This window comes from Rhabdothermincola sp. (genome assembly GCF_036846205.1).
Classification (GTDB): Bacteria; Actinomycetota; Acidimicrobiia; order Acidimicrobiales; family Acidimicrobilacustridaceae; genus Rhabdothermincola.
Window position 1 is genome coordinate 1 of record NZ_DAIUCK010000007.1, and the last position, 52,834, is coordinate 52,834.

The following is a 52,834-nucleotide window of genomic DNA, read 5'->3' on the forward strand; positions in this document are numbered from 1 at the left end:
CTCCCCCAGGGCGCGCGACCGGCCGACAACGGTGCCCTTCGGCCCGCCCACGGCCACACCCCCCTGGTCGTGATGCTCGTGCTGACCCAGGTCGCCGTGGGCTCGGTCACCCTCGGCTGGCTGATCGAGCTGGTCGCACCCACCGCCGTCAGCCGCAGCGGCGCGCTGGCGACCCCGGCACTCGGGACCGCTGCCGTGGCCCTCACCGCTTCCCTCGCCCACCTGGGTCGTCCGAGGTACGCGTGGCGAGCGGTCCGAGGATTCTCGCACTCGTGGCTGAGCAGAGAGATCGTGGCGTTCGGGCTCTTCGTGCTGCTCTCGGCCTTCTACGCGATGGCGATCCTGGCCGGCGCGCCTCGAGCGCTGTCGCTCGCCCTCGGCGGTGGGGCTGCGAGTACAGGGCTAGCCGGAGTTGCCACCTCGGTGATGGTGTACGCCGCGACCGGGAGGCGGTCATGGTCGGCGGCCCGCACCACCGCCCGGTTCGCGCTCACATCTCTATTGGGTGGCTCGCTATCGGTGCTCACCGTGGTCGCGGTCGACGGAGGCGACCCGACTCTGCTCACCGGAGCCGGCGCCCTCGGCGTGGCCGGCGCATCGGCGGCAGCGCTCACCCACTGGCAGGCCCGGCGTCGGCGTGGCGACCGGGACGATCCGCTGGTGCTTCGCGGCTCCCTCCTGCGAGGTCCACTCGACGGGCCGTCGACGGCGCGGTTGCTGCTCACGATGATGGTGCTGCTCCTGGTTCCCGCCACCCTGGCCCTCGCCTCGTCGGAGCCGAGAGGCTCCGCGGGCGCGGCCACCTTGAGCGCCGTGTCGGCGGCGACCGCCATCTGCGCGGAGCTGCTCGAACGACACTTGTTCTTCCGCACCAGTGTCGGGCCCCGGCTGCCCGCTGGAGGAGCATGAGCGTGTTCGACCGGCTCATACCCCTGCAGACCGAGGGCCCGCTCACCTCCCGGCTCGCCCGACGAGCAGGCGGGTTCGACCTCGGACAGGTCCCAGCCGACCGGATACCGGACCAGCTCACCCGCAGCGTGTGCGGGTTCTGCTCGGTCGGCTGCGCGCTCGACGTGCATCTGCAAGCAGGCATCGCGGTGGCGATCACGCCTTCGCCGGACCATCCCGTGAACCGAGGGTCCGCGTGCCCGAAAGGCTGGGAACTGCTGGCGCCAATGGAAGCGGGCGATCGGGCCACAGCACCGATGCGTCGCAATGCCGCCGGGCGGCTCGTACCGGTGACCTGGCCGGAAGCCATCGACGCCTTCGTGTCGGGGATACGAGCGGTGCAGGCCACACACGGCCCCGACAGCGTCGCCTTCCTGTCGACCGGTCAGATCCCCAGCGAGGAGATCGCCCTGTTGGGTCTGCTGGCGCGAAGCGGGCTCGGTATCCGGCACGGGGACGGCAACACCCGCCAGTGCATGGCCTCAGCGGTCGTGGCCTACAAGCAGTGCTTCGGCTTCGACGCGCCCCCCTACACCTATGCCGATCTCGAGCGCGGTGACGTGATCGTGTTCTGGGGTGCAAACCCGGCGATCGCACATCCGATCCTGTGGGAGCGAGCGCTGCGCAACCCCCACCATCCCGCCATCGTTGTGGTCGATCCTCGGCGCACGGAAACCGCGATGGCTGCAACGCATCACCTCCCGCTGCGACCCAAGACCGACCTGGACCTGGCCTACGCAGTCGGGCACATCCTGATCCGCGACGGGATGGTCGACCAGCGGTTCGTGGAAGCGCACACCTCGGGGTTCGATGACTACGCCGCTCACGTCCGGCGGTTCGCCCCATCGGTGGTGGCCCGAACCTGCGAGCTCGAGGTCGAGCGGATCGAGGAGCTGGCCCATCTCATCGGCACCGGTCGGGCGGTGTCGATCTGGTGGACGATGGGCGTGAACCAGTCCCATCAAGGCGTACGTACCGCACAGGCCCTGATCGCGCTGGCACTGCTCACCGGCAACATCGGCAAGCCAGGCACCGGGGCCAACTCGATCACCGGTCAGTGCAACGCCATGGGATCGAGACTCTTCGCGAACACGGCAAGCCTCTTCGGCGGTCGAGACTTCGGGAACCCCGAGCACCGTGCCGCGGTGGCCGAGGCCCTCTCGATCGACGAGTCCGTGCTGCCGAGCGAGCCGAGCTGGCCCTACGACCACATCATGGAAGGGATCGCCTCCGGTGCGATCCGAGGGCTGTGGGTGATCGCCACCAACACCGCACACTCCTGGATCAACCAGTCCGACGCCCGCGAGCTGCTCGACCGTCTCGACTTCCTCGTCGTGCAGGACCTCTACGCCGACACGGAGACGGCTCAGCACGCGCACCTGGTGTTGCCGGCTGCCGGGTGGGGGGAGAAGGAAGGCACCTTCATCAACAGCGAGCGCCGCCTAGGTCTGGTCAAGCGAGTCCGCCAGGCACCCGGGCAGGCGCTGGCGGACTTCTGGATCTTCAAGGCCATCGCCGCGGCGGCCGGCTGCGCAGACCTCGTCGCGCCCTGGACCTCTCCCGAAGCGGCGTTCCGGCTCCTGCAACGCCTCACCGCGGGGATGCCCTGCGACATCACCGGCGTTCGAGGATGGGAACATGTCGACACCGGGGCGGTGCAATGGCCCTGGCCTGAGGGCGACGAGCGGCCGCGACCCGGAGAGATCGAGCGGCGACTGTTCGAGGACGGCCGATTCCACACCACTGATGGCCGGGCACGCTTCGTCGTCGGCAACCCCACCCCTCCACCTGAGCTCCCCTCGCCGTCTCACCCGCTGGTGTTGCTGACCGGTCGCGGGTCCTCCGCGCAGTGGCACACCGGAACCCGCACGTCGCGCGCCCCAGCGCTGCGGTCGTTGGCTCCCCGAGGCCCGGTCGTCGAGATCCACCCCGACGACGCCGCGACCCGTGGACTCAGCTCCGGTGATCGAGTGGAGGTGCGATCAGCGCGCGGCTCGATGGAGGCGACCGCTCTGCTCACCCCGACCATGCGCCGCGGGGAGGTGTTCGTCCCCATGCACGACGCATCGACCAACCAGCTCACCTTCCCCGTCTTCGACCCCCACTCCCGCCAGCCCGGCTACAAGCACTGCGCGGTCGAGGTGCGACGAAGGTGATCCGCACCGGGTCTAGCGAACGGCGCACCACCGTGGCCGGCGGCACCGTCGGTGGCACCCCCAGCGACCGGTCAGCGATCGGCCGTGACTCGGGCGCTGAGGAGTGAGGGTCCACGACGCTCAAGCTGCGCGTCGTAGAACGTGATGTGCTCTGCGGCCATGCGCGACATCGAGAACCGTTCCTCGGCCGCCCGCCGACACGCGGTCCGATCCAGCTCAGGGACCCGTTCGAGCGCCCGCAGCAACGAATCCTCGTCGTTGCGGAGGAAGCCGGTCCGCCCATCATCGATGATCTCCGGGGCGGAGCCGAACGGGGTCGCCACCACGGGGGTGCCGTGAGCCAGGGCCTCGATCATCACCATCCCGAACGGCTCCGCCCAGGCGATGGGGTTGAGCAGGCAGAGGGCATCTCTCAGGAGCTGCGCTTTGGTAACCGGGCCCACCTCACCCACGTACTCGATATCCCCACCGAGCATCGGACGCACCCGTTCGGCGAAGTAGTCGAGCTCGGCCCGCTCCTGCATCTTCGCCGCGATCTTGAGGGGTACACCCGCCCGGCGAGCGACCGTGATGGCGGTGGTGACCCCCTTGTCCGGGCTCATCCGACCCAGGAAGAGCGCATACCCACCGCGGCCGTCGCCGACGTCACAGCGCGAGAGGTCGATCCCGTGGTGAATCACCGCGCCGATGGGGATGGTCCCCGCGGTCGACGCCTGGTGGTGGGAGATGGCGATGATCGGCACCCGACCGCCGACCCGGCGCAGCACGGCGGCCAGGTCGCCCTCGAACGGACCGTGGTTGGTGGTGACCACCGGCAGGGTCGGGAACGCCTCCCCCCAGGCCAGGCCGGTGATGGTGTGGTCGTGCACGATGTCCGCTCGCCAGGCGGCGGCCGCGTCGTACGCCTCGATCACGTGGTGCAGCTCGGCCGCGGGGCTGATGGCGGTGGTGCCGAGCGAGCGTTCAAACACCCAGTGCCGCTCCACGGGGCAGGTGCTGTCACCGGTCGTGCACAGCAACACCTCGTGACCCTGTTCCTGGAGGCCTCGACAGAGCACATCGAGCACCAACTCGGTACCCCCGTAGCCGCTGGGCGGCACGGCCAGCCACGGTGGAGCGATGACCGCAACCCTCACGAGCATCACCTCCTGATCGGAACGTCACGTACGCTGCGGTTCGGTCTCCCTCGTTGCGCTTCCCGGCGCGCCGGAGGCGGCGGAGCCGGCACTGCCCGATCATCTACCAAGGGCATCCTGCCCGCGCCAAAGCGGGCCTGCGAACGCCCCGCGGAGCGCACCGCCCCAGCGGCCCGGCCGGCCCGGTCACCCGGTGTCACCGCACGCCCGGGCCGGCACCCTCACCAGGGCTCGGACAGCATGAGGGCCCGTTCCACCCCCAGGGAACGCAGCACGCAGTAGCGGTGATTCCCGTCGAAGGGATTTCCCGCGTAGGGATCCCGCACCAGCGGCTCCCAGATGAACGACGCCACGCACGTCGCCAGCCAGGGGTCGGGACAGCGACGGGCGATCGCGACCTTGAGCGCCTCACTGGTCCAGTCGACGCCGTCGAAATCGGCCCAGAGCTCAATCGCGACGTCCATCGCCTCGGCCCACGGGCCCTGGTGGAAGTCGCACCGGCTGACGTCCGGTTGTACGAACAGCAGCGCCGTCTCCACATCGGCCGCCGGGGCCGCTTCGATCTCGTCACTGAAGCTGCAGCGACCAAGCTCACGAAGCGAGCCGAGCATCGACAGCCGCTCCACCGAGAACAGCTCGCGAGGCGCCAGCTGCGACGTGCGCACTTCACCCCGGGTACGGACTCCGACCATCACGGACCTCCCATCACGGATCTCCCATGTGATGACACCGCGGCCACCAGCAACGGCTGGCGGCTCGACGCCGTCAAACTCGTATTGCCCGCAGCAAGCGATCGGTTCCCGATTTCTTGTCCGGCGATCAGCTCCAAGGCGCGTCGTCGCCAAAGAGGCGTCGATGCTGCACCGCCCACTTCGACCGCTCGACGGCGAGGAGGTAGACGTCCTCGTACCGGCCGTCGACGTACTCGTGCTCACGCAGGCGGCCCTCGACATCGAACAACCGGCCGGCACCGCTGGCAAAGGCTGCGTAGTTGTCAGCGAGGCACTCGGCGTAGACCTTGCGCAGATCGAACTGCGCGAAGAGGTAGCTCAGGAACACCGCCACGCCTTCGAGCGCGAGCCCGCTGCCCACCCACTCAGGGTCCTCGATGACTGCCAAGTGGACCGTTCGGTTGCGGGCGTCGAGCTCGAACGCGGAGACCACCCCGACACGCCGCCCGTCCCGACAGGTGACGATGAACTGGGCCAGGATCTCCTCCCAGAGCAGCCGCCGCATGCCCTCTGGGCTCGGGGTCCGACCCCGCAAACGGAATCGCACCAGGGCATCGCCCCACACGTGCAGCGCGGCGAGATAGGGCTCGTCCTCGACCATCACCGGCCGTAGCCGCACGTCGGGCCCCTCGAGACGGCCGCGCGGGGTGCCCGGGGCCAGACCGAGCCCGGCACCGCTGCACACCTGGTGGTACACGTCGCCCAGGGTGCGGAGGCTGGCGATGAGATCCTCGGGCCATGGCTCGGTACTCCAGCGTTCGGCCACGATGACCAGCTCCACCAGGGCCAGCGAATCCAGGCCCAGGTCATCGACCAGCAGCGTCTCTTCGGTCGCGTGGCTCAGGTCCACCCACAGCTCGGTCGAGATGACCGAGCAGAGCTCGGCGAACGTCGGCGCCGGTGGCGCATCCACCCGGTTCGCAACTGCTGCCCGGTTCATGCGTAGTACTGGATCGACGTGACCTGCTGATCGAGCGTCGTGAGGTTGCGGATCGTGCCGTAGCTTCCGCTGGTCGTCTCCGCTGGCCCCTGCAGGCCCCAGTCACGCCAGTGCTTGATCGTGCCGCAGCGCAGATGGCGGGTGGAGCGGATGCGGTCGTTCCAGTCCGGGGACAGATTGAGCCCACCACCAGTGCAGTCGTTGCCCACCACCACGATGTACGAGCCGCTACCGCCCAGGCCCTCGTAGTGCGCCGCGAGGGCGTTGCTCGGCCATGACTCGGCCGCCATCGCCGCCGGACTGTCCGCCACCGCGACACCGGGAGCGACCCCGAGTGAGGACAGCAGCTTGGCGAAAGTGTCGAAGCACACCGGTTCGGCCACCTTGCCGGCTTCGACGTCTGCCCGGGTCTGGATCTCGACCCGGCAGTAGCGCTCGTCGGCAGGACCCGCCGCACCGCCGGGGGGCTGATCGGCGAGCACGATGGCCGCCGGGCCCAGCAGGGCGAGCGCTGCTGGCAGTGCTGTTGTCGATCGCATCGGAACCCTCCGTGCCGTTCCCCTCAGAGGTCGTCCTCCTCAGGGGTATTGCCCGGAGGGGCCAGCCGGTTCCTAGGTCGATCGGACCTCTTGGAGCGCGTAGGCCATCCAGCCCACCTGGTCCCAGGAGAACTCGGGAAGGGTCGGGACGCGGACGGCCACCGTCAACGGCAGGCCCGAGACCGGGTCGACGAGGACCGCCCACCCTCTCGGCCCTTCGGCGGACTCAGGATCACCCCCGAGGAACAGCAGGCCCCGCCGCCCGAGCGGGTCGGTCGACTCACCCGCCAGCCGGCCGTGCCGCAGGATGGAGTCGACGGCGGCAGCCCGCACCGCGGGCGGGGTGATCGGCGCGGAGGCGACCTCGGCCAGGGCCATCACCGCGTCATCCGAGCCCGGCGGATCCGCGTGCGTTCGCGACACGTAGTCTTCGAGCTCCCGAACGGTCACGGGCAGAGCCCGGACCTGCTCGTAGGAGTACCCCGCGAACGGCCCCACGTTCTTCATGGCCTCGCCGGGCGTCTCGGGCGGCACCGGTGGCTCGGCATCGAGGGAGCTGACCCACCGGACCTCATCGAAGCTCTCGCCCCAGGGCAGGATCCACGCGTCACGGACCTCGATCTCACCGGGTGAGTCCGGGCGCCCGAGGATCATCCGGCGGAACAGGGTCTCACCCTCGCCGATCGTGTGATCGGGATGCGAACCGGCGAGGCGCACCAGGTCTGCCGTCGAGCGGTCGGGAAGGCGGGAGCGCACCTCCTGGGTGCGCTCCCGGTGGCCGATGGCGACCGCCGCGACGGCCAGCAGGAGCGCCAGCGCCCCTCCGACGGCCACCACGAGTCTCGGCGACCGGCGGCGCGAGCCCCGGTCGCCTGCTGCGGGCTGCTCATCGGGTCGGTCGAGCGTGAGGTCGATGACCGGCGGCTGCGACCCGGACATCGCCACGGGGTCGAGTCTCCGGGTGGGTCGCAACTGCGGGTCCAGCTCGGCGATCCGGGCCAGGGCCCGGGCCCGCACGCGCTCGGCGGTGTCGCGGTCGGGCGTTCCCACCGGCGCCTCGAACCACTCCAACACGTCCAGCTCGTCCATCGGTGCGCCTCGCTCAGCCCTGCAGGTCCAAGATGCCCTGGACCGCCCTTCGCAACTTCCCTCGAACTCGGTTGATCCTTGACCTCACTGTACCGATTGGTAGCGACAAGGTTGTAGCAATCTCAGCATAGCCGAGCCCGACCACTGCATACAGGTAGATGCAATCACGATCCGTGGGTCCGACCTCCAGCAGAGCAGCTGCGACCTGCGGCCACACGTCCCGAGCCGCGACCCCATCCAGCACCTCCCGCTCACCGCTGGGCGCGAAGGCCGGCTGGTGCCAGCGGGCCAGCGCTCGCAGCTTGCGCTCCTCGGTGCGGCGGTGCCGCCGGACGAGGTTCGTGGCGATGGCGAACAGCCAGGTCGAGGGCGACCCCAGGGACGGATCGAACCGGTCCCGCCGGATCCAGGCCTGGGCGAAGACCTCCGCCGTCAACTCCTCCGCGTGGTCCGGGCCGACGCGGCGGGCCACGTAGCGGTACAAGGACCGGAAGTAGGCCGAATAAAGCTCATCGAAGGAGCCCAGATCCTGCGGCTGTGACACCGCCTCCTGCTCGTCGCGTCCACGCACCCGTCAGCCCGATCCGGCGACTCGGCCCGCGCCCGGGTCGCTCAACGCCTCCTCCCGCCGGCGGCGACCATAGCGTGGCGCATCACCATCCATCGGCGCCCGAGGAGTCGAAGTGAAGCGGCCGTCGGCTCCGGAACCGAGCTGCCGGCAATCCGACGTGATCCCTGACGCTGCGACACCGCCCAGACTTGCGTAGCGTCATGGGCATGACGCAGGCCGGCTTGGCCCTGCTCGTCGCCTACCTGGTGGGCGCGGTGCCGTTCGCCCAGCTCGCGGCGCGCCTCACCCGGGGAGCTGATCTGCGCCTGGTGGGCACCGGCACGGTCTCGGGGACCGGCCTGTACCGGGTTGCCGGCTTCTGGCCCCTGGCCATCGCCGGGGTGCTGGACGTGGGCAAGGGAGCCGCCGGACCGCTCCTCGCGGCCCGATCGCCGACCCTGGCCGCGCTGGCCGGTGGTGCGGCGGTCGCCGGGCACAACTGGTCGCCCTTCCTGCGCTGGGCAGGCGGCCGTGGGATCTCCCCGGCCATGGGGGCGCTGGCCGTGACCGCCTGGCCGGGGGCGGTGCTGCTGCTCGCCGGGCTCGCCATCGGCCGCCTGGCGCGGCAGACCGGCGCAGTCTGCTTCGTCGCCGACCTGGCCCTGGTACCACTCGCGACCATGACCCGAGGATCGGCCGGGGCGCTCGCGGCGGCCGCGGTACTCATCCCCATGCTCGTCAAGCGACTCGCGGGCAACCGAGCGCCAGCCGAGCGAACCGCGGCGACCTACCTCCGGCGCCTGGTCTTCGACCGAGACGAGCCGCCAGGGCAACTGACTCCACGGCGGCCACGATGACCGTCGGCATCGTCACCGACAGCGCCACGGCCCTCCCACCAGCACTCGCCGAACGCCACCGGATCACGGTGGTGCCGATGTGGCTCCAGGTCGGCGGCGAGCGAGTGCGCGAAGGCGAGCGGACCCTCGAAGAGCTGGTCGCCGCCACCGGTGTCACCACCTCGGGGCCGTCACCGGGTGAGTTCATCGAGGCGATCGAGCGGCGGCGATCGAGTGACGGCGTGCTGGTGGTGACCATCGCCTCGTCCATGAGCAGCACCCACCAGGCGGCGGTCATCGCCGCGGGCAGCCTCGACGTGCCGGTCCGGGTGGTGGACTCCACCACTGCCGCCGGGGCGGAGGCGCTCGTGGTGCTGGCCGCGGCCGAGGCCGCCGAGCGAGGTCTCGCCCTCACCCAGGTCGCCGCGGCCGCAGAGCGAGCCCGGGAGGCGGTGCGGTTGGTGGCCACGATCCCCTCGCTGGAACACCTGGCCCGCAGTGGTCGGGTGCCGGGAATCGCCGGGTGGGCAGGCGACCGGCTCGGCATCAACCCCCTGTTCGAGTTCCGCCGGGGCGAGGTGCACCGGCTCCGCCCGGCCATGAGCCGGCAGGCCGCGCTCGACCGGATCGTGTCCCTGTGCCGGCGGGGTGCGAGCCCCGGGCACCGGCTCCACGTGGCGGCATTGCACGCGCTGGCCCCCGACGACGGACACCGGCTGCTCGAGCAGGTGCGGGACCTGCAGCCCGCCACCTCGTTCGTGAGCGAGTTCGGGTCGGTGATGGTGGTCCACACCGGCCCCGGCCTCGCCGGGCTGGCCTGGTGGTGGGAACCCGCTTAGTCGGACTCGCTCAGGATCCACTCCACCGCGCCCACGATGGTGGGCGTGGCCTGCGGCCCGAACGCGTGGCCCATCCCCGCGACGAGCTCCAAGCGGCACGGTTGGCGAGCCGCGGCGGACAACTCGTGGGCGTCGGTCGAGCTGATGAAGCGGTCGGCTTCACCGTGCACGACGACCAGCGGCGAGGCGAGCAGGGACACGAGCTCCACCGGCGGAAGCGGGTTGGTCCACCGGGGGGCGATGCGCACCCGCATCAGGCGATCGGCGAGCAGCCGGCCAGGGATCGTGCGGGTGAGCAGGGCGGAAGCCAACCCAGCGGCACTCCGGGGCAGCCGCCACCGGGCGGGGCAGCTCACCGCCACCACGCCCGCCAGCGACGGGTCGGTGCTCGCGTACCGCAGCGCGGCGATGGCCCCCATCGAGGCCCCGACCAGCACGACCTGATCAGCGCGGGAGGCGGCCAGCTCCACGGCCGCGGCCACGTCGTGGGCCTCGAGATCGCCGAGCGTCGAATGGCCACCTGATCCGCCGTGCCCCCGGGCGTCGTAGGTGACCACGTCGAGCTCCCGCTGGTGGAGGGCTTCCGCGGTGGCGACCACCTCGGGATGGTCCCGGTGGGCGCTGAAGCCGTGGACCAGGACCACCGCGCCTCGGGGGGTGGTGTCGGTCAGCCAGCGGCGAGCGGCCAAGGCGACGCCGTCGGCGGTGATCAGGCTGGGTGTCGGCACTGCTCCTCCTGGCCGTGGGTGCTGCGCAGTGTAGGGAGAGCGGTGCCTGCTCGTCAGACGGGCGCCGGCGCCGACGGGACGGGGCTACTGGCCCGGAAGATCGACGGCGAGGATCTCACCCCCGGCCAAGGTCGCCTCGCGATCCACCACCCCGATCCGCAGCGCGGGTGCGGTCGAGCGGCGGGCTTCGATCCGGAGCCTCGCCGGAGTGACGTGCACGTCGAGCCAGTGCCCGCGGACATGGATCGGGAACGAGAGCGACTTCAGCTCGGCAGGGAGCCGGGGGTTGAAGCGCAGGACCCCGTCGCGGATCTCGAGACCCGTGTAGCAGCGCTGCACGAGGTCGATCGTGCCGGCCATCGCCCCGAGGTGGATGCCCTCCCGGGTGGTGCCGTCCTGCATGTCGAGGTCGCTGGCGAGCGCCTCGAGGAACACCTCCCACGATCGCTCCCGGTCGGAGCGGGAGAGCACCCAGGCGTGGGCCACCCGGCTGAGCGTCGACCCGTTGGAGGTCCGCTCGAGGTAGTAGTCGATCGTGCGGGGGATGGCCTGCGGGTCGAAGGGGTACCCGAGGTGCCGGAACAGGTCGTCGAGCTGCTCCGCGGAGAACAGGTAGAAGAGCATGAGCACGTCGGCCTGCTTGGATGCCTGGTAGCAGTTCGGCGAATCGCCCTCCGCCTCGAGGATGAGGTCCAGGCGGCCGATGTTGCGGTAGAGCGCCCGGTAACGGTCCCAGTCGAGCTCCTCCAGCTCGCCGTAGCCCTCGAACTGTGCGGGGATGCCCCCGTGGAGGAAAGGCACGTGCAGGCTGCGACTCACCTGGTCCCAGCGCGCCAGCTCGTCGTCGCGTAGGTGGAGCCGTTCCCACAGCTCACCGGCAGAGTTGCGGCTCAACAACTCGTGGACCTCGATTGCTCGGCGTAGGAGCCACGACACCATCACGTTGGTGTAGGCGTTGTCGTCGACACCGGATCCCGGACGGTCGGGATACCCGTCATGGAACTCGTCGGGCCCCATCACCCCCCGGATGTGGAACCGCCCGTCGCCGTCATCGAAGGTGGCCAGGTCCGCGAAGTACCGCGCGATCTCGATGAGCATCTCGGCGCCGTAGGCAGCCAGGAAGTCCTTGTCCCCGGTCACCTGGAAGTAACCCCAGATGTTGTACGCGATGGCCAGACCGACATGGCGCTGCAGGCGGGAGTTGTCGGGCATCCAGCGCTGCGAGAGTGGGTTGAACAGCATGGTCGGGGTCTCCTCCCGACCCTCGCTGCCGCTCTGCCACGGATACCTCGCTCCCCGGCGGCCCTCCTCCCTCGCCAGCCGGCGGGCGGCGTCGAGGCGACGCCACCGGTACAGCAGCAGCTCCCGGCTGAGCTCGGGGAACCGCATGGTGAGCAGCGGGACCACCAGCAGCTCGTCCCAGAAGATGTGCCCGTGGTACGCCTCACCATGCAGCCCCCTGGCGGGGACCCCGACATCGCGGTCGACGATCCTCGGCGACAGCGTCTGCAGGACGTGGAACACGTGGAGGTTCAGCGCCCTCGCCGCGCCACCATCGCCGCCTTCGAGCTGGAGCCTGCTGCGAGCCCACAAGTGCCTCCAGGCCATCGCGTGGGCCGAGAGGAGCTCGTCGAACCCACCTGCCCAGCCGACGGCGGTCCGGGCGGCGCTCACCGGCTCGGAGATGGCATGGTCAAACGAGGTCGAGATCCCCACCACCTTCTCCACCGTGACCGCCGTGCCGGCGGTGACCGGCAGCCGCAGCTCGTGCTCGATCCGCCCGGCCCCGCGGACCAACTGCCGTTCGGCTTCGATGGCTTCCTCGTCGCACGCCACTCTCGTGCGGGCGGCCACCGCGACCCGCACGTGGGACTGCACGGTCGCCGCCTCGAGCCAGATCACCTCCCCCTCGTCATCACCGCCGATGACCTCGAGGTGGCGACCGGCGAGATCCCGCTCGTCGGCCACGTTGCGGTTCTCCACCGATCCGTCGATGCCGGAACGGATCTCGATCTCCCCCGACCAGTTCTCCGGGATGATCGTCCATTCGAGGGCGCCGATGCTCGGCTCGGCCATCGAGAGCAGACGGCGCTCGGCGATGGTGGTGGTCCGACCCTCGCCGTCGGTCACCCGCACCGCCCGGTGAAGCACCCCGCTGCGCAGATCGAGCCGTTGCCGATAGCGCTCGATCGCCATCTCGTGCAGATCGAGCCACCGCCCGCCGCTCGGACGGAAGGTGAGCGGCAACCAGTTCGGCAGGTTGACCATGCTCTCGTGCTCGAGGCGCCGGCCATGCAGCTCGGAGAGCAAGCGGTTGAAGCACCCCGCGGCGTAGGTTCCCGGGTAGTGACCTCGGCCCGCGTCATGCTCGGGCGCGGCTCCGCGGGTGCCGAACACGCCGTTGCCGACCGTGCACAACGCTTCCCGATGGCCTTCCTGCCCGGGGTCGAACCCCTCGAAGTCGAGGTGCCAGGGATCATCCCTCGCCGGCACCTCGTACCAGGGGGTGATGCACACCTGGTCCAGGTCGCCGACCACCACGTCCGCACCGTGGGCGATCAGGTCCCGCTCGGCCTGTCCGCTGCGATCGACGCCGATCACGAAACCGAAGCCACCGGCGCGGCCGGCTTCGACCCCGGCCACCGCGTCCTCGATGACCACGGCCCGCCCCGGCTCGATGTCGAGCCGGCAGAGGGCTTCGAGGAACGTGGCCGGGTCGGGCTTGCCGGGCAGGTTGAGCTCGGCGATGTCGATCCCGTCGACGTGCGCGTCGAAGAGGTGGCTCACCCCGGCTGCTTCGAGCACGGCCGCCCGGTTGCGGCTGGCCGTCACCACCGCGGTGCGCACTCCTGAGCGCCGGGCGGCGCGGGCCAGCGCGATCGAGGACGGGAACGCGTCGACCCCTTCGGTGGCGAGCACCTCGTGGAAGTAGCGGTTCTTGCGGTTGGCCAGCCCCCACGCGCTCGGTGCGGTCTCCGGGTCGGTGGGCTCACCGCGCTCGAGGCGGACACCTCGGCTGGCCAGGAACGACTCCACGCCGTCGACCCGTAACCGGCCGTCGACGTAGCGCCGGTAGTCCTCCCCGTCGAAGGGTCGGCGATCCGCTCCGGAGGGGGCTTCGGTGGTGAGGTACTGGTCGAACAGGCGCTTCCAGGCCGCCTCGTGCACCCGGGCGGTGTCGGTGATGACGCCGTCCATGTCGAAGACGATGGCATCGATGTCGGCCGGGTTCAGGGTGACCACGACACCTCGGTGGAGCAGGGACGAGCCGGCACGGCGTGCCCGGGACCGGGTGGGCGCCGCTCAGTCCTTGACGCCCAGCCGCTTGACGGCTTCGTCGAGCGCGTCGCCGAGGTCCTTGACCGCGCGTTGGACCCCTTCGCGCACCGTCACGAACGCATCGCCGGCTGCGCTCTGTGCCTTGTCGAGCTGCTCCTTGGCGTCGAGCCACTTGTTGCGCAGCTGCTCCACCAGGGGTCGCACCTCGTCGCGGGCTTCCATCGTCCCGAGGCGCATCTGCACCTCGAGTTGGTCGATGCGGGCCTTCCAGTCGTCGAGCTGCCCCTGCAGGAGCTCCTCGTTGAGGCGCCGCACCTGGTCTTCCAGCTGGTGGACCCGATCCTCGAGGGACTTGGTCTCGGTGGTCTCGGTCATCGCCGTCTCTCCTTCTGCTCTGCCGTCCATCTCTGCACGGTGTCGAGATCGCCTCGGACCGTACCCATGTTGGCGCGGTCAGCGAACGCCGCGCCGTGCTCGACCCGTCCGGTCTCCCCGACGACGCTCCCGGGACGCCTCGAGCAGCAGTCGCCGCTCGGCGCGGCCGATCGCGGCCCGGGCGGCGTCGACCGCGTCGGGGTTCACGGAGATCGACGTGATCCCCGCTCGCACCAGGTGCTCGGCGAAGGCCGGGTTGTTGGAGGGCGCCTGCCCGCACAACGACGACGTGATGCCTGCCTCGCTGGCCGCCTCGATGATGCGGCGGATGGCGTCGAGCACCGCCGCGTCGCTCTCGTCGAACAGCTCCGCGCAGGTCTCGGAATCGCGATCGACGCCGAGCATGAGCTGGGTGAGATCGTTGGAGCCGATGGACACCCCGTCGATGCCCATCGCCGCGTACTCGGGGATCCGGTAGACGACCGAAGGCACCTCGGCCATCACCCAGGTGCGCAGGCCACGCTGGCGACCGAGGGGGCTGCGGTCGATCAGCTCCAGGCAGGCCTCCAGCTCCCAGGCGGTGCGCACGAAGGGGATCATCAGGTGCAGGTTCGGGGTCTGCTCCCGCACCCGGGCCAGGACCTCCAACTCCAGCGCGAACACCTCCGGGTCTTTGATGTAGCGGTAGCAGCCCCGGTACCCGATCATCGGGTTCTCCTCGTGGGACTCGTAGCGTTCGCCCCCCTCCAGCCTGCGGAACTCGTTGGTGCGGAAATCGGTGGTGCGGTACACGACCGGGCGGGGGGCGAACGGCTGGGTGATCCGCAGCAACGTCTCGGTCATCCGCTCCACGAACTCCGCTTCGCCACCGGATGCGAGCAGCGCCTTGGGATGGCGGCCGCCGAGCGCGTCGGTGAGCAGGAACTCCGCCCGCAGCAGGCCCACCCCGTCCACCCCCGGTTGGGCGGCGACCGCGTCGGCCCGATCGGCGAACGCCAGGTTCACGTAGAGGGCCGTGCCCAACGATTCCGCGACGGTCGGCGACACCGGGGTGGTGGTGGGATCGACCGAGACGCTCGACGCAGCCGCCGGTGCCGCCGTCGGCTCCACCTCGCCAGCCCACACGAGCCCGGACGAGCCGTCGACGGTGACCGGTTCCCCGTCCCGCAGGGCGGTGAGAGCACCGCGGGCGCCGACCACGGCTGGGATGCCCAGCTCGCGACTGACGATCGCCGCGTGGCAGGTCATGCCGCCGCCCTCGGTGACGATCGCCGAGGCCCGCCGGATGGTCGGCACCCAGTCGGGGTTGGTCATGGGGGCGACGAGGATCTCGCCGGTCTGGAGCCGCTTGCCCTCCTCCGGTGACCGCAGGATCCGCACCGCACCCCGCCCGATGCCCGGCGAGGCGCCGAGGCCCTTCACCAGCACCGCACCCGCAGGGGTGGCTCCGGTGGGCGGTGCCCCTGCTTCGCCCGACGGGATGGTGGTGATGGGCCGCGACTGCACGATCCACACCGCGCCGTCGGCATCGATGGCGAACTCGATGTCCTGGGGGACGTCGTAGTGCGCTTCGATCTTCAGCGCCAGCTCCGCCAGTCGCAGCACCTCGTCGTCGGCGAGCACCCGCCGCGCCCCTTCTGCCTCGGACAGCTCGACCCGCTGGTCACGGCCGTCGTCACCCTGCACGATCTTGAACGCCTGATGGCCGACCCGGGCCTCGAGGATGCGCGACGCCGGGCGAGCCACGACGTAGGTGTCGGGCTCGACGGCCCCGCCCACCACCACCTCCCCCAGCCCGAAGGCAGCCTCGATGATCAGCCGGGACCGGTCGCCGGTCGCGGGGTCCACCGAGAACATGACCCCCGAACGGTCGGAGGCGACCATCTGTTGCACCACCACCGCGATCGCGGGTTCGGATGCCAGCCCTCGCCGGGCCCGGTAGGCGATCACCCGCTCGCCGAACGCGGAGGCCCAGCAGCGGATCACGGCATCGACCACGTCCTCTGCGCCACACACGTTGGTGAACGTCTCGTTCATCCCGGCGAAGGAGGCGTCGGCGCTGTCCTCACCGGCGGCCGACGAGCGCACCGCCACCGGAACGTCCTCACCGAGCGAGCGGTACGCGTCGACGATCTGCTCACGCAGCTCGGGTGGCATGCCGGCTTCGTGCACCAGCTTGCGCAGCGCGTTCGACGCGGCGGCCAACTCGCCGGGGTCGTCGACCTCCAGCCGGCCGAGGACATCCCGGATGGCGGGGCGTACCCCGCCGCGCTCCATGGCGTCGGTGTAGACGGTGGCGGGGATGGCGAACCCAGGCGGGACCGGGAAGCCCGCTCGGCTGAGCTCCCCCAGGTTGGCCGCCTTGCCGCCCACGATCGGCTCGTCGGCCAGGCTCAGCTCGGAGAACCACGTGATCAGACGAGACGACATCTGGAACCCTTTCTGCTTCCCCCGTCGAACCTACGGGCGAGTGGGACCGTGCCAACAGTGTCCAAGGTCCTGAGCCGCGGGGGACAATCGGAGAGCCAGTTCGTCCCCTCCAGCCCTTCCACCGACCGTCGCGACCCCGGAGGCTCCTGCCCATGAGCACGATCGAGCTCGACGCCGCGTGCCGCCACTACGAGACGGGAGGCGGCACGGTGAAGGCTCTCGACGAGGTGGATCTGCGGGTCGACGAGGGCGAGCTGGTGGTCGTGCTCGGACCCTCGGGCAGCGGCAAGACGACGCTGCTCAACGTGGTCGGGGCGCTGGACCAGGCCACCGCCGGCGAGGTGCGGGTCGCCGGTCGCGACCTGCGGCGGGCTCGTACCCGCGACCTGTTCCGCTACCGGCGGGAGACGGTGAGCTTCGTGTTCCAGAGCTTCAACCTGTTCCCCGGGCTCACGGCCTTCGAGAACGTCCGGTTCGGCGCAGACGTCGCCGGGGTCCCCGACGGGGTGTCCACCGCTCACGAGGTCCTGGAGTCGGTCGGGCTCTCGGCCCGCGCCCACCACTTCCCCGCCCAGCTCTCCGGCGGCGAGCAGCAGCGGGTGGCCATCGCCCGGGCGCTCGCCACCCGCAACCCCGTGCTGTTGGCGGACGAGCCGACCGGGGAGCTCGACTACCGCACCGGGGTGCAGATCCTCGCCCTCCTGCAGGAGCAGGCCCGCGCCGGTCGCACGGTGCTGGTGGTGACCCACAACCGGGAGATCTCCCGCATGGCCGATCGGGTCGTCGAGCTGAGCGCGGGCCGGGTCGAGCGCGACGGCCCACCCGCCGGCGGCCGGCGGCCGGTGGACGAGCTGCACTGGTGACGGCGGGGTGAGCAGGTGACCTCGCCGGGGCTCTGGCTGCGCTGGTCGTGGCGCGACCTGCGCCAACGCTGGCTGCAGGTGGCCGCCATCGCGCTCGTCATCGCGCTCGGCTCCGGCACCTACGTCGGGCTCATGAGCTCCTCGACGTGGCGGCGGGTGTCCTACGACCGCAGCTACGAAGCCTCCTCGACACACGACCTGCTCGTCACCCTGGCGGAAGGCACGTTCGTCGACGACGCCCGGCTGCGGGCCGCGCTCGACCCGAGCCGCTCCGAGCTGATCGCGCAGGTGACGACCCGGCTGGTCGTGCCCACCCAGGTCGACGCGTCCACCGACGGGCGAACCATCCTGGTACCCGGCTCGATCGTCGGGGTCGACGCCGGCGGCGGCGAAGGGCCTCCCGTCGATCGGCTCACCCTGCAGGAGGGGCGCCTGTTCGCCCCCGGTGAGGCGGCGTTGGTCATCGACCGGCACTTCACCGACCACCACCACCTCTCCCCGGCGGGCGAGCTGGCGATCAGCGGCGGGCGGGTGGTGCCGTACGTGGGCACCGGGCTCTCACCGCAGTACTTCCTGGTCAGCGGCCGGGGTGGCTCGCTGTTCGGCGCCGGCGGCTTCGCGGTGGTCTGGGCCCCCCTCGAGGTGGCCCAGGAGCTGGCGGGCCGACCGGGCCAGGTGAACGAGGCCGGGGTACGCCTCGCGGCCGGGGTGGACGTCGAGTCGGCCCGGGCCGCGATCAGCTCGATGCTGGCCGCCGAGCTCCCCGACGTGGCCACCGTGGTGACCCCCCTGACCGAGGAGCGCGAGTACCGCATCCTCTACGACGACATCGACGGCGATCAACGCCTCTACAACATCTTCGCCCTGCTGATCCTCGGTGGCGCGGCCTTCGCCGCGTTCAACCTCACCAGTCGCATCGTCGAAGCCCAGCGGCGGGAGATCGGGGTCGGCATGTCGCTCGGCGTCCCGACCGGTGGGCTCGCGATCCGGCCGTTGCTGGTGGCGTTCCAGGTCTCGGTGCTGGGTGTGCTGTTCGGGATGGTGGTGGGCACGATCGTGGGCTCGTTGATGTCCTCGATCATCGAGCGCTTCTTCCCGCTGCCCGTGTGGGACACCCCGTTCCAGTTCGGCATCTACCTGCGCGGCGCGCTCCTCGGCCTGGTGCTGACCTTCGCCGCCACCATCTACCCGGTCTGGCGGGCGGTCCGGGTCACTCCCGTGGAGGCCATCCGCACCGGCCCGAGGGTGACCGCCACCAGCGGTCTGAGCCGGTTGGCGACCGGCCTGCCCCTTCCCGGCGACAGCATCGCCCAGATGCCGCTGCGCAACGTGCTGCGCGCCCCCCGGCGGACGCTGCTCACCGCGCTCGGGATCGCGGCCGCGATCGCCACGTTGATCGGCGTGATCGGCATGATCGACTCGTTCCTGTTCACGATCGACCGGGCGGAGCGCGAGCTGCTGCGCACCAACCCCGATCGCATGACCGTCGATCTCCAGAGCTTCACCCTCGAGGACGCACCGGAGCTGCGCCAGCTCGCGGACACCCCGGGGGTGGCACGAGTGGAGCCGACGTTGCGGGTTGGGGGTCAGCTCGTCGAGGGGGACACTCGGTTCGACACGCTGATCAACCTGGTCCCCTTCGACAGCCCGATCTGGAGGCCCGGACTGGTCCGGGGTTCGCTCGACCCCACCGTCGAGCGCGGGGTGGTGATCGCGGAGAAGGCCGCCGCCGATCTGGGTGTGGACGTCGGGGACCAGATCACGATGCGCTACCCGGTGCGCGAAGGGCTCGGCTACCGCTGGGAGGAAGGCCCGTTCCGGGTCATGGCGATCCACACCTATCCCTACCGGTTCCTCACCTTCCTGGATCTCGCACAGGCCCCGGTGATGAACCTCCAGGGCATCGTCAACGGCGCCCAGGTCCTTCCCTCCGAGGGCACCAGCACCGAGGCGGTGCAGCGGGCGTTGTTCGAGGAACCGGCCGTCGCCGCGGTGGAACCGGTCGCGGGGGTGATCGCGAACCTGCGGGAGACGATCAGCCAGTTCACCGACGTGCTCAACGTGATCAGGGGGGCGGTGCTGCTGCTGGCGCTGATGATCGCGTTCAACTCCACGAGCATCAGCTTCGACGAGCGGGCCCGGGAGCACGCCACGATGTTCGCGTTCGGCCTGCCGTCGAGGACCGTGATGGCGGTCGCCATGGTCGAGAGCGCGGTCATCGGCGTGCTGGCGACGGTGGTGGGGGTGCTGGTCGGCGTCGGGCTGCTGGAGTGGATGACGAGCGTCCTGCTGCCCGAGACGCTGCCCGACATCGCCGTGGCACGTCACGTCAGCCCGACGACCTACCTCACCGCCGCCGTGCTGGGCGTGGCCGTCGTGGCGCTCGCTCCCGGGCTCGCGATCCGCAAGCTCCGGCGCATGGACATCCCGTCCACCTTGCGGGTGGTGGAGTGACGCCCGATCGCCGGTGGCTCAGCCTGCGCCCATGGCCCGCATCATGGTGCGGCGGTCGAGGGCGAACTCGGCCATGTTGAGGTAGATGCCGAGCATCGCCGGGCCGTAGTGGGACGCGGAGGCCCACACGCCGGTGAGCTGGTTCCACGTCTGGCAGCAGCCGGCCGGGCCCCGCAGCCGCCGGTCGACCAGCTCGAAGCGGTACTCGGGCTTGTCGTACACGTAGCTCTTGAGGAGCTGGATCTGAGCCCGCACCCCTTCCTGGGGGGAGGGGAAGGCCCAGCCGGTGGGGCAGGAGTCGCAGTGGCCGATCCCGGCGTAGTTGTTGAACCGGACGGTGTCGTCGTTGGTGAACCCGCCGGTCTCGAGCACCGCCTGGGCGAAGGCCACGTCGCCGCGCAGCCCCTCCGCCGCGCCTTCCTCGATGTACCACCGGGCCAGGTCCGCCACCGGGGCGCCGGCCCTGCTCTGCCCGCCGACGTGCTCGAACCACGCGGTGAGCTCCTCCGCGCTGAGCACGCTCTCACCGGCGATCGGGAGTTGCCAGCGCCCGGTGTCGGCGGGGTCGAACAGCACCGGCGCGTCCTGGGCCTGCGCGGTGCGCAGCTCGCGGCGGGCGTCGTCGAGCGCCTGCCGGGCGAGTGCCACCATCGCTTCCTGGTCCGCCACCCGAGTGGCGAGCGCGTCGACCTCGGCCTGCCGGTCGTCGAGCAGGTGCTGCGCGTCGTCGAGCGCCTCCTCGTGCTGGCGGACGACGGCCACCTTGTTGTCCATCACTGCCCGGGTGAGCTCGCGCTCCTTCTTCTTCTCGTAGACGGTGATCCTGGCCGCGGGGCTGCTCGTGCCGCCGCTGGCGTACATGAAGGAGCTGACCGCCAGATCCGCCAGGAGCCGCCGCGCCCGCTCGAGACGGCGCTGCGCGTCGGCGACGACCGCCCGAGCGGCGTCACGATGCTGGTTGGCCGCCTCCAGCTCGGCGCGAACGTCGACGAGCTTGCCTTCTTCGCTCGCCAGCACGTCCTCGGCGTGCATGATCGACAGCTTCGCCAGCACCACCCGCAGCTGGGGTGAGGGGTCCACCGGTGGCGGAGCGGGAGCTTCCGGCTCGGCCGGCTGGGTGTCGCCGGCCTGGTCAGCGGGACCGGCCCCGGCGGCGGGATCGGACCCCGGCGGCTGGGTGGACGGCTCGCCCTCCTGGGCGGCCACCGGTCCGGTGAGGACGGTGAGGGTGGTGAGGACGCCGAGGGCCACCGCGGTCGCGACCCAGCGCCGCAGCGACGGGCGGCCGTGATGATGAGGGGATCTCATGGCCATGGGCGAGCTCTCGGGGACGGCTGCGTGCGGCCGGGCACCGGCGCCGGGAACCGCGCGAACGCCCTGTTCTATCGGATCGGGGGCCGCCGATCCTGAGCAGCAGGTGACTCTGACCACCGTGAGTGGCGGGCCGCCCGGGCGAGTCACCAGCCGCCTTGCGGCCGCTGGCCGGGTCGACCTTCGCCCGTGGTGACCGGCGAGCGGTCAGGGGGTGGCCATCAGCACCGAGGCGATCCGGTCGTAGCGGGGGTCGTCGTCACCGATGATGCGACCCACCCACCGCAGCACCTCCGCGGCGTCGATGGAGGTGCCGATGGCGCGCATGGCGTCGATGTCGACCCAGTCCCGGGGACGGTCGAAGACGACCTTGCACACCGTGAGGTGCTCGGGGGACAGCACCCGGATGGTCCCGTCCAGGAACGGCACCTCGTGCGCGCCACGGTCGACGGCGGCGTGGAACCGGTCGTAGGCGAAGAACAGGTCGACCGGGGTCCGCCCCCACATCACCCGCGCCTGGCCGGAACGGGAGGCCTCCGCCCCGGCCCCACCGGTGCGGACTCCCAGGTCCCGCAAGGGCGCCAGCACCCGCTCGGCCTCGCCAGCGGACACGAACACGTTGAGGTCGATGTCGATGGTGGCACGGGGCTCGGCGTGGTAGGCGAGCGCCAACGCTCCTCCGAAGGCGTGCGGCACCGCGGCGAGCGCCCGGTCGATCGCCACGATCTTGTCGGGCAGTGCCGGCTCGCTCACGTCGAGTCGAGCCGCGGGAAGGCCAGCGGGCCGCGGGGCCGGTGGCCGATCGCGTCCGCGAGTCGGAGCACCTCCACGAGGCGCTCGCCGTGCTCGCGGGCGTCGACGGGTGGGGGGACCTCGGGGGACGGCTCGGCGAGCCCCACGTGCAGCCGTTCACCCGCGGCGGCGAGCAACCGTCGCAAGGTGTGGGTCGTGGGGTCGCGCCGCCCGTGCTCGTACGCGGAGATCACCGGCTGGCTGGTGCCGGCTCGCGCCGCCAGCGCCGCCTGGCTCAACGCATGCCGGCGACGAGCGAGCCGGAGCAGGTCGGGAACCTCCATCGCCGCCAGGCTAGCGAACCTCATATCGCTTTGTATATATCCCCGGTCGCGCTCCTGGACTGGCCGTAGGTTGGGCCGCTGCTTCTCGGTCCGAGCGGGGACCCCGACGCCGGCGGGTAGCCTGCGCCGGTCGAGTTGCGGACAGGGGGGTGAGAACGGTGCGCATCGGGGTGTTCGTCGACGGCCAGGACGTCGACTCACTGGTCAGGCAGGTGCGCTCCGCGCACGAGCACGACTTCGCCTCCGCGTGGGCGCCGCAGGTGTTCGGCCCCGACGCCCTCACCGCGCTGGCCGTGGTGGCCTCCCAGGTGCCCGACATCGCCCTCGGCACCGCGGTGGTGCCCACCTACCCCCGCCACCCGATGGTGATGGCCGCGCAGGCCCGCACCGTGCAGCAGGTCAGCGGCGGGCGATTCACGCTCGGCATCGGGCTGTCGCACCAGGTGGTGATCGAAGGGATGCTCGGCATGCCCTGGGACAAGCCGGTACGGCACCTGCGCGAGCACCTGTCGATCCTCATGCCCCTCGCTCGGGGCGAAGCGGTGTCCTTCGAAGGCGACACCCTCACCGCCAAGCTCGCCCTGGGCGTCGAGTGCGAGCCGGTCCCCGTGCTCGTCGCCGCGCTCGGCTCGCAGATGCTCAGCGTCACCGGGCGGATGGCCGACGGCACCGTGACCTGGATGACCGGCCCCCGCACCATCGCCTCCCACGTCTCACCGACCATCCGCCGCGCCGCGAGCGACCACGGACGCCCCGACCCCCGGATCGTGGTCGCCCTGCCGGTGGCGGTCACCGACGACCCCGACGGGGCGCGGGGGCAGGCCGCAGGGGTGTTCCAGATCTACGGTCAGCTCCCCTCCTACCGAGCGATGCTCGACCGGGAGGGCGCGGCCGGCCCGGCCGAGGTGGTCATCGCCGGCGACGCAGCCACCGTGCGAGCCGGCATCGAAGCGGTCTTCGAAGCCGGCGCCACCGAGTTCGTCGCCGTGCCCTTCGCCGAACGCCAACGCACCCTCGACACCCTCGCCGGGCTCCTCGACTGAGCGGCACGCCGGGCGCGTAGGGTTCCCCCATGAACCACCGCTTCCTCGGACGCAGCGGCCTGAAGGTCAGCGAGATCTCCTACGGCAACTGGATCACCCACGGCAGCCAGATCGACGACGACACCGCGCTGGCGTGCGTGCACGCCGCGCTCGACGCGGGCATCACCACCTTCGACACCGCTGACGTCTACGCCAACACCCGCGCCGAGGAGGTGCTCGGGCGAGCCCTTGCCGGCCAGCGGCGGGAGGGGCTGGAGATCTGCACCAAGGTGTACTGGCCGACCGGCCCGGGACCCAACGACCGGGGCCTGTCGCGCAAGCACATCATGGAGTCGATCGACGGCTCCCTGCGCCGGCTGCGCACCGGCTACGTCGACCTGTACCAGGCCCACCGCTACGACCACCAGACCCCACTCGAGGAGACGATGCAGGCCTTCGCCGACGTGGTGCGCCACGGCAAGGCCCTCTACATCGGCGTGTCGGAGTGGACGGCCGAGCAGATCCGCGCCGCTCACGCGCTGGCCCGCGAGCTCGGCATCCAACTCGTCTCCAACCAGCCGCAGTACTCGCTGCTGTGGCGGGTCATCGAAGGCGAGGTGGTCCCCACCTGCCGGGAGCTGGGTATCGGCCAGATCGTCTGGTCCCCGATCGCGCAAGGGGTGCTGACCGGCAAGTACCTGCCCGGCCAGCCGCCCCCGGAGCAGTCCCGGGCCACCGACGAGGTGGGTGGCGGTTTCGTGCGGCGCTTCCTGCGCGACGACGTCCTCGAACGGGTCCAGCAGCTCCGCCCCGTGGCGCAGGACTGCGGGCTGACCATGGCACAGCTGGCGGTGGCGTGGGTGCTGGCCAACGACAACGTGGCCTCCGCCATCGTGGGGGCCACCCGTCCCGAGCAGCTCCGGGAGAACGTGGCCGCCTCCGGGGTGACCCTGGAGCCGGAGGTGCTGGCCCGCATCGACGAGATCGTGGCCCCGGTGGTGGTCGACGACCCGGCGATCACCGCGGAGTTCACCCCGAAGGAGCGCCCGTAGCGGCGCCGAGCGAGGAGCCCTGATGCCCCGATGACCCATCCCCGAGAAGAGGTCGAGGCCGCGGTCGCCCGCTACGTGGAGCTGCGGGAACGCATCGAGCGCGGGGAGGCGACCTGGACCGCGCTGGCGGAGCTGTTCACCGACGACGCCGTCTACATCGACCCCGCCTGGGGTCGCATCCGAGGCATCGAGGAGATCCGCCGGTTCCTCGACGAGAGCATGCGCGGGCTGGAGGACTGGCGCTTCCCGATCGAGTACACGGCGATCGACGGTGACACCGTGGTGGTCAAATGGACCCAGATCCTCCCCGCCAACCGCCCGGACGGCACCCCCTACCGCCAGTCCGGCTATTCCACCCTCGTCTACGCCGGTGGAGGCCGGTTCTCCTACGAAGAGGACCTGTTGAACATGGTCCACGTGCTCGACGACCTGAAGGCCAGCGGCTGGCGACCCGGCCCGGGCTTCGTGCCCCCGCCCGCGGACCCCGACCGCGACTTCAGCCGGCCGCCCTCGCCCTGACGATCTCGTGGGTCGCGGCGCCGGTGAGGCGCTCGGGCATCACGGGTTCGGTGGGAGCAGTGCCCCACCTCGGTGTGGTCAGCCCTGGGCGGCGGCGACCGCGTTCATCTGCTCGGTGAGGGTCTGCATGTCGAAGTAGTCCCGCCACAGCGTGATGAGACCCTCGCCGTTCACCACGAAGACGCCCGCCACCGGCAACTCCATCCACCTCTCGCCGATGCGGAACCGGTCGACCCGCTCGTTCATCACCGTGTCCCCGGCCGCGATCTGGCGCAGCACCCGGAACTCCACCTCGTCGACGGCCACCATCGGCCCGAGCACCGACTTGATGCCCTCGGGGCCGTAGGTCTTGCCGATCGGGACGTTGTCGTATTCAAGGTCGGCCGTGACCAGCTCGCACGCCGCGTCGAGGTCCTTCGCCTCGATCCGCCGGATGAACTCGCCCACCACCTCTTCAGCGTTCATGGCCCCCAGCCTGGCACGCCTCGAACACCCACGCCGTGGTCGGCACCGCGGAGGGATCGAAACGGGCCAGCAGCTCGGCCATCGTGACCGGCTCCTCCGGCTCGGCCAGCCCCAGGCTGGCCGCCAGCAGCGACCGCACCGCCTCGGGGGTCACCCCAGCGGCGGCCAGGTCCTCCAGGGTCACCGCCCCGTGCCGCTTGGCCAGCCGCTCGCCGTCGGGCCCGAGCACCAGCGGCACGTGGGCGTACGAAGGCTCCGGCAGGCCCAGCAACCGGGCCAGGTGGAGTTGGCGGGGGGTACCCGCCAGCAGGTCGTCGCCGCGCACCACCTCGCCGATGCCCTGCTCGGCGTCGTCGACCACCACGGCCAGGTTGTAGGCCGGGGTGCCGTCGCCACGCCGGATCACGAAGTCGTCGACGATCCCCTCGAAGGGCCCGTGCACCCGATCGACGAAGGACACCATCGCGGCCTCGGCCCGCAATCGCAACGACGGCGATCGCCCCGCGGCCTCCCGCTCGGCTCGCTGCCTCGAGGACAGTCCGCGGCAGGTGCCGGGGTACGCCCCCTCGGGGAGGTGCTCGTGGGGGGCCGCGGCGGCCTCGAGCACCTCCCGGCGGGTGCAGTAGCAGGGATAGGTGAGCCCGAGCCCGGCGAGCTCGCCGATCGCGTCGCGGTAGCGGTCGAGGCGCTCCGACTGGCGCACCACCGGCCCGTCCCAGTCCAGACCCAGCGCAGCGAGGTCCCGGAGCTGGGACCGCTCGTGCTCCGGGCGGGTGGCGACGCGGTCGAGGTCCTCGATCCGCAGGGCGAACCGGGCACCGGCGTGGCGGGCGAACAGCCACGCGAGCAGCGCGGTGCGGAGGTTGCCCGCGTGCAGCGGGCCCGACGGGCTGGGCGCGAACCGGCCGTCGTACGTGGAGTGCGCCATGGGATCTCGATGATGGCAGCCGACCGGCCGACCAACCGATCAGCCGGCGGACCGATCAGAACGACGGGCGCAAGGGCATGCCACTGCGGCCACCTTCCGGGCGGACCGCGAGCACCTGGTGGATCTCGATGTTGCCCCGCTCGAAGTTCACCGCCGAGGCGGCCATGTACAGCCGCCACACTCGTGCCCGCCCCGCCCCCACCAGCTCCACCGCTTCGTCCCAGTGAGCCTCGAGGTTGGCGACCCACCGCCGCAGCGTCAACGGGTAGTGCTCGCGCAGGTTCTCGACGTGGCGGACCTCGAAGCCGGTCTCGTTGAGCATCGACACCACCACGCCGACCTCGTGCAGCTCGCCGTCGGGGAAGACGTAGCGCTGCATGAAGTCGCTGTCGATGCGCGAGGTGAACCGGGAGCCCGCGGCAGTGAGCACCCGCCGTCCCAGTGCCACCGCCCGCCCTCTCGTGGTGTCGGGCTGGGTGTAACCCGGACGGCTGATCGCGTGATTCAGCAGGCGACCCTCGGGGCGGAGCAGGTCGTGGAGCCGGCGCATGTAGGCCTCCATGCGTGACCGACCGACGTGCTCGAACATGCCGATCGAGCTGATGGCGTCGAAGGGACCGTCGGTGACGTCGCGGTAGTCCTGCAGCCGGATGTCGATCCGCTCCGCGAGGCCGGCCTCGGCCACCCGCTTGGTGGCCAGCTCCTCCTGTTCCCGCGAGAGGGTGACCCCCACACCGCTCACGCCGTAGCGGCCAGCCGCGTGCAGGAGCATCCCACCCCAGCCGCAGCCGACGTCGAGCAGGCGCTGCCCGGCCTGCAGGCCGAGCTTGCGGCAGATGAGGTCGTACTTGTTGGTCTGGGCCACCTCCAGCGAGTCCTCGGGTGAGCTGAACACCGCGCACGAGTAGGTGAGGGTCGGACCGAGCACCAAGCGGTAGAACTCGTTGGAGACGTCGTAGTGATGAGTCACGGCCCGCCGGTCGCGCGACTTCGAGTGCACCCGGCCCGACAGCCGGGCTTCTTCCGGTGGCGGGGGCAACGGCCGCAGGGCGCCGGGCCCCAACGCCCGCAGGATCGGGGGGATCGCCCGCAGGTCGACCCGCAGCTCGAGGTCGTCGAGCGACTCCAGCAGGGCGAACAGGTCGCCTTCGAGATCGACGTCGCCGGCCACGTACGCCCGGGCCAGCCCGAGCTCACCGGGGCGGGTCAACAGCCGGGTGAACGCCTCCGGCCGGCGGATCACGACCGTGGCGGGTGCGTCCGGCGGTCCGGCGCGGCTGCCGTCGTAGACCTCGAGCCGCACCGGTAGTGCACCCCCGACCGCGCGCTCGACGAGTGAGGCCAGTCCCACGAGCCCTCCTCCAGTGGTCGACCTGCGTCTCGTTCATCGTCCAACGACCCCACGGTCGAAGCAAGGGGCAGTACCTGGAAATTCGGTGCCTGTCAGGTCATCCCGTTCGTCTCCAGCCATTCCTGCAGAGCCGGGATCGGCACCCGACGAAAGCGAGCGAAGCGCCTCTCGAAGGCGGATCGGGCCTGCTGCTCGCGAGCAGCGAGGCGCGCCAGCACCCGCCCCAGCCCCTCCGCCATCGCGGCCGGTTGCGGTCCGGGCTCCGCCAGCATGGCGCCGACCTGCTCGAGCCGGCGGATCTGGACGTGGCAGTCCTGGTAGGTACCGAGCACGTCCTGGAGTGCCTTCAGCTCCTTCACCACCGGCGCGACCAGCCCTCGGGGGTACAGGCTGCTAAAGCACTCGAGGAGGTAGCGCAGCCGCTTCGCGTCCTTGCGCAGCTCGTGGAGCGCCTCGGGCGCCGACGCGGGGGTGATCCGGTTCCCGTCGCGCACCACCATCCGATGCACCCGGCGGATGCGCTTCGCGGCCACGGACCGGGCCGGCTCCGTGGCCCTCGGCGCCTCGTGCGGATCGACCTCGGGAGTATCGAGGAACGCCCGCCACTGTTTCACGAACCGTGCGTACCGTTCGCTCTCGAGGTCCGCCACCAGCTCCTCGTAGGCGGCGGCCCGCTGGCCCTCGAGGATCCGCACGGCGGCGTCGACCGCGGCGAGCTCGCCCGGATCGAGTCCCTCCACGAGCGACGGCAGGGTGCCGTGCACCAGCACGTCGAGGTCCCGGGCCGCGCCGGTCGCGCCTCCCAGCCACCCGAGCTCGCGGCGGGCGTGATCGATGACCCGGCGCGGCAGCACACCCCTGCCTTCCCGGAGCACGGAGCGGCTGCGGCGGACGGCCACCCGGAAGTCGTGGAGACACTCGGGGTCAACTCCGGCGCGCACCCCGGGCTCGTTGGCGACCATCGCGTCGAGCTCCGCGCGCAGCACGGCCGACCAGGCGTCGAGGGCCGTCGCACCCCGGTCGAGCACCACACGACCCGTCACCGCACCGCGCCCTAGGAGTAGTGGGGCACGCGCTCGGCGATCAGCCAGGCCAGGTCGTGGCGGTAGGGATGCTGGAGCACCACCCGACACGGGCTGTCGCGCCGGGTCTCGATCACCAGCGCTTCCCGGTCGCGGTACACGCACCACAACTGCCGGGCGCCCTTGCGGCCCGGCACCGTGAACCAGCCGGTGATGAAGAAGCCGGGGAGGTACCCGCCACCCACCCGCCATCCGAGCTCGGCCCGCAGCTCGTCGACGGGGGCCACCCGGGCCGATTCGATCTCGTACATCGAGAGGTCGAGGTGGCCCTTCAGGGTGAGGATCCGCTCGGTGCCGGTGAAGTCGACCGTCACGTGATCCTGGTAGACGAAGACCTCCACACCCATAGGTGCTCCAGGCTAGAGACCGCAGCGGGCGGCGACGACGGCGAGCGGGCGCTCATCCCTGCAGCACCACCAGCCGCTCCTCGGTCATCTCCCGCGCCGCGTAGGCCGGCCCCTCACGGGTGTTCCCCGAATCCCGCACCCCTCCGTAGGGCATCTGATCGGCCCGCCACGTGGGCACCTCGTTCACCAGCACCCCGCCGAAGTCCAGGGTCCGCGCCGCGTGCAGGGCCTTCGCCAGCTCCCCGGTGAACACGCCGGCCTGCAACCCGTAGCGGGTGTCGTTGGCCAGTCGCAGCGCGTGGTCGAAGTCGTCGTAGGCCTGCACCCCCACCACCGGCCCGAACACCTCCGTGCGGCAGATCTCCATCTCCGGCCGGACCCCGAACAGCACGGTGGGTCGCAGCACGTGATCGGCGGTGAGCTCCCCACCGGTCCGCAGCTGTGCCCCCTGCGCCACCGCCTCATCGATCCAGCCGTGCACCCGTTCGGTCTCGTCCCGGGTGATCAGCGCGCTCACGTCGGTGGCCTCGTCGGCCGGGTCACCGACCACCAAGCGCTCCACCTCCGCGGTGAGCGCCTCGGTGAACGGCTCGGCGATCGAGTGGTGCACGAACACCCGCTGGACCGAGATGCAGGACTGCCCGGCGAACGAGTAGCCCGCCACCGCGATCTTCGACGCGGCGGCCCGCCAGTCGCCGTCCGGCTCGATCACCACCGGCGAGTTGTTCCCCAGCTCCAGGCTCACCTTCTTGCGAGGCGCCCGCTCACGGATCCGCCAGCCGACGCCGGGTGATCCGGTGAAGGTGATCATCGCCACGTCGGGATGGGTGACGAGGTGATCCGCGACCGCGCCGGGGCAGGTGACCACGTGCAACCACCCCGGGGGCAGACCGCACTCGTCGAGCAGCAACGCCGCCAGCGCCAGCGCGGTGAGCGGGGTGGCCGACGCCGGCTTGAGCACCACCGGGCAACCGGCGGCGATGGCCGGGGCGACCTTGTGGGCCACCAGGTTGAGCGGGAAGTTGAACGGGGAGATCGCCCCCACCACCCCGATCGGTACCCGCAGCACGAACCCGACCTTGCCCACCCCGGCCGGGCTGGCCTCCAGCGGCACGGTCTCACCGGTCAGGGTGCGGGCCACCGCGGCGGCGAACCGGAAGGTGTCCACGGCCCGGGCCGCCTCCACCCTGGCGGTCTTGATCGGCTTGGCGGACTCGGCGCAGATGAGCCGGGCGTAGTCCTCCTGGCGGGCCGCCAGCGCGGTCGCCGCCCGGTCGAGGATCGCGGCCCGCTCGTGTGCGGGCAGCGGCCCGTCGAGGAGGCGACCGCGGGCTTCTTCCACCGCGGCGTCGAGGTGCTCCGCGGTGCCCGCGGGCACCATCCCCACCTCACGGCCGTCGTAGGGGGAGCGCACCAGCATCACCTCGTCGGTGGTCACCGACCGGGAGCCGATGCGCATGGGGGTGACGGAGAGGCTCATGGCCTCACTCTCGCATCTGGTGAGCGGAAGCTGGGCATCATGGTGCGATGGCGCCACCGCGACCACCAGCGCAGAGCAGGCCGAGACCGATGACGTCCCTGCGCCGGGCCCGGGACGTGACCCGATGACGTGCATCGTCGGGGTCCCTCGGGAGATCAAGGCTGACGAGCACCGGGTGGCGATCACGCCCGACGGCGTACGAGAGCTCGAACAGCACGGCGTGACGGTGCTGGTCGAGGCCGGCGCGGGCGTCGACTCGGGCTTCGCCGACGACCGCTACCGCCAGGCGGGCGCGGAGGTGGTGAGCGACGCCTCCGAGGTGTGGGAGCGGGCGGAGATCGTGTGCAAGGTGAAAGAGCCCCAGGCCAGCGAGTTCCCGATGCTGCGGCCGGGGATCTGCCTGTTCACCTACCTCCACCTCGCCGCCTACCCCCAGGTGGCCGACGCGCTGCTCGAGCACGAGGTGGTCGGCATCGCCTACGAGACCGTGCAGACCTCCACCGGCGCCCTGCCCCTGCTGGCCCCGATGAGCGAGGTGGCCGGTCGGATGAGCGCGCAGGTGGGCGCCCACTTCCTCGAGCGCCACAACGGCGGCCGTGGCGTGCTGCTCGGCGGCGCCCCCGGGGTCCAGCCGGCCAAGGTGGTGGTGCTCGGTGCGGGCAACGTGGGATGGAACGCGGCGTGGATCGCGGCGGGCATGGAGGCCGAGGTGCACCTGCTGGACCGCAACGTCGACCGGCTGCGGTTCGTCGACCAGGTCCAGATGGGGCGCATCACCACGCTGGCGTCGAACCGGGGGGTGATCGAGCGCACGGTGGTGGAGGCCGACCTGCTCATCGGGGCGGTGCTGGTGCCGGGCGGGCGCGCGCCGGTGCTGGTGGAGGAGGACCTGGTGCGGGCGATGAAGCCCGGGGCGGTCATCGTCGACATCGCCATCGACCAGGGCGGCTGCATCGCTACCTCGCATGAGACCACCCATCACGATCCGGTGTTCGAGCGCCACGGCGTCCTGCACTACGCGGTGGGCAACATGCCCGGTGCGGTGCCGAACACCTCGACCTACGCGCTGACCAACGTGACCCTGCCGTACCTGTCGGACCTGGCGCGCCTCGGCGTCGCCGGCGCCCTCGCGCTCGACCGGTCGCTGGCCGCGGGGGTGAACACCGCCGGTGGACACGTCGTCAACCCGGCGGTGGCCGAGGCGCTCGGCAAGCCGTACCTCCCGCTGGAGGAGGCGCTGGCGGGTCTCAGGTCGTGACCTCCCGGGCGGCGCGCACCGATCGGGCCAGGGCGTCGATGCACCGGTCGAGCTCGGCGTCGCTGATCACCAGCGGGGGGCAGAAGGCGATCGTGGCAGTGCCGATCGGCCGGGCGAGCACGCCGAGCTCGAGCATCCGGTCCCGCACCACCGCCGCGTGCACGTCCGGGGGCAACCCGGCACCCCAGATACCGGCCTCGCCCCGTACCTCGGCCAGCAGACCCTGATCGATCAGGGCGGCCAGCGCGGGACCGAGCTGGCGGCCGATGGCCTGGGCCCGGGCCAGCAGGTCCTCGTCGCGCAGCACGGCGATGTTGGCGAGCGCCGCCGCGCACGCCAGCGGATGGCCGCTGTAGGTGAACCCGTGACGGAGCACGAAGTCGGGGTCGCCCTCGAGGACCTCCCGCACCTTCGCCCCGACGACGACCCCACCGAGCGGCTGGTAGCCCGAGGTGACGCCCTTGGCGAAGACGATGAGGTCGGGGGTGACGCCGTAGTGCTGGGCCGCGAACCAGGCGCCCATCCGACCGAACCCGGTGATCACCTCGTCGAAGATGAGCAGCGCGCCGTGGCGGTCACACAGCTCACGCAGCCCTTCCAGGTAGCCGGGACGGGGTGGGTGCACGCCTGCCGCGCCCAGCACCGGCTCGGCGATCACCGCCGCCACCCGATCGCCGTGCTCGGCGAAACGCGCCTCGACCTCGGCCAGATCGTGGGGGTGGGTGTGGTGGATGTCCGCAAGCAGGGGCCCGAACCCCTCCCGGTTCGGGGGCAGCCCCTGCAGGGAGGTACCGCCGTAGGTCACGCCGTGGTAGGCGTCGTGGCGGGCCAGCACGACGGTGCGTTCCGGCCGGCCCCTGAGCGCGAAGGAGAGCCGCGCGAGCTTGAGCGCGGTGTCCACCGCCTCCGAGCCGGAGTCGGTGAGGAACACCCGGGCATCGGCGATGGGGCACAGCGCGGCGATCAGGTCGCCGATCTCGTCGGCTCGGGGGTTGGTGAAGATGTCGAAGGTGTGGAACGCCTCGAGCTCCCGCAGCTGGCGCTCGATGGCCCTCGCGATCTCGACCCGGCCGTGCCCCACCTGGCAGTACCACAGGCTGGCCGTGGCGTCGATGAAGCGCCGGCCCTGGCGGTCCGCCACCCACGCGCCGTCACCGCCGACGATCGAGATGAACGAGTCCGCGGGCGCGGCGGGCTTGGCGAAGGGGTGCAGGAACGACGGGCGCATGAGGGCAGTCTGCCCGGGACCGGCTGGGAAGACCGTGGCATGCTGGCTCGGTGAGCGAGCTGTCGGAACCCTCGGCCGGATCACCCGACGCGCTGGCCCGGGCCCGGGCACGCCGCCACGCCCTCGCCGCCGCCGCCGACGGCCTCGAAGCCGCGCTGGCTCGCCCGGCGGGTGACGCGCCCGCCTGGCGCGACGCGGTGGCGAGCGCGCTGGACACGCTCGACGCGGCACTTGCCGAGCACATCGAGGAGGTCGAGGGCCCGGACGGCCTCTATGCCGAGATCCTCGAGCGCACGCCGCGCCTGGCGCATCGCATCGACCTGCTCCGGCGCGAGCACGGCGAGCTGGGTGATCGGCTGGCAGCGATCCGGCCGCTGCTCGCCGATCCGGTCGACGCCCGCCACATCGAGCAGGCCCGCGAGGAGGCACTCGAGCTGCTGAAGCAGATCAGCCGGCACCGGCACCGTGGCGCGGACCTGGTGTTCGAGTCCTACGACGCGGACATCGGCGGCGAGGGCGACTGACCGCGTCGGGCTCAGGGCGCGGGCCATCGGTAGGCCTGCGGTCGGCGATTGGCCAGGCTCGGCAGCAGCTCCCGCACCCGGGTCAGCTCGGCGGGGTCCACGTCCGCGATGGCCAGGCCCTCACCCTCGCCGGCATCCGCGAGCACCCGGCCCCACGGGTCGACGACGAGGGAGTGCCCGTGGCGTGGCGTGCCGTCCGCGCTGGTGCCGCACTGATCCGGCGCGAGGACGTACACCTGGTTCTCCACCGCCCGGGCCCGCACCAGCAGCTCCCAGTGGTCCCGGCCGGTGGCGGCGGTGAAGGCGGACGGCACAGCCAGCACGGACGCGCCGCGCAGGGTGAGGATCCGGTACAACTCGGGGAACCGCAGGTCGTAGCAGATCGTGAGCCCGACCCCGATGCCGTCGACGGTGGCGTTCACCGGGGTGGTACCCGCGGTGTACAGGTCGCTCTCGTGCCCGCCGGTGCCGGGTACCTCCACGTCGAACAGGTGGATCTTCCGGTACGTCGCCACCAGCTCCCCGGTGGGCCCGACGAGGCACGACGTGTTGTAGAGGTGATCGCCGTCGCGCTCGACGAAGCTGCCGGCCAGCAGCCACACGTCGTGGGTGGTGGCGAGCTGCCGCGCCCAGGCCACGGTGGGGCCGTCGAGGGGCTCGGCGCCCGCGGCCAGCTCGGTGCCTCGACCGAGGAAGCCGAACAGCTCGGGCAGCGCAACCAACCGGGCGCCCTCGCCCGCCGCCCGGGCGATCAGGACCGCCGCCGTCTCGTGGTTGCGGTCGCGGTCAGGCGTCGAGTGGAGCTGAACGGCCGCGACCCGCATCGGGCTCAATCATCGGCCCAGATCCCTCGCCGCTGCCAGATCCACCGGGAGACCGGGTTGATGAGGCCCGTCTCCCGGCAGAGCCGGCGCACCTTGCGGAGCGCTTCCTGGGTCTGGCGCCGATGCTCGGGATTGTCGGTGTACGCCTCGCGGACCACCGCCTCGGGCACACCGAACTCGCGGATGAGGTCGTGTGGCGCCTGCATCATCAGCTTCGCCATCTCCCCGAGGATGGTCGGCGCGGCGATCGAGAGCCGGAACCGCCGCAGCGGTGAGAGTTGCGGCACCCGCATCTTGAGGTAGTGGCGGGCGAACGAGAGGTGCCGGGCCTCCTCGGTGACGTGGTGGCGCATGATGGTCTCGAACAGCGGGTGCAGCTCCGAGCGCTGGCGGAGGGTCTCCCGCTGGAGGTGGTCGATCGGGTCCTCGCCGCCGATCACGAACAGGAAGAACAGCTCGGGGAAGGTCCGGCCCAGCCGCACGATCCGCCGCGACAGGAGGCGCTCGCGGCGGCCGATGCCGGGGACGTCGAAGCCGGCGCGGTTGACGAACTCCTGGAACATGAGCCCGTGGTGCGCCTCCTCGATGACCTCGTGGTAGGCGTACCGGAAGGTGGGGTCGCCGTTGCGGAGACCGAACGCGAACTCCAGCAGGCCGCGCTTGAGGATGTTCTCGAACTCGAGGCCGATCTTCATGGCGGACGCGTACCGGTACAACCCGATCCGGCTGCGCACGCCCGGTGGTTGCGACTGGTACCACCCGGTCGCGCCGAGGGGGTCGGCCGCCCGGCTCAACTCCCACCGGGGGTCGTCGGGGTCGATCGCGTAGGCGGGGTCGTCCCAGGGGATGTCCGCGTACGCGTCGTAGTGCTTCACGACCGACTGGTGGCTGAGGCGCGCCACCAGTTGCTCGAAGCGGTCGCGGGTGGCGACCTCGGACGGGGACAGGGAGAGCTCTTCGTCGAGGGTCGGGGTCGTGGTCATGGCTGCACCTCGCCGGTGGAAGGAGTGTGGATGGGGAACTCGGAGGCCAGGTACTTGAGAGCCGCGAGCACCTTCTCGGCGTTGGGGCCGGCACAGGTCCCGCCCGTCACCCGCTGGGTGGCCAGCCCTTCGAGGACGGCGAACAGGAACGCGGGGGCCACGTCGTGGTAGATGGGCGTGGCCACGTGCCCGGGAGGGGGCGCGAACAGATCGTGGAAGACGTCCCGGACCCGCTCGTCGAGCAGGTCGGCCACCCGGGCGACGTGGGGGCGCAGCTCGGGGTCGGTTCGGGCCGCGGTGGTCAGCTCGTACCAGGCGTCGAAGGTCGGGCCCTGGAACATCGACCAGAGCAGGTCGATGGCCGCCTCGACGCGATCCGGTCCGTCGGGCACGGTGGCGATCAGGGTCCGGAACTCCTCCACCCGGCGTTCGAGCACGTGGTCCACCGCGGCGGCGACCAGTTCGGCCTTGGTGGGGAAGTGATGGAGCTGCGCGCCCCGCGACACACCGGCGCGCCGGGCGACCTCGGTGGTCGAGGTCCGGGCGTAGCCCAGCTCCGCGAGGCACTCCGCGGTGGCGTCGAGCAGCTTCGCTCGGGTGGTGGCCGATCGCTCAGCCTGGGTGGGCATGCTCGTCTTGTAGGCCGACCACTAACAAACAGTCAAGACTGCATGTAAGTGGCACCTGTCACCCGGTCACGGGATCGGGCGGGTCACGGTGAGTACCGCCGTCGCCGTGGCCAGCTCCTCACCCCCCTGGCCGTAGACGATCAGCCGATACTCGTAGGTGGTGGCGGTGTCGCCACTGACGTCGCAGCGATCGCTTCCCGGCCGCTCGGTGAACGGGCAGACGGGCAGCGATCCGGCGAGCGCGTCGGCGGCCGCCAGGCCCGGGGTGCGATCCGTCGCCGGACCGGCCAGCGCCACCCGGCTCGCTGCCGCGCCCGACACCTCCCACACCAGGGTCGGGGTGGAACCGGGCTCGGCGCCGGCCAGCGGCCAGCTCGTCCGGTCCACCTGCGACGGCACCAGCTCGAAGCGCACCACCAGCGCCGGGGGAGCGGTCCCCGGCGGCTCCTCGACCTGCGTCGGCTGCTCAATCCCCGGGTCCGCCGTGGTCGGATCGGCTGCCCCACTCACGGTCGGATCGACCGGCGCGACCGGTTCGGGCGCCAGCGATGAGGCGGGCTCGACCGTGGTGGGGGCAGCCGCCATCTCCGTCGTTCGGACGACGCCGTCGTGCGGACGCTCGGCCAGCAGCACGACCGCGGCGATGACCACCACCACCGCAGCCGCGGCCATGAGCGCCAGCCGACCGGTCCGCCGGGGCCTCCCCGGCAAGGCGCCCGATCCCGACCCCGAGCCGAACGCGGAGCCTCCCATGGGCACCCCCGCCGCCTCCAGTGCTGCCGCGGCCTTGGCTTTGAGCGCCACCGGTGCGGCGACGAGGGGCACGGAGGCGAACATGGCCGCCGGCTGCAGCCGCAGCTCCCGCCGCTCGGAGCACCCTGGGCAGGTGTCGGCGTGCCGGTCGGCGAGCCGCACGGCCTCCGCGTCGAACCGCTCGACGCCTGCTGATCGCAGTACCTCCCGGAGCTGGTCGCAGGCCGGCTCGGAGCCGTTCCAGAGCACCCGAGCCCGCACCGCGGTGGCGAAGCGGGCTCGGATGCGATGGCAGAGCTGGTTGGCCGCGTTGCGGTTCAGCCCGACCACCTCCCCGATCTCGGCCGGCGACAGGCCGTAGCGCAGTTGCAGGTCGAGCACCTCCGCATCACGCGCCCCGAGCGCTGCTGCGGCCTCGCGCACCAACGCCACCAGCTCGGCGTCCCCCGCCAGCCGGGCCGGGTCGTCGAGGCGGGCGAGGCGCTCCTCCGCGCCGAGGGTCGAACGCTCGATCACCGCCATCCCCTCGCCATCCACGGGGGTGCTGCGCGACTCGCGAGCCTGACGGTTGAGCGAGGCGTTGCGCGCGATGCGCAGCAACCAACCCCCGAAGGCGTCCGGGTCCACCAGCGTGCCGAGGTTCTTCCAGGCCGAGAGGAAGGTGTCCTGCGCCACGTCAGCCGCGGTCTCGCGATCGTGCACGATGCCCATGGCCAGGGCGAAGACCCGGTCGAACCAGGCGTCGTACAGGCGCCCGAACGCCTGCTGATCGCCGTCGAGGGTCGCCCGGACCCACTCGGCGTCCCGCGCTCGCTGCGCATCTCGGTCCATAGGGTCGCATCCATTGTGTCAACCCGACCTGACCGGCGAGGCGGTCCGCGCTTACGGGCTCGGCGGACCACTCCGCGCCAGCCTGGACCGCCGCACTATGCTCTCGGGGACTCAGCACGGTGTGGAGGAGTTGGGAGCGATGAAGATCAAGGTCGGGCTCGCGGCACTCGTCGTCATGGCGTCCGCGCTGGTCGCTGTGCCCCCAGCCGACGCAGGCTTGCTCGCGACGGTGAACGGTCAGGCCACGTGCTCGACCCCGGGCCAGTACACGATCAACTGGACCATCGATCTGCTGGTCAGTGCCAACGGCCAGGTCACCTCTGCCGTGCTGTCCGGGGCGGCGGAGGGGAACGTGTCCTTCTCCCCCAACCCGTTCCAGTTCTTCGACGAGCAGCTCACCGGCACCTCGGTCATCGCCGGTGACACCGCCGGCACCGTCGTGCTGACGGTCACGATCGAGTTCCAGGAGAAGGGCACCTTCACCACCACGTTCGGCACGGAGCTCGAGCTCGACGGGTCCTGTGAGGCGCCCCCCAGCACCACCACCACGACGATGGCGCCGTCCACCACGTCGACGACCCAGGCCGCCGCGGTCGCCCAGCCCCGCTTCACCGGCTGAGCCGTGGCGCCGCTCACGCCTCGAGGGCGTAGTCCTCGAGCAGGCGGCGCCCGATCACCATCTTCTGGATCTCGTTCGTGCCCTCACCGACGATCATGAGCGGCGCGTCCCGGTAGAGCCGCTCGATCGGGTACTCCGCGGCGTAGCCGTTGCCGCCGTGGATGCGTAGGGCCTCCTGGCAGATCTCCCAGCACACCTCGGAGCAGAAGTACTTCGCCATCCCAGCTTCCAGGTCGACCCGCTCACCGGCCTGCTTGCGGCGAGCGGCGTCGTAGCACATCAGCCGTGCCGCCCGGAGCTTGGTGCCCATCTCGGCCAGCTTGAACTGGATCGCCTGGTGCTGGGCGATCGGCCGCCCGAAGGTGTGCCGTTGCTGGGCGTAACGGATGGACTCCTCGAAGGCTCGCCGGGCCACGCCCACCGCCCGGGCCGAGATGTTGATGCGGCCCAGCTCCACCGCGGTCATCATCTGACGGAACCCCACCCCCTCCTCGCCACCGAGCAGGTTGCCGGCCGGCACCCGGTGGTCGGCGAAGGTCAGCTCGACGGTCTCCACCCCCCGGTAGCCGAGCTTGTGGATGTTGGGGCTGACGGTGATGCCTTCGAAGCGCTCCCCCGGCTCCTTCTCCACCAGCAGCACGCTCATGCCCCGGTGCGGCGGATCGGTGTCGGCGGTCTTGACCAGGGCCACCACCAGCCGGGCCTCGCGTCCGTTGGTGAGCCACATCTTCGTGCCGTTCACGACGTACTCGTCACCGTCGCGCACCGCCCGGGTTCGGATGGCTGCGACGTCCGAACCGGCGTCGGGCTCCGACAGCGAGTACGCGGCCCGGATCTCTCCGGTGGCCATCTTGGGCAGGAACCGCTCCTTCTGCTCCTCGGTGCCGTAGCTGGTGAGGAGGAAGCAGCCCATGAAGTGGGTGTTCAGGAACCCGCTGACGCTCATCCACCCGTAGGCCAGCTCCTCGACGATCTGGGCGTAGGTGAGCACGTCCAGACCGAGCCCGCCGTAGCGCTCGGGCACGGTGATGCCGAACAACCCGAGCTCCTTCATCTGCTCCACCAGGGCTTCGGGGTAGCGGTCGTCGCGGTCGTAGGCCGCGGCGGTGGGGATGATCTCGTTGGCGGTGAACCGGCGCACCACGTCGAGGAGCTCGGCTCGGACCTCGGCGTGGGGATCGTCTACGGGTGCGGTCATGGCCGCAGCCTACGGGGAGCTGACATGCCCGTCAGGTGGAAGGTGCGGCACCAAACCAGCGCGCGCCAGAATCAGAACCCGTTCCATTCCTGCCCGCCCTTCCTGCCGTCCCCGAGGAGCCACCGTGCCGCACCCCCCTGCCGACCCGTTCGCCGATCCCGACCTGCCCCACCGGTTCCGCGGCAAGGCCGCGCTGGTCACCGGTGCCGCCTCGGGGATCGGGCGCGCCACCGCGCTGCGGTTGGCTGCCGAGGGCGCCTCGGTGTTCTGCGCCGACATCGACGGCGAGGGCGCCGAGGCGACGGCCCGGCAGATCACCGGACATGGGGGCACCGCCCACCCCAGCACGGTCGACGTCACCGATCCCGAGCGCTGCCGGTCCCTGGTGGCCGACGCGGTGACCACCCTCGGCGGGCTCGACGTGTTGTGCAACATCGCCGGCATCGGCGGGTCCGCGCACACCACCGAGGAGACACCCGAGCGGTTCAACGCCTTCTTCGCGGTGAACGCGGCCGGGCCCTTCTACCTGAGCCAGGCGGCGCTGCCGCATCTCCTCGAGCGCACCGGCAACATCGTGAACCTGGCCTCGACCGCGGGGGTGATCGGGCAGGCGTACTGCACCGCCTACTGCGCGTCGAAGCACGCGCTGGTGGGCATCACCAAGGCGATGGCGATCGAGTACGGCCGCACCGGCCTGCGGGTCAACGCGGTCTGCCCGGGTGGGGTGAACACCAACATCCTGGGCGCCTTCACCCCGCCGGAGGGAGCGAGCATGTCGCTGATCTCCCGATCGTTCCTCACCCGCGACATGCAAGAGCCCGAGTCCGTCGCCGCCCTCATCGCCTACGTCGGCAGCGACGAGGCCTACTACGTGAACGGGGCCATCCTGACCATCGACGGCGGAACCACCACCGGCTGAACTGGTTCTCGGCAGGTCAGCGCGGGCCGGTCGTCTCGTAGGTGCTCAGCGCGCCGGGGAACAACGACTCGACATACGCCGGCGCCAGCGACACCGGTGCGGGATCGAAGCCGAACACCCAGCGCAGTTGTGCGGTCATGAGGTGATCGATCACGTCGTAGGCGATCTGCGGATCGGGGCTGGACTCGGTGCAGCCGTCCTCGCCGAGCTGGAGGATCTGGATCGGGACCGGAATCGAGCCCGCGAACCGGGTCAACCCACCCTGTGCTCGGATCGGCGCGCAGAGGTCGGTGAAGGCGTTGTGGCCGGCACCGGCGAGCACCGCCAGTGTCTTGGGCGGCGCCAGCCAGGCGAACACCTGCTGCACGCTGGCGAGGGGGATGGCGCCGTCGTCCTGCGCGGCGATGATCATCGAAGGCACCGGCGGCGGCGAGACCGCTGCCAGGCGCTGGGCCAGTGCCGAGCCGTCGGCGAGCTCCGCGCCTGCGTTGCCACCCGGGTCGTCCGTGCGGGGCAGGGGCGGAACGGGCGCCTGACCGATCCAGGTGGCGACCATGCCTTCCCTGGCCAGCAGCCCGGCTGCCCGGCCACCGGCCGAATGGCCGATCGCCGCCACCCGAGCTACGTCGACGGCCCCCAGCAACGGGCTGCCGGTGCGGGTGTTCTCCACCTCCAGCAGGGCCCGGGTGTTGCGCAGGTCGCGCACGTCGGGATCCCCCTGGGTGTCGACCTGGCCGAGGGCCGTCGCGAGCAGGTCCCGTTCCTTGTGCTCGGGCGCGGCGACCACGAACCCCCACGAGGCGAGGTGCTCCGCCTGCTGCGAGGCGATCAGGTTGAACCCGCCGAAGCCATGGCTGTAGAGCACCAGCGGGAACGGGCCGTCGGGGTTGGCCGGCGGGTCACGGTGCGCGTCGAGCGGGATCACCGGAGAGAACTCCGGAGGGACGAAGCCCCGAAGCTGCTCCGGCAGCACGTCCGCACTGGTGTAGGCGGTCACCGGGGTCGTCCCCTCGAGCCGGTCACCGTCGGCGGGGTAGAACACCACGACGTCACGATCGGGCAGCGACAACCGTGCGAACCCGAGCGGGTACGGTCCACGACCCGAGTAGTCGACCGGAACCGGCTCAACCTCTCGAGCGGTGGTGGTGGCGGAGCGGTCGACACGATCCGCACTGCAGGCCACCACGGCGGCCATCGCCAGCACCAGGACTACGCTCGTCACCGCCGTGGGCGGGCCGGCCCGGCGCCGCGCCGGTTCGCTCACCGCTCGCCACCTCGCTGCTCGGACTCACGCGCCGCCGCGTCGAAGATGCTCCTGGCCATGAGTGATCGTTCCTCGGAACGCCGGCGGCGGTAGACCTCTGCCCGGACGTCGTGCACGCCCGGGTCATCGGGGGCGGCGCGCACCGCCAGCTCGACCAGGTGGGAGGCGAGCCGCGCGTCGCCGGCCTCCGCGAGTGCCAGCGCCCGGCCTGTCACCTGCGAGGCACCCCCCGCCAGGTGCACCAGCTCGCAGGCCACGTCCCGATCGGGTGCCGGCTTGAGTCGTGACGGGTCGCCGTCCCACCAGCCGCCGTAGAGCCGCCAGACGTTGCGGACCACGAACTGCGGGTCGTCGTAGACGGGCCGCAGGTAGGGGCGGGCGAGCAGCTCGTCCGGCAGCGTGACCGTGTGGATGATGGTGTCCAGGGTCGCGCCCGCGTTCATCAGGTCCAGGGTCTGGGCGACCAGGGACTCGAGGGCGGAGGCGGTGTCGTCGAGCACCCGGCTGACGCGCTCCCGACCGCCCACCGGCAGGCCGTGCGCGGGGAGCAGCAGCTCGGGCTCCAGCGCCTGGATCCGCCGGAGGGCCCGGGCCCACTCCAGTGGGTAGCGCTGCACCTTCTGTGGGTTGCCCGCGTTCGGGAAGGCCCAGATGATGAAGTCGCCCACGCACACCGCGCGGTGACTCGGGATCCACGCCCAGGTGTGATCGTCGGTCTCCCCCCGGTCGTGGCGGAGTTCGAACTGCAGGTCACCGACCCGCAGGTCGAGCTGGTCGGAGTAGGTGACCGAGGGCTCCACCCAGCGTTGTGGGAAGCGGGGCTGGGCCGCCTGCCTGTCGAAGACCCCCGCCCGGCGGAACTGGCGATCGTTGATGAGGGCGTTGTACCCGTTGGTCAGGTCGTAGCGCCGGAACCGGGTCGGGACCGCCTCGTGGGCCACGACCTCCGGTCGCCGCTCGCCGCGAGCCGCGGCTTCCTCCAGGAGGGTGCGCGCCCCGCCCACGTGGTCCACGTGCCCGTGGGTGTAGACGATGGTGCGCACCGGGTCGTTCGACCACCGTCTCAGGGCCTCCACCACGGCCCCGGCGAACTGGGGCATCGAAGTGTCGAAGAGCACGAGGCCCTCGCCGGTGCCGAAGGCCACGACGTTGGAGAAGGACTCCACCATCGCCAACCCCGGCGTGAGCTCGGACAGCTCGAAGGTCACCCGGGCGGCCGGCCCTGCGGCGTCGTGGTCGCCCTCGTCGATGACCCGAGCGGAGAGCGCGAGCAGGTCGGTCATGGCGACCGAGCCTACGAGCTGCCCGACCTGGCTGGCCTGTGGGCCGTACGGCCCATGCTCGCTAGACTACGGAACGTGAGCCTGCGGGAACGCCTCGCGGCCGCCGAGGACGAGCGGCGACGGGCGGCAGGGCTCCCGCCTCTCCGCCGGGAGCCTGCTCGGCCTGGCCGGCCCGACCAGCCGCCGAGCAGCTCGCCCGCCACATCCCCACTGCTCGACCTCACCGGCAGCTCCGCGGTGCTGGACCTTCGGGAGCCGGGGCCTGACCAGGTCGAGCCCGGACCGGTCACCGTCCTGCGCGCCGCCAGCGATACCGCGGTCACCTGCCCGGTGTGCGGGGGCGGGTCCCGGCTCGACGTCACCGACGTGGTCGGGGGCGTCGATCACTACACCTGCCTGGTGTGCGCGCACCTGTTCGAGGTGCAACGGCCCCGCTGAGACGACCCCACTGAGACGGCCCCGCCGCCAGCGCCCTCAGCGCTCGCCCCGAGCGCGCTTCTCCCGGTACATCTGCTGGTCCGCCAGCACGAGCAGCTCATCGGCGTCCGCGCCCGGGTCATGGGTGGTCGCCACCCCGATGCTCGCGTCGACCGTCACCCGCACCCCCTCGACCACCATCGGCGCGGTGATGACCTCCCGCAACCGCCGGACCAGCGATGCCCGCTCGTCGTCGGTGATCGATTCGCAGACCACGACGAACTCGTCCCCCGCGAACCGAGCCACCGTGTCGGCCGCCCGCACGACCTGGCGCAACCGACTCGCCACCTCGACGAGCACCGCATCGCCGGTGCGATGGCCGTAGGTGTCGTTGATCGACTTGAAGCCGTCGAGGTCGATGAACACCACGCTCACCGCCTCCGCCCCCCGCCGCAGGCGCCCGCACGCCTGGCGCACGCGGTCCTGGAGCAGCAACCGGTTCGGCAGTCCCGTGAGCGGGTCGTGGGTCGCCCGGTGCGCCAGCTCCGACTCCGCCCGGCGGCGGTCGGTGATGTCCTCGATGGTGGCGATCCATCCCGTGCGCTGCTCCCCGCCGAGCGGCACGAACTTGGCGTGGGCCCACTTCGGTCCGTCCCCGCTCTCGACCCGGAACGTCACCTGCTGATCGACCCCGAGGGTCACCACGTGTCCGGCCGCGGCCACGACCTCCAAGCGGTCCTCCCGGTTGATGGCCCGCTCCCACCCTCGGCCGCGAAGCCCGCTGGCGGGCAGGCCCAGGATCTGCTCGGCCGCCTTGTTACAGAACACCACCCAGCCGCGGGCGTCCGCGGAGAGGATGCCGAGCGGCAACGCCTCGGCCAGGGAGTGGAACCGGTCACTGCCGTCGGGCTCATCCGGGGTGCGGTCGCCGGCCGCGGCCGCCAGCTCGTCGTCGTGGACCTCGCGCACCCGCAGTACCGCACCGCGCAGCACCGGATCGCTCTCCGTGTCCACCAGCGTCCCCTCGAAGACTCCCCAGGTGCCGTCGGCCCGCTGAACCCGGGAGCGCCAGCTGCGCCCATAGGCACCTGCTTCCCGAGCCTGCTGGATCGCCTCGAAAAGCACTGGGAGGTCATCGGGGTGCACGAACTCACCGATGTGGCGCCCGCCTTGGTCGTCCGGGTAGCCCAGGGTGACCACCTCCGAGGACGCGACCAGCCGACCGTCGGGGGTGAGCAACAGGAGGAACTCGGTCGCGTAGCGGCGGAGGGCGCGCCGAATCTCCTCCGCTGTCGGGGCCGGTCGGCCAGTCTCAGGATGATCCGGTTCCAAGATCGCCTCCGACCACACTGAGGGGTGCGGATCGGTCGGTGCCGGAGCCGGGCGCGACCGGTCACCTTCCCGTGGGTCAAGCATCGTCGCCGACCGGGCAGCGATTCATAGGTCTCAGGACTCGCGCACGGGGGCCGAACGGCCCCCTCGACCCAGCTTTGACGCTCACGACGGCCCCCGCGGGTTCCCGAGGCCCCATCGGCGGGCAGCGGCTGGTTTCAACCGCCGCCGAACATCCGCAGCCACTCCTGTTCGTTGCGCGGCCGGAAGACGAAGTTGAGCCGCCGGGTGTCGCCCATCGACGCGCTCGGCTCGGGGGAGTACAGGTGACCGGGGAAGAGCAGGGCGTCGTCGGGCACCTTGGCCAGCCGCTGGGTCAGACTCTCGTACAGGGCCCGGGGGTCGCCTCCGGGCAGGTCGGTACGCCCGCATCCCTCCAGGAAGAGCGTGTCGCCCGAGACCAGCCGGTTGTCGACGAAGAAGCACTGGCTGCCGGGCGTGTGCCCGGGAGTGTGGATGAGCTGGATCGGGATGTCACCCACCATCACCGTGTCGCCGCTGGTGTGCTCGACCAGGTCGGACGCGGACGCCTCGGTCACCCGCTGGACCCACGGCGCCTCGTCGGCCTGCACGTGGATCGGCACCGGCTCGAGCATCAGCAGCTCCCGCACGCCGGAGATCCGGTAGCCCATCATGTCCCCGCCCACGTGATCGGGGTGGTAGTGGGTCGCCAGCGCGCCGGTGAGGCGCATGCCGTCGGCCGCCACCACGTCGAGGATGCCCCGGATGTCGTAGGCGGGGTCGACCACCACCGCCTCGCCGGTCTCCCGGTCGCCGATGAGGTACACGAAGTTGACCATCTGGCGCGCCAGGGGGTCGGTCCGGGCGATGTCGCGGCCAGCCAGGAGTTGGCGGAAGTACAAGCGGTCCGAGGCCATGGCGTGCATCGTAGGGTGAGTCCATGGCACAGCGTTCGTACGCCATCGTGGGTCTCGGCGCGGTCGGCGGCTTCTACGGCGCCCGGCTGCTGGCCGCGGGTCACGAGGTGCACTTCGTCGCCCGCAGCAATATCGACCACGTCCGCGAGCACGGCCTGCTGGTGGAGTCCCCGACGGGTGACCTGCACTTCGGGGAGGTCTCGGTGCACGGCTCCCCGGACACGGTGCCCGCGGTCGACGTGGTGGTGGTGGCGGTGAAGACCACCGACACCCGGGGCGCTCTCGACCTGGTCCGGGGGATGGTGGCCGCGAGCGACGATCCGATCGTGGTCGTGCTGCAGAACGGGCTCGGGGTCGAGGAGGTACTGGCCCGCGCCCTGCCCGGCACGACCGTGGTCGGCGGGATGTGCTTCCTGTGCTCGAACAAGGTGGGGCCGGGCCACATCCGCCACCTCGACTACGGGCGGGTGACCCTCGGCGAGCACCGCGACGGCGATGCACCGGCCGGGATCACCGACGCGGTGCGGGCCGTGGTCGACGACCTCGCCGGCGCCGGCGTGCCAGCGGTGCCCATCGAAGACCTGGTCGAGGGGCGGTGGCGGAAGCTGGTGTGGAACGTGCCCTTCAACGGGCTGTCGGTGGTGCTCGACGCCGGCACCGACGAGCTGGTGGCCCACCCGCCGACCCGGCGGCTGGTGACCGAGCTGATGCACGAGGTGCTCGCCGGCGCGGCGGCGTGCGGGAAGGCGATCGACCGGTCGTTCGCGGAGCAGATGCTGGCCGACACCGAGCGCATGCGACCGTACGCGCCGAGCATGAAGCTCGACTTCGAGGCCGGCCGGCCGATGGAGCTCGACGCGATCTATGCCGCGCCGCTGGCTGCGGCCCGGGCCGCGGGGCGTGACCTGCCGCGGGTGTCGATGCTGCACGACCAGCTCCGCTTCCTCGACCGATCAGCAACCACGCCCCGCGCCTCCGTTTCCTGACGACCTCATCGCAGCCCCCTTCCGCAAGGGTTCATCGAAGCCCCCACCTTCCGGAACTGTTCATGGGAGCGCGGCCGCTGGCCGCGCTCCCATGAACAGTTCGGAGGAGCTCGTCGCGCTACGCGGAGGTGGCGCTGCCCTGAGCGCGAAAGTGCGTGCGCCAGGTGGACTTGAACGCCGCATCGAATCGCTCGTAGGTGGCCCGGAGCCGCTCGCCGGGCCAGCGAGCTGGCAGGAGTTCCTCCGGCAGGAGCGGATCGGCGAGGAGGTGCCGCAACACCGCGGCGGAGACCACGAACGCGTCCCTCAGCTGGCTGGCATCGCCTCGCTCGAGGCGGGGGAGGTGCCGACGCAGCTCACGCTCCAGCTGGGCGGCGGTTGCGGCCCACCCGGCGAGGTCCCACAGGCGGGCGGCAAGAGCCCCGGGATCGCCGCCGGGGCGGGCCGAGAAGCGGATGCACTGCTCGGCGACGATGGCCGCCGCCTCGGGCGCGCGGCGGGGGTGGAGGTTGTCCGGGCGCAGCCACACACCCTCGCGGAGCTCCGCCAGGTGCAGCCGCCGCATGGCCTCGCGTAACTGGCCGCGGGTGGCGGCGTCGCGCCGCTCCCCCCCGGGGACGACCGCCAGCTCCCAGCTACCGGTCCATCGGCGCCGGTCTCCCCGGCGGCTGGCGTCCTGGCGAGCCTGCCGTTCGAGGAGCGCACCGGCCAGGCGGTACGCGCCATCGACTGCTTCGAGCTCACCGGCCGCGAGCATCCGGGAGATCGCGGTGCGAACCGTCCCCTCGCTGATGCCGAACAGCTCGCCGGAGCGCACGAGGAGACGGCTGGGCAACTGCGGGGGGTGGGTGCCGAGCAGCGTGCTGGCGATGACCGAGCGAGCGGTGAGAGGCCGGTTGGCGCCGAGCTGCTCCACGAGGCCGGGAGCGTACCGGTCCGTTGCGGGATTACGGATTTGGATTACCTGCCGAGATTCTGTAATATCACGGTCGTGAGCGCCGCCACGATCGACCGCCCGCAGCATCGAGCCGAGGACATGGTCCCGGTCCCCGAGCTGCTCCCGGACGTGCTGCCCACCGAGCGGCTCACGGCCAGCGGCATGCCGGTCCCCCGGTTGCGTGAGGAGCTCCGCCGCATCCCGAATGCCCGCAACGCCCTCAACGTGGCCTCCGTGTGGCTCCAGTCGGTCGGCCTGCTGGCGCTGGCGTGCTGGGTCACCGTGCGGCTTCCTCTGTGGGCGGCACTGGGGGTGTGGGCAGCCACGTTCCTGCTCATGGGTCGGGCGTTCGCGCTGTTCGCCATCCTCAGCCACGAAGCGGCGCACCGCCTGCTGTTCAAGCGCAAGCAGCTCAACGACCTGGTGGGCCAGTGGCTCCTCGCCTACCCCGCGTTCGTGCCGTTCCACGCCTACCGGCGGGGTCACTTCGCCCACCACAAGGACGAGATGGGCCCCAATGAGCCCGACCTCAACCTCTACCTCGGCTACCCCATCACCCGGGCGTCGATGCGCCGCAAGCTCACCCGCGACGCCATCGGGATCTCGGGTTGGAAGAATCTCAAAGGGTTGCTGCTCGCCTTCCGCAGCGAACAGGCCCGCCCGGTGGCCATTCGGATCGTCGCCGTGCAGGCGGTGCTGTTCGCCGGCCTGTGGCTCGCGTCCGGGCGGTGGTGGCTCTACCCGCTGTTCTGGCTGGCGCCGTGGATGACCGTGTGGCGGGTGATCAATCGCCTGCGCTCCATCGCCGAGCACGGGGGGATGACCCGCTCGAAGGACCGACGGATGACCACCCACGTGGTGCGCCAGTCGTGGATGGCCCGGTTCTGGATGGTGCCGTTCAACACCGGGTGGCACTTGGCCCACCACGTCGACATGGGCGTGCCGTTCCAGCGGCTCCCGGAGCTGCACCGGGTGCTGGTGGAGGACGGGTGGGTGACCGAGGAGCTCGAGTACCCGAGCTACCGGGCCCTCTGGCGAGCGCTGTCGTCCCGCCCGCCCACGGCGTGACCCACGCCGGTTCAGCTGGCGTCGTCAGGGGGGTCGTCGCCCGGCAGGTCGCCTCCCGGGCCGTCGTCGGGGGTGGTCCGACGCCTGGGCGGCTCGCTGCCGTGAGGACCGTGGGCGTCGTGGTCGTGGCGATGCCGCCAGCGTTCCTCCGCGATGGAGGTGACCTCGCGCAGTGAGCGACCCGTCCGCCGGGCGACCCGCGCCGCGTCGTCGTGTTCGACCTTGACCCGCCCCGCGCCCACCTTCACCCGAACCGGATAGCCGTCGACGTCGACCTGTGATTCGAGACGGGCGAGTGGCCAGCGCTCCATGGTCCGGCCCCGCACGCCGAGCGATCCCGTCTCGCGGGCCAGGACCTGGGCCACCTGCTCCCCCAGCGATGGGTCGGCCAGCGCGCTCACCTGGTGCGCAGGCCGGCCCTTCTTCATCAGGATCGGTGTCACCCAGGCGTCGTGCGCCCCGGCGTCGAGCAGGGCGGACACCGCGTGGGCGAGCTGCTCACCGGTGGCGTCGTCGACGTTGGTCTCGAGGAGCACGACCGGCTGGCCGGGATCGAGCACCGGCCGGCGGGCGCCGACCACCACCTGCACCAGGTTGGGTCGGTCGTCGAGCTCGATCGTCCCCGCCCCGAAGCCGGTGGCGGTGACGGTCATGGGCGGCAGGGGGCCCCACTCGCTGGCCAGCGCGGCGAGCAGCGCCGCACCGGTCGGGGTGGTGAGCTCGCTGGCCACGTTCAGGCCGTAGGTGGGCGCGCCCTCCAACAGTGCGGTCACTGCGGGGGCGGGGTTGGGGAGCAGTCCGTGCGCGGTGCGCACCATGCCGAGACCGTGCGCCACCGGGCTGGACGCGACCTCATCCACATCGAGCAGCTCGAGCGCCGCGCAGGTGCCGACCACGTCGACGATGGCGTCGATGGCGCCCACCTCGTGGAAGTGCACCTGCTCGGGTGGGCGCCGGTGGAGGCGGCCTTCGACCCGGGCCAGGGCGTGGAAGGCGGCGAGCGCCCGCCGGCGTACCCGTTCGGGGAGGCGAGCCTCTTCGATCAGCGCGCTCACGTGTGCCGCGGTGCGCACCACCGTGGTCTCCTCCGCGTGCACGTGGATCTTGGTGCCGGCGATGCCGCATCGGGTGACCGGTTCGGCCTCGAGGGCCCACCCGCCGACGGGGAGCCGCTCGCACATGGCCCGCACCTCGGCGATGTCGGCGCCCGCGTCGACAAGTGCGCCCATGGCCATGTCACCGGCGATGCCCGAGAAGCAGTGGAACCAGGCGACCTCAGACACGGGTGGTCACCGCGGAGGGAAGGAGGCGCACCACCGCGCAGGCCGCACCGAAGCCGTTGTCGATGCCCACCACCGTGATCCCGGAGGCGCACGAGGCCAGCATGCTCAACAGCGCGGTGACCCCGGCCAGGCTCGCCCCGTACCCGACGCTGGTGGGCACCGCCACCACCGGTGCGGCGGTGAGCCCGCCGACCACGCTCGCCAGCGCACCCTCCATGCCGGCCACCACCACGACCGCGTCCGCGGTCGCGAGCTCCTCGACCGCGTCGAGGATCCGGTGCAGGCCGGCCACGCCCACGTCGCTGATGCGCACCGGCCGGAAGCCGTGGGCGGCGAGGGTGCAGGCGCACTCGTCCGCGACCGGCTGGTCGGCGGTGCCGGCGGTGACGACCACCACCCGCTCGGCGCGCTCGGCTGCAGGCCGCCACACCACGGTGGCGCGGGTGCGCGCCCCGCCCGGGTTTGCAGCCAGCGCGGCGGCGGCCTGCTCGTCGTCGGCGCGGGAGAGGATCACCGGCGACGAGCCGGGCTGCGCCAGCAGCTCGGCCACGATCGCCGCGCACTGCTCGGGGGTCTTACCCGGGGCGTACACGGTCTCGGCCATGCCCAGTCGCAACGCTCGATGGTGGTCGACCCGAGCGAACCCCAGGTCGGCGAACGGCAGCCGACGCAACACGGCCACCGCGTCATCGGAGGTCATCGCCCCCGAGCGCACCGCGTCCAGCATCTCCCTCAGGGCCGCTTCGTCCACGTCACTATCCTGCTCGTTCGTGGACGACGCCGCCGCATCTCCCCCGCCGCTGGCCGCAGACATGGCGTCGTTGCGGGTCGGCTACCTCGGGCCGGCGGGGACCTTCACGGAGGAGGCGCTGCGGACCCAGCCCGACCTGCTGCAGGCGCAGCTGGTGTCGATCGGGTCCATTCCCGAGGTACTGGCGGCCACCTCCTCCGGTGAGGTCGACGCGGGGTTCGTGGCCATCGAGAACGCCATCGAGGGCTCGGTGAACGTCACCCTCGACACGCTGGCGTTCGAGGCCGAGCTGCTGATCCAGCGCGAGGTGGTGATCGCGGTGGACCTGTGCCTGCTCGCCCGGCCGGGGGTCAGGATCGACGACGTGAAGACGGTGGTCTCGTTCCCCCACGCCACCGCGCAGTGCCGCCTGTTCCTCAACCGGCACCTGCCTGGCGTGCAGACCCAGGCCTCCAACTCCACCGCCGACGCCGCCCGCTCGCTGGCGGAGGACGGCGACGAGCGCACCGCGGCGATCGGCACCGCCCGGGCCGCGGAGGTCTACGGGTTGGAGGTGCTGGCGTCGAACATCGCCGATCACCCGGAGAACGCCACCCGGTTCGTGGTGGTGGCTCGTGAGGGCATCCCACCGCGCACCGGTCATGACAAGACCTCGATCGTGGTGTTCCAGCGCGCGGACGTCCCAGGCAGCCTGCTGTCGATCCTGCAGGAGTTCGCGGCCCGGGCCATCAACCTGTCGAAGCTGGAGTCCCGACCCACCAAGCGCGGGCTCGGCGACTACTGCTTCCTGATCGATCTCGAGGGCCACATCGACGACGAGCTGGTGGCCGATGCGCTGCGGAACCTCAAGAGCAAGCAGCACGACGTGAAGTTCCTGGGGTCGTACCCCGCGGCGGGCGAGCACGGCCCCGAGGTCAGGCGCGAGGCGGAGGTGGCCTGGCGAGCGGCCGACGAGTGGGTCGCGGCCCTGCGGGCCCAGGTCCGACGGTGATGCCGGCGCAGGTAGGGTCGCGCTCGGAGGGATGGCAGAGCGGACGATTGCGACGGTCTTGAAAACCGTTGAGGGGCAACCCTCCGGGGGTTCGAATCCCCCTCCCTCCGCCAGCTGACGCGCGGGCTCGCCGCTCGCCGGTGATCCGCCCGTGTGTACCATGCGTACCCGCGACGAGGAGAGGTGCCGGAGTCTGGTCGATCGGGCCTCCCTGCTAAGGAGGTGAGGGTTCACGCCCTCCGTGGGTTCAAATCCCACCCTCTCCGCTCCCACCGGGTCCCGCCGATCGGACGGGGCCCGGTTGCGCGTCCGGCGGACGTCCGGTGGGTGTCTGTCGGCCCCGGGCGCAGCGGTCGTGGGTCCTCAGCGCGCCGTGCCGCCCCTCGCTGAGCTCGGCCACGGTCCGTAGGCCGCACGGCCTACGTGTCCATTCTGTGACCAACGTCACCCAGCGAAATATTGCAGAACGATTGCGATTCCGCCGATCCTGTTACGGACGACGAACCATACGGCCCGTGCTCGGGCACGCCGGCTGGGTGAACCGCAGACGAGTGCTGCAGGCGAGTGCACCGCACCGACCATCCGCCGGCTCCCTCACCGCCCGCACCGAGCGCCCGTTCGCCCCGCCCCCGGCTTCCCTCGTGGATCCCCTCGTGCCGACGGCAGGCCGGCCGGCGCGCCCGGGAGCACAGGCCCGGGAAGGAGAGACGCCGAGACCATGAAGATTGCCTGGATCCCCAAGATCGTGCTCGCCGTGGCTGTGCTGATCGGCGCCGCCGCGTGCACGCCCGAGGAGCTCAAGCAGTGGTACCGAGACAACGGCATCGACTACAGCCAGTGGACCGAAGCCGAGATCCAACAGCAGGCGATCGAGGTCACCAAGTACTGGGACCGCAAGTTCGCCCAGCTCGCCGAGCTGAGCAAGTACAACCACGTGCTGAGCGACCAGCAGCTCGCCAGGCTGCGGTGGTGCGAATCCGGTGGCAACTACGCCGCTATCGGTGGCCGGGGTGCGTTCCGCGGTGCGTACCAGTTCACGATCAGCACCTGGAACGCCACCGCGGCCCGGCACTTCCCCTGGTTGGTCGGGGTGGATCCCATCTGGGCGTCACCCGAGGAGCAGGACGCCATGGCCCGGGCGCTGTGGTCCACCAACGGCCCCCGGCCGTGGCCGGTGTGCGGCTACCGGGTCTGACCTGACCGTTGACCGCGGCGGCGGGCCCGGCTGTGGGCCCGCCAGCCGTGGGTGACACACGGTCGCATCCCAAGCGGACTGAGGCGAGGGGCGGGCG

At 71.5% G+C, this 52,834-nt stretch carries 50 protein-coding genes and 2 tRNA genes; 20 read left to right on the forward strand and 32 right to left on the reverse strand.

Features of this window, described 5'->3' with window-relative positions:
- Together V7004_RS02020 and V7004_RS02025 are read left to right on the forward strand one after the other, a co-directional pair.
- Positions 1-909, forward strand: a 909-nt coding sequence (locus V7004_RS02020) for a dimethyl sulfoxide reductase anchor subunit family protein (RefSeq protein ID WP_334141611.1), incomplete at its 5' end; no start/stop codon positions are given.
- The gene (locus tag V7004_RS02025) at positions 906-3,104 is read left to right on the forward strand and encodes a molybdopterin oxidoreductase family protein (protein WP_334141613.1); all 2,199 of its coding nucleotides are present in this window, start codon (positions 906-908) and stop codon (positions 3,102-3,104) included. The genes V7004_RS02020 and V7004_RS02025, both read left to right, overlap by 4 nt.
- A 71-nt stretch (positions 3,105-3,175) precedes the next feature.
- Here the strand turns inward: V7004_RS02025 and V7004_RS02030 are convergent, their stop codons facing one another.
- The 6 genes from V7004_RS02030 to V7004_RS02055 form a co-directional block, all read right to left on the reverse strand.
- The gene (locus V7004_RS02030; protein ID WP_334141615.1) at positions 3,176-4,246 is read right to left on the reverse strand and encodes a glycosyltransferase family 4 protein; all 1,071 of its coding nucleotides are present in this window, start codon (positions 4,244-4,246) and stop codon (positions 3,176-3,178) included.
- Between the two features lie 215 nt (positions 4,247-4,461).
- Positions 4,462-4,905 carry a hypothetical protein gene (locus tag V7004_RS02035; RefSeq protein WP_334141617.1) on the reverse strand — a complete coding sequence of 148 codons (444 nt, stop codon included), beginning with the start codon at positions 4,903-4,905 and terminating at the stop codon, positions 4,462-4,464.
- Between the two features lie 154 nt (positions 4,906-5,059).
- Entirely contained in the window at positions 5,060-5,911 is an 852-nt protein-coding gene (locus V7004_RS02040; protein ID WP_334141619.1) for a GNAT family N-acetyltransferase, read from the reverse strand.
- Entirely contained in the window at positions 5,908-6,450 is a 543-nt protein-coding gene (locus V7004_RS02045) for a hypothetical protein (protein ID WP_334141621.1), read from the reverse strand. The genes V7004_RS02040 and V7004_RS02045 overlap by 4 nt, the downstream gene beginning before the upstream one ends.
- A gap of 72 nt (positions 6,451-6,522) precedes the next feature.
- On the reverse strand, positions 6,523-7,539 hold the full coding sequence (locus tag V7004_RS02050; RefSeq protein ID WP_334141623.1) for a hypothetical protein: 1,017 nt from the start codon (positions 7,537-7,539) through the stop codon (positions 6,523-6,525).
- A 13-nt stretch (positions 7,540-7,552) separates the two neighbouring features.
- Entirely contained in the window at positions 7,553-8,083 is a 531-nt protein-coding gene (locus tag V7004_RS02055) for an RNA polymerase sigma factor (RefSeq protein ID WP_334141625.1), read from the reverse strand.
- Between the two features lie 233 nt (positions 8,084-8,316).
- On the opposite strand from V7004_RS02055, the gene V7004_RS02060 reads away from it, so the two are divergent.
- Together V7004_RS02060 and V7004_RS02065 are read left to right on the forward strand one after the other, a co-directional pair.
- Complete coding sequence (locus V7004_RS02060) at positions 8,317-8,946, forward strand: glycerol-3-phosphate acyltransferase (RefSeq protein ID WP_334141627.1); 630 nt, start codon at positions 8,317-8,319, stop codon at positions 8,944-8,946.
- Positions 8,943-9,764, forward strand: a complete 822-nt coding sequence (locus V7004_RS02065) for a DegV family protein (RefSeq protein WP_334141629.1) — start codon at positions 8,943-8,945, stop codon at positions 9,762-9,764. Before V7004_RS02060 ends, V7004_RS02065 begins: the two co-directional genes overlap by 4 nt.
- On the opposite strand, the gene V7004_RS02070 is transcribed toward V7004_RS02065, so the two are convergent.
- The 4 genes from V7004_RS02070 to ppsA form a co-directional block, all read right to left on the reverse strand.
- On the reverse strand, positions 9,761-10,492 hold the full coding sequence (locus tag V7004_RS02070) for an alpha/beta hydrolase (protein ID WP_334141631.1): 732 nt from the start codon (positions 10,490-10,492) through the stop codon (positions 9,761-9,763). The two genes, V7004_RS02065 and V7004_RS02070, sit on opposite strands and share 4 nt — an antisense overlap.
- A gap of 84 nt (positions 10,493-10,576) precedes the next feature.
- Positions 10,577-13,735 carry a beta-phosphoglucomutase family hydrolase gene (locus tag V7004_RS02075; protein WP_334141633.1) on the reverse strand — a complete coding sequence of 1,053 codons (3,159 nt, stop codon included), beginning with the start codon at positions 13,733-13,735 and terminating at the stop codon, positions 10,577-10,579.
- A gap of 60 nt (positions 13,736-13,795) precedes the next feature.
- Complete coding sequence (locus tag V7004_RS02080; protein WP_334141635.1) at positions 13,796-14,146, reverse strand: hypothetical protein; 351 nt, start codon at positions 14,144-14,146, stop codon at positions 13,796-13,798.
- Between the two features lie 78 nt (positions 14,147-14,224).
- Positions 14,225-16,576, reverse strand: coding sequence for a phosphoenolpyruvate synthase (ppsA, locus tag V7004_RS02085; protein ID WP_334141637.1), 2,352 nt, complete (start codon positions 16,574-16,576; stop codon positions 14,225-14,227).
- 152 nt (positions 16,577-16,728) lie between these two features.
- Between ppsA and V7004_RS02090 the strand changes: the two genes are divergently transcribed.
- On the forward strand, positions 16,729-17,439 hold the full coding sequence (locus V7004_RS02090; RefSeq protein WP_334141640.1) for an ABC transporter ATP-binding protein: 711 nt from the start codon (positions 16,729-16,731) through the stop codon (positions 17,437-17,439).
- A 15-nt stretch (positions 17,440-17,454) separates the two neighbouring features.
- Positions 17,455-19,893 (forward strand): FtsX-like permease family protein, encoded by a 2,439-nt coding sequence (locus V7004_RS02095; protein ID WP_334141643.1) that lies wholly within the window; start codon positions 17,455-17,457, stop codon positions 19,891-19,893.
- Positions 19,894-19,911: 18 nt separating this feature from the next.
- Here V7004_RS02095 and V7004_RS02100 read toward each other — a convergent pair whose 3' ends face one another.
- The 3 genes from V7004_RS02100 to V7004_RS02110 form a co-directional block, all read right to left on the reverse strand.
- Positions 19,912-21,207 (reverse strand): glucosaminidase domain-containing protein, encoded by a 1,296-nt coding sequence (locus tag V7004_RS02100; RefSeq protein WP_334141645.1) that lies wholly within the window; start codon positions 21,205-21,207, stop codon positions 19,912-19,914.
- A gap of 204 nt (positions 21,208-21,411) precedes the next feature.
- A complete protein-coding gene (locus tag V7004_RS02105; RefSeq protein WP_334141647.1) occupies positions 21,412-21,957 on the reverse strand; it encodes a nucleotidyl transferase AbiEii/AbiGii toxin family protein in 546 nt (181 codons plus the stop codon).
- Entirely contained in the window at positions 21,954-22,280 is a 327-nt protein-coding gene (locus V7004_RS02110; protein WP_334141649.1) for a helix-turn-helix domain-containing protein, read from the reverse strand. Before V7004_RS02110 ends, V7004_RS02105 begins: the two co-directional genes overlap by 4 nt.
- A 158-nt stretch (positions 22,281-22,438) precedes the next feature.
- Between V7004_RS02110 and V7004_RS02115 the strand changes: the two genes are divergently transcribed.
- Genes V7004_RS02115 through V7004_RS02125 form a run of 3 tightly spaced genes read left to right on the forward strand, consistent with a single transcriptional unit; the run spans position 22,439 to position 24,873 of the window.
- Positions 22,439-23,323 (forward strand): LLM class F420-dependent oxidoreductase, encoded by an 885-nt coding sequence (locus V7004_RS02115; protein WP_334141652.1) that lies wholly within the window; start codon positions 22,439-22,441, stop codon positions 23,321-23,323.
- Between the two features lie 29 nt (positions 23,324-23,352).
- Positions 23,353-24,354 (forward strand): aldo/keto reductase family protein, encoded by a 1,002-nt coding sequence (locus tag V7004_RS02120; RefSeq protein WP_334141654.1) that lies wholly within the window; start codon positions 23,353-23,355, stop codon positions 24,352-24,354.
- Between the two features lie 30 nt (positions 24,355-24,384).
- A complete protein-coding gene (locus tag V7004_RS02125) occupies positions 24,385-24,873 on the forward strand; it encodes a YybH family protein (RefSeq protein WP_334141657.1) in 489 nt (162 codons plus the stop codon).
- A gap of 78 nt (positions 24,874-24,951) precedes the next feature.
- Here V7004_RS02125 and V7004_RS02130 read toward each other — a convergent pair whose 3' ends face one another.
- The 6 genes from V7004_RS02130 to V7004_RS02155 all read right to left on the reverse strand — a co-directional run bounded on the left by V7004_RS02130 (position 24,952) and on the right by V7004_RS02155 (position 30,526).
- Positions 24,952-25,338 carry a limonene-1,2-epoxide hydrolase family protein gene (locus V7004_RS02130; protein ID WP_334141659.1) on the reverse strand — a complete coding sequence of 129 codons (387 nt, stop codon included), beginning with the start codon at positions 25,336-25,338 and terminating at the stop codon, positions 24,952-24,954.
- Positions 25,328-26,266, reverse strand: coding sequence for a tRNA glutamyl-Q(34) synthetase GluQRS (gene gluQRS / locus V7004_RS02135; protein ID WP_334141663.1), 939 nt, complete (start codon positions 26,264-26,266; stop codon positions 25,328-25,330). The genes V7004_RS02130 and gluQRS overlap by 11 nt, the downstream gene beginning before the upstream one ends.
- Positions 26,267-26,321: 55 nt before the next feature.
- Positions 26,322-27,617: a class I SAM-dependent methyltransferase gene (locus V7004_RS02140; protein ID WP_334141665.1), complete on the reverse strand. Its 1,296-nt coding sequence runs from the start codon at positions 27,615-27,617 to the stop codon at positions 26,322-26,324.
- A gap of 92 nt (positions 27,618-27,709) precedes the next feature.
- On the reverse strand, positions 27,710-28,660 hold the full coding sequence (locus tag V7004_RS02145; RefSeq protein ID WP_334141667.1) for a CHAD domain-containing protein: 951 nt from the start codon (positions 28,658-28,660) through the stop codon (positions 27,710-27,712).
- An 11-nt stretch (positions 28,661-28,671) separates the two neighbouring features.
- Positions 28,672-29,046 (reverse strand): hypothetical protein, encoded by a 375-nt coding sequence (locus V7004_RS02150; RefSeq protein WP_334141670.1) that lies wholly within the window; start codon positions 29,044-29,046, stop codon positions 28,672-28,674.
- A 52-nt stretch (positions 29,047-29,098) separates the two neighbouring features.
- Complete coding sequence (locus tag V7004_RS02155; RefSeq protein ID WP_334141672.1) at positions 29,099-30,526, reverse strand: aldehyde dehydrogenase family protein; 1,428 nt, start codon at positions 30,524-30,526, stop codon at positions 29,099-29,101.
- Positions 30,527-30,650: 124 nt separating this feature from the next.
- Between V7004_RS02155 and ald the strand changes: the two genes are divergently transcribed.
- Positions 30,651-31,784, forward strand: a complete 1,134-nt coding sequence (gene ald, locus V7004_RS02160) for an alanine dehydrogenase (protein ID WP_334141675.1) — start codon at positions 30,651-30,653, stop codon at positions 31,782-31,784.
- On the opposite strand, the gene V7004_RS02165 is transcribed toward ald, so the two are convergent.
- Complete coding sequence (locus tag V7004_RS02165; protein ID WP_334141677.1) at positions 31,774-33,012, reverse strand: aminotransferase family protein; 1,239 nt, start codon at positions 33,010-33,012, stop codon at positions 31,774-31,776. The two genes, ald and V7004_RS02165, sit on opposite strands and share 11 nt — an antisense overlap.
- A 50-nt stretch (positions 33,013-33,062) precedes the next feature.
- Here V7004_RS02165 and V7004_RS02170 point away from each other — a divergent pair, with 50 nt between their 5' ends.
- Complete coding sequence (locus V7004_RS02170; protein WP_334141680.1) at positions 33,063-33,536, forward strand: hypothetical protein; 474 nt, start codon at positions 33,063-33,065, stop codon at positions 33,534-33,536.
- 11 nt (positions 33,537-33,547) lie between these two features.
- Here the strand turns inward: V7004_RS02170 and V7004_RS02175 are convergent, their stop codons facing one another.
- From V7004_RS02175 to V7004_RS02190, 4 genes are all read right to left on the reverse strand, one after another.
- The gene (locus V7004_RS02175) at positions 33,548-34,360 is read right to left on the reverse strand and encodes a carbon-nitrogen hydrolase family protein (RefSeq protein WP_334141682.1); all 813 of its coding nucleotides are present in this window, start codon (positions 34,358-34,360) and stop codon (positions 33,548-33,550) included.
- A gap of 5 nt (positions 34,361-34,365) precedes the next feature.
- Positions 34,366-35,343, reverse strand: a complete 978-nt coding sequence (locus tag V7004_RS02180; RefSeq protein WP_334141684.1) for an AurF N-oxygenase family protein — start codon at positions 35,341-35,343, stop codon at positions 34,366-34,368.
- Positions 35,340-35,972: a TetR/AcrR family transcriptional regulator gene (locus V7004_RS02185; protein ID WP_334141686.1), complete on the reverse strand. Its 633-nt coding sequence runs from the start codon at positions 35,970-35,972 to the stop codon at positions 35,340-35,342. The genes V7004_RS02180 and V7004_RS02185 overlap by 4 nt, the downstream gene beginning before the upstream one ends.
- A 66-nt stretch (positions 35,973-36,038) precedes the next feature.
- Complete coding sequence (locus V7004_RS02190) at positions 36,039-37,556, reverse strand: RNA polymerase sigma factor (protein WP_334141688.1); 1,518 nt, start codon at positions 37,554-37,556, stop codon at positions 36,039-36,041.
- A gap of 139 nt (positions 37,557-37,695) precedes the next feature.
- Here V7004_RS02190 and V7004_RS02195 point away from each other — a divergent pair, with 139 nt between their 5' ends.
- Positions 37,696-38,175: a hypothetical protein gene (locus V7004_RS02195; RefSeq protein WP_334141690.1), complete on the forward strand. Its 480-nt coding sequence runs from the start codon at positions 37,696-37,698 to the stop codon at positions 38,173-38,175.
- 13 nt (positions 38,176-38,188) lie between these two features.
- Here the strand turns inward: V7004_RS02195 and V7004_RS02200 are convergent, their stop codons facing one another.
- Entirely contained in the window at positions 38,189-39,373 is a 1,185-nt protein-coding gene (locus V7004_RS02200) for an acyl-CoA dehydrogenase family protein (protein WP_334141692.1), read from the reverse strand.
- A 124-nt stretch (positions 39,374-39,497) separates the two neighbouring features.
- On the opposite strand from V7004_RS02200, the gene V7004_RS02205 reads away from it, so the two are divergent.
- Complete coding sequence (locus V7004_RS02205) at positions 39,498-40,292, forward strand: SDR family NAD(P)-dependent oxidoreductase (RefSeq protein ID WP_334141693.1); 795 nt, start codon at positions 39,498-39,500, stop codon at positions 40,290-40,292.
- Between the two features lie 16 nt (positions 40,293-40,308).
- On the opposite strand, the gene V7004_RS02210 is transcribed toward V7004_RS02205, so the two are convergent.
- Both V7004_RS02210 and V7004_RS02215 read right to left on the reverse strand, forming a co-directional pair.
- Positions 40,309-41,556: an alpha/beta hydrolase family protein gene (locus tag V7004_RS02210; RefSeq protein WP_334141695.1), complete on the reverse strand. Its 1,248-nt coding sequence runs from the start codon at positions 41,554-41,556 to the stop codon at positions 40,309-40,311.
- Complete coding sequence (locus tag V7004_RS02215; RefSeq protein ID WP_334141697.1) at positions 41,553-42,839, reverse strand: alkyl sulfatase dimerization domain-containing protein; 1,287 nt, start codon at positions 42,837-42,839, stop codon at positions 41,553-41,555. The genes V7004_RS02210 and V7004_RS02215 overlap by 4 nt, the downstream gene beginning before the upstream one ends.
- A gap of 75 nt (positions 42,840-42,914) precedes the next feature.
- Between V7004_RS02215 and V7004_RS02220 the strand changes: the two genes are divergently transcribed.
- On the forward strand, positions 42,915-43,277 hold the full coding sequence (locus V7004_RS02220) for a hypothetical protein (RefSeq protein ID WP_334141699.1): 363 nt from the start codon (positions 42,915-42,917) through the stop codon (positions 43,275-43,277).
- A gap of 36 nt (positions 43,278-43,313) precedes the next feature.
- Here V7004_RS02220 and V7004_RS02225 read toward each other — a convergent pair whose 3' ends face one another.
- Complete coding sequence (locus tag V7004_RS02225; protein WP_334141701.1) at positions 43,314-44,495, reverse strand: diguanylate cyclase domain-containing protein; 1,182 nt, start codon at positions 44,493-44,495, stop codon at positions 43,314-43,316.
- A 311-nt stretch (positions 44,496-44,806) separates the two neighbouring features.
- Positions 44,807-45,526, reverse strand: a complete 720-nt coding sequence (locus V7004_RS02230; RefSeq protein ID WP_334141703.1) for an MBL fold metallo-hydrolase — start codon at positions 45,524-45,526, stop codon at positions 44,807-44,809.
- Positions 45,527-45,549: 23 nt separating this feature from the next.
- On the opposite strand from V7004_RS02230, the gene V7004_RS02235 reads away from it, so the two are divergent.
- Positions 45,550-46,512 (forward strand): putative 2-dehydropantoate 2-reductase, encoded by a 963-nt coding sequence (locus tag V7004_RS02235; RefSeq protein WP_334141705.1) that lies wholly within the window; start codon positions 45,550-45,552, stop codon positions 46,510-46,512.
- Between the two features lie 118 nt (positions 46,513-46,630).
- Here V7004_RS02235 and V7004_RS02240 read toward each other — a convergent pair whose 3' ends face one another.
- Positions 46,631-47,428, reverse strand: coding sequence for a PaaX family transcriptional regulator C-terminal domain-containing protein (locus V7004_RS02240; protein WP_334141707.1), 798 nt, complete (start codon positions 47,426-47,428; stop codon positions 46,631-46,633).
- Positions 47,429-47,503: 75 nt separating this feature from the next.
- Between V7004_RS02240 and V7004_RS02245 the strand changes: the two genes are divergently transcribed.
- Positions 47,504-48,517 (forward strand): fatty acid desaturase family protein, encoded by a 1,014-nt coding sequence (locus V7004_RS02245; protein WP_334141709.1) that lies wholly within the window; start codon positions 47,504-47,506, stop codon positions 48,515-48,517.
- Positions 48,518-48,528: 11 nt separating this feature from the next.
- Here V7004_RS02245 and larC read toward each other — a convergent pair whose 3' ends face one another.
- Together larC and larB are read right to left on the reverse strand one after the other, a co-directional pair.
- Positions 48,529-49,800: a nickel pincer cofactor biosynthesis protein LarC gene (larC, locus tag V7004_RS02250; RefSeq protein WP_334141711.1), complete on the reverse strand. Its 1,272-nt coding sequence runs from the start codon at positions 49,798-49,800 to the stop codon at positions 48,529-48,531.
- Positions 49,793-50,551: a nickel pincer cofactor biosynthesis protein LarB gene (larB, locus tag V7004_RS02255; protein WP_334141714.1), complete on the reverse strand. Its 759-nt coding sequence runs from the start codon at positions 50,549-50,551 to the stop codon at positions 49,793-49,795. Before larB ends, larC begins: the two co-directional genes overlap by 8 nt.
- A 19-nt stretch (positions 50,552-50,570) precedes the next feature.
- On the opposite strand from larB, the gene pheA reads away from it, so the two are divergent.
- From pheA to V7004_RS02275, 4 genes are all read left to right on the forward strand, one after another.
- Entirely contained in the window at positions 50,571-51,542 is a 972-nt protein-coding gene (gene pheA / locus V7004_RS02260) for a prephenate dehydratase (protein ID WP_334141717.1), read from the forward strand.
- Between the two features lie 25 nt (positions 51,543-51,567).
- Positions 51,568-51,655, forward strand: a tRNA-Ser gene (locus V7004_RS02265).
- 64 nt (positions 51,656-51,719) lie between these two features.
- Positions 51,720-51,808: transfer RNA gene (locus V7004_RS02270), tRNA-Ser, on the forward strand.
- A gap of 452 nt (positions 51,809-52,260) precedes the next feature.
- On the forward strand, positions 52,261-52,737 hold the full coding sequence (locus V7004_RS02275; protein WP_334141720.1) for a transglycosylase family protein: 477 nt from the start codon (positions 52,261-52,263) through the stop codon (positions 52,735-52,737).
- The last annotated feature ends 97 nt before the right edge of the window (positions 52,738-52,834 follow it).

What these genes read in the sequence shown, in the direction of transcription:
- V7004_RS02230 (WP_334141703.1), bottom strand. Translation starts at nt 45,526, where the DNA reads ATGGCCTCGGACCGCTTGTACTTCCGCCAACTCCTGGCTGGCCGCGAC.
- V7004_RS02195 (WP_334141690.1), top strand. Translation starts at nt 37,696, where the DNA reads ATGAAGATCAAGGTCGGGCTCGCGGCACTCGTCGTCATGGCGTCCGCG.
- V7004_RS02275 (WP_334141720.1), top strand. Translation starts at nt 52,261, where the DNA reads ATGAAGATTGCCTGGATCCCCAAGATCGTGCTCGCCGTGGCTGTGCTG.
- V7004_RS02045 (WP_334141621.1), bottom strand. Translation starts at nt 6,450, where the DNA reads ATGCGATCGACAACAGCACTGCCAGCAGCGCTCGCCCTGCTGGGCCCG.
- V7004_RS02120 (WP_334141654.1), top strand. Translation starts at nt 23,353, where the DNA reads ATGAACCACCGCTTCCTCGGACGCAGCGGCCTGAAGGTCAGCGAGATC.
- V7004_RS02235 (WP_334141705.1), top strand. Translation starts at nt 45,550, where the DNA reads ATGGCACAGCGTTCGTACGCCATCGTGGGTCTCGGCGCGGTCGGCGGC.
- V7004_RS02200 (WP_334141692.1), bottom strand. Translation starts at nt 39,373, where the DNA reads ATGACCGCACCCGTAGACGATCCCCACGCCGAGGTCCGAGCCGAGCTC.
- V7004_RS02165 (WP_334141677.1), bottom strand. Translation starts at nt 33,012, where the DNA reads ATGCGCCCGTCGTTCCTGCACCCCTTCGCCAAGCCCGCCGCGCCCGCG.
- V7004_RS02030 (WP_334141615.1), bottom strand. Translation starts at nt 4,246, where the DNA reads ATGCTCGTGAGGGTTGCGGTCATCGCTCCACCGTGGCTGGCCGTGCCG.
- V7004_RS02100 (WP_334141645.1), bottom strand. Translation starts at nt 21,207, where the DNA reads ATGGCCATGAGATCCCCTCATCATCACGGCCGCCCGTCGCTGCGGCGC.
- ald (WP_334141675.1), top strand. Translation starts at nt 30,651, where the DNA reads ATGACGTGCATCGTCGGGGTCCCTCGGGAGATCAAGGCTGACGAGCAC.
- V7004_RS02130 (WP_334141659.1), bottom strand. Translation starts at nt 25,338, where the DNA reads ATGAACGCTGAAGAGGTGGTGGGCGAGTTCATCCGGCGGATCGAGGCG.
- V7004_RS02060 (WP_334141627.1), top strand. Translation starts at nt 8,317, where the DNA reads ATGACGCAGGCCGGCTTGGCCCTGCTCGTCGCCTACCTGGTGGGCGCG.
- V7004_RS02090 (WP_334141640.1), top strand. Translation starts at nt 16,729, where the DNA reads ATGAGCACGATCGAGCTCGACGCCGCGTGCCGCCACTACGAGACGGGA.
- V7004_RS02050 (WP_334141623.1), bottom strand. Translation starts at nt 7,539, where the DNA reads ATGGACGAGCTGGACGTGTTGGAGTGGTTCGAGGCGCCGGTGGGAACG.
- V7004_RS02080 (WP_334141635.1), bottom strand. Translation starts at nt 14,146, where the DNA reads ATGACCGAGACCACCGAGACCAAGTCCCTCGAGGATCGGGTCCACCAG.
- V7004_RS02065 (WP_334141629.1), top strand. Translation starts at nt 8,943, where the DNA reads ATGACCGTCGGCATCGTCACCGACAGCGCCACGGCCCTCCCACCAGCA.
- V7004_RS02180 (WP_334141684.1), bottom strand. Translation starts at nt 35,343, where the DNA reads ATGACCACGACCCCGACCCTCGACGAAGAGCTCTCCCTGTCCCCGTCC.
- V7004_RS02215 (WP_334141697.1), bottom strand. Translation starts at nt 42,839, where the DNA reads ATGACCGACCTGCTCGCGCTCTCCGCTCGGGTCATCGACGAGGGCGAC.
- V7004_RS02190 (WP_334141688.1), bottom strand. Translation starts at nt 37,556, where the DNA reads ATGGACCGAGATGCGCAGCGAGCGCGGGACGCCGAGTGGGTCCGGGCG.
- V7004_RS02110 (WP_334141649.1), bottom strand. Translation starts at nt 22,280, where the DNA reads ATGGAGGTTCCCGACCTGCTCCGGCTCGCTCGTCGCCGGCATGCGTTG.
- V7004_RS02040 (WP_334141619.1), bottom strand. Translation starts at nt 5,911, where the DNA reads ATGAACCGGGCAGCAGTTGCGAACCGGGTGGATGCGCCACCGGCGCCG.
- V7004_RS02150 (WP_334141670.1), bottom strand. Translation starts at nt 29,046, where the DNA reads ATGGGTGTGGAGGTCTTCGTCTACCAGGATCACGTGACGGTCGACTTC.
- V7004_RS02025 (WP_334141613.1), top strand. Translation starts at nt 906, where the DNA reads ATGAGCGTGTTCGACCGGCTCATACCCCTGCAGACCGAGGGCCCGCTC.
- V7004_RS02185 (WP_334141686.1), bottom strand. Translation starts at nt 35,972, where the DNA reads ATGCCCACCCAGGCTGAGCGATCGGCCACCACCCGAGCGAAGCTGCTC.
- ppsA (WP_334141637.1), bottom strand. Translation starts at nt 16,576, where the DNA reads ATGTCGTCTCGTCTGATCACGTGGTTCTCCGAGCTGAGCCTGGCCGAC.
- V7004_RS02155 (WP_334141672.1), bottom strand. Translation starts at nt 30,526, where the DNA reads ATGAGCCTCTCCGTCACCCCCATGCGCATCGGCTCCCGGTCGGTGACC.
- V7004_RS02175 (WP_334141682.1), bottom strand. Translation starts at nt 34,360, where the DNA reads ATGCGGGTCGCGGCCGTTCAGCTCCACTCGACGCCTGACCGCGACCGC.
- gluQRS (WP_334141663.1), bottom strand. Translation starts at nt 26,266, where the DNA reads ATGGCGCACTCCACGTACGACGGCCGGTTCGCGCCCAGCCCGTCGGGC.
- V7004_RS02125 (WP_334141657.1), top strand. Translation starts at nt 24,385, where the DNA reads ATGACCCATCCCCGAGAAGAGGTCGAGGCCGCGGTCGCCCGCTACGTG.